Source organism: Dysgonomonas sp. UBA7630, from assembly GCF_002483985.1.
GTDB lineage: Bacteria > Bacteroidota > Bacteroidia > Bacteroidales > Dysgonomonadaceae > Dysgonomonas.
The window spans coordinates 89,457-147,127 of record NZ_DLIY01000018.1 but is presented as its reverse complement, the minus strand read 5'-3'; the positions used below and the strand labels follow the sequence as shown (position 1 = coordinate 147,127).

General features: G+C 37.8%; 42 protein-coding genes and 1 pseudogene. 28 read left to right on the top strand and 15 right to left on the bottom strand.

The window, feature by feature from the left end:
- Positions 1-278 precede the first annotated feature (278 nt).
- The 3 genes from B3P17_RS07785 to B3P17_RS07775 are packed head-to-tail and all read left to right on the top strand — an operon-like array spanning position 279 to position 3,342.
- On the top strand, positions 279-1,355 hold the full coding sequence (locus B3P17_RS07785; RefSeq protein WP_291104878.1) for a DUF4831 family protein: 1,077 nt from the start codon (positions 279-281) through the stop codon (positions 1,353-1,355).
- 1 nt (position 1,356) lies between these two features.
- Positions 1,357-1,824, top strand: a complete 468-nt coding sequence (locus B3P17_RS07780) for a CYTH domain-containing protein (RefSeq protein WP_252637784.1) — start codon at positions 1,357-1,359, stop codon at positions 1,822-1,824.
- Between the two features lie 54 nt (positions 1,825-1,878).
- The gene (locus B3P17_RS07775) at positions 1,879-3,342 is read left to right on the top strand and encodes a hypothetical protein (protein WP_252637785.1); all 1,464 of its coding nucleotides are present in this window, start codon (positions 1,879-1,881) and stop codon (positions 3,340-3,342) included.
- Positions 3,343-3,346: 4 nt separating this feature from the next.
- Here the strand turns inward: B3P17_RS07775 and B3P17_RS07770 are convergent, their stop codons facing one another.
- The 4 genes from B3P17_RS07770 to rsfS form a co-directional block, all read right to left on the bottom strand.
- The gene (locus B3P17_RS07770; RefSeq protein WP_252637786.1) at positions 3,347-3,709 is read right to left on the bottom strand and encodes a DUF1801 domain-containing protein; all 363 of its coding nucleotides are present in this window, start codon (positions 3,707-3,709) and stop codon (positions 3,347-3,349) included.
- Positions 3,710-4,030: 321 nt separating this feature from the next.
- The gene (locus B3P17_RS07765) at positions 4,031-4,873 is read right to left on the bottom strand and encodes a phosphatidate cytidylyltransferase (protein ID WP_252637787.1); all 843 of its coding nucleotides are present in this window, start codon (positions 4,871-4,873) and stop codon (positions 4,031-4,033) included.
- Between the two features lie 318 nt (positions 4,874-5,191).
- Positions 5,192-7,213, bottom strand: a complete 2,022-nt coding sequence (gene ftsH, locus B3P17_RS07760; protein WP_252637788.1) for an ATP-dependent zinc metalloprotease FtsH — start codon at positions 7,211-7,213, stop codon at positions 5,192-5,194.
- An 82-nt stretch (positions 7,214-7,295) separates the two neighbouring features.
- Positions 7,296-7,655, bottom strand: a complete 360-nt coding sequence (rsfS, locus tag B3P17_RS07755; protein ID WP_252637789.1) for a ribosome silencing factor — start codon at positions 7,653-7,655, stop codon at positions 7,296-7,298.
- A 314-nt stretch (positions 7,656-7,969) separates the two neighbouring features.
- Between rsfS and miaA the strand changes: the two genes are divergently transcribed.
- From miaA to B3P17_RS07730, 5 genes and pseudogenes are all read left to right on the top strand, one after another.
- Entirely contained in the window at positions 7,970-8,893 is a 924-nt protein-coding gene (miaA, locus tag B3P17_RS07750) for a tRNA (adenosine(37)-N6)-dimethylallyltransferase MiaA (RefSeq protein WP_291104869.1), read from the top strand.
- 268 nt (positions 8,894-9,161) lie between these two features.
- Positions 9,162-11,474, top strand: coding sequence for a GH92 family glycosyl hydrolase (locus tag B3P17_RS07745; protein WP_252637791.1), 2,313 nt, complete (start codon positions 9,162-9,164; stop codon positions 11,472-11,474).
- A gap of 3 nt (positions 11,475-11,477) precedes the next feature.
- Entirely contained in the window at positions 11,478-12,476 is a 999-nt protein-coding gene (locus B3P17_RS07740) for a glycosyltransferase (protein WP_252637792.1), read from the top strand.
- A gap of 38 nt (positions 12,477-12,514) precedes the next feature.
- On the top strand, positions 12,515-14,008 hold the full coding sequence (locus tag B3P17_RS07735) for a glycoside hydrolase family 125 protein (protein WP_291104864.1): 1,494 nt from the start codon (positions 12,515-12,517) through the stop codon (positions 14,006-14,008).
- 254 nt (positions 14,009-14,262) lie between these two features.
- A pseudogene (locus tag B3P17_RS07730) lies at positions 14,263-15,252 on the top strand (PhoH family protein).
- 119 nt (positions 15,253-15,371) lie between these two features.
- Here the strand turns inward: B3P17_RS07730 and B3P17_RS07725 are convergent.
- The 3 genes from B3P17_RS07725 to uvrB all read right to left on the bottom strand — a co-directional run bounded on the left by B3P17_RS07725 (position 15,372) and on the right by uvrB (position 18,707).
- On the bottom strand, positions 15,372-16,019 hold the full coding sequence (locus tag B3P17_RS07725) for an NAD(P)-dependent oxidoreductase (RefSeq protein ID WP_252637795.1): 648 nt from the start codon (positions 16,017-16,019) through the stop codon (positions 15,372-15,374).
- A gap of 66 nt (positions 16,020-16,085) precedes the next feature.
- On the bottom strand, positions 16,086-16,322 hold the full coding sequence (locus tag B3P17_RS07720; protein WP_252637796.1) for a hypothetical protein: 237 nt from the start codon (positions 16,320-16,322) through the stop codon (positions 16,086-16,088).
- Positions 16,323-16,685: 363 nt separating this feature from the next.
- Positions 16,686-18,707 (bottom strand): excinuclease ABC subunit UvrB, encoded by a 2,022-nt coding sequence (gene uvrB / locus B3P17_RS07715; RefSeq protein WP_252637797.1) that lies wholly within the window; start codon positions 18,705-18,707, stop codon positions 16,686-16,688.
- 142 nt (positions 18,708-18,849) lie between these two features.
- Here uvrB and B3P17_RS07710 point away from each other — a divergent pair, with 142 nt between their 5' ends.
- From B3P17_RS07710 to B3P17_RS07670, 9 genes are all read left to right on the top strand, one after another.
- The gene (locus tag B3P17_RS07710; protein ID WP_252637798.1) at positions 18,850-19,581 is read left to right on the top strand and encodes a lysophospholipid acyltransferase family protein; all 732 of its coding nucleotides are present in this window, start codon (positions 18,850-18,852) and stop codon (positions 19,579-19,581) included.
- A 176-nt stretch (positions 19,582-19,757) separates the two neighbouring features.
- On the top strand, positions 19,758-21,509 hold the full coding sequence (locus B3P17_RS07705; RefSeq protein ID WP_252637799.1) for an amino acid ABC transporter substrate-binding protein: 1,752 nt from the start codon (positions 19,758-19,760) through the stop codon (positions 21,507-21,509).
- Positions 21,510-22,235 carry a porin family protein gene (locus tag B3P17_RS07700; RefSeq protein WP_252637800.1) on the top strand — a complete coding sequence of 242 codons (726 nt, stop codon included), beginning with the start codon at positions 21,510-21,512 and terminating at the stop codon, positions 22,233-22,235.
- Between the two features lies 1 nt (position 22,236).
- Positions 22,237-22,917: a class I SAM-dependent methyltransferase gene (locus B3P17_RS07695; protein WP_252637801.1), complete on the top strand. Its 681-nt coding sequence runs from the start codon at positions 22,237-22,239 to the stop codon at positions 22,915-22,917.
- Positions 22,918-22,928: 11 nt separating this feature from the next.
- On the top strand, positions 22,929-23,489 hold the full coding sequence (locus B3P17_RS07690; protein WP_006841663.1) for a cob(I)yrinic acid a,c-diamide adenosyltransferase: 561 nt from the start codon (positions 22,929-22,931) through the stop codon (positions 23,487-23,489).
- Between the two features lie 68 nt (positions 23,490-23,557).
- Positions 23,558-23,779 carry a DUF2795 domain-containing protein gene (locus tag B3P17_RS07685; protein WP_006800744.1) on the top strand — a complete coding sequence of 74 codons (222 nt, stop codon included), beginning with the start codon at positions 23,558-23,560 and terminating at the stop codon, positions 23,777-23,779.
- Between the two features lie 298 nt (positions 23,780-24,077).
- Positions 24,078-26,087, top strand: a complete 2,010-nt coding sequence (locus B3P17_RS07680) for a hypothetical protein (RefSeq protein WP_252637802.1) — start codon at positions 24,078-24,080, stop codon at positions 26,085-26,087.
- A gap of 332 nt (positions 26,088-26,419) precedes the next feature.
- The gene (locus tag B3P17_RS07675; protein WP_252637803.1) at positions 26,420-27,757 is read left to right on the top strand and encodes a dihydroorotase; all 1,338 of its coding nucleotides are present in this window, start codon (positions 26,420-26,422) and stop codon (positions 27,755-27,757) included.
- Between the two features lie 137 nt (positions 27,758-27,894).
- Entirely contained in the window at positions 27,895-28,935 is a 1,041-nt protein-coding gene (locus B3P17_RS07670) for a linear amide C-N hydrolase (RefSeq protein ID WP_252637804.1), read from the top strand.
- Between the two features lie 66 nt (positions 28,936-29,001).
- On the opposite strand, the gene B3P17_RS07665 is transcribed toward B3P17_RS07670, so the two are convergent.
- Positions 29,002-31,314: a BamA/TamA family outer membrane protein gene (locus B3P17_RS07665; RefSeq protein WP_252637805.1), complete on the bottom strand. Its 2,313-nt coding sequence runs from the start codon at positions 31,312-31,314 to the stop codon at positions 29,002-29,004.
- A 251-nt stretch (positions 31,315-31,565) separates the two neighbouring features.
- On the opposite strand from B3P17_RS07665, the gene B3P17_RS07660 reads away from it, so the two are divergent.
- The 8 genes from B3P17_RS07660 to B3P17_RS07625 all read left to right on the top strand — a co-directional run bounded on the left by B3P17_RS07660 (position 31,566) and on the right by B3P17_RS07625 (position 41,611).
- Positions 31,566-33,377 carry a YgiQ family radical SAM protein gene (locus B3P17_RS07660; protein WP_252637806.1) on the top strand — a complete coding sequence of 604 codons (1,812 nt, stop codon included), beginning with the start codon at positions 31,566-31,568 and terminating at the stop codon, positions 33,375-33,377.
- A gap of 56 nt (positions 33,378-33,433) precedes the next feature.
- Positions 33,434-33,826, top strand: coding sequence for a Dabb family protein (locus tag B3P17_RS07655; RefSeq protein WP_252637807.1), 393 nt, complete (start codon positions 33,434-33,436; stop codon positions 33,824-33,826).
- Between the two features lie 51 nt (positions 33,827-33,877).
- Positions 33,878-34,558: a porin family protein gene (locus tag B3P17_RS07650; protein WP_252637808.1), complete on the top strand. Its 681-nt coding sequence runs from the start codon at positions 33,878-33,880 to the stop codon at positions 34,556-34,558.
- A gap of 138 nt (positions 34,559-34,696) precedes the next feature.
- Entirely contained in the window at positions 34,697-35,515 is an 819-nt protein-coding gene (locus tag B3P17_RS07645) for an enoyl-ACP reductase FabI (RefSeq protein ID WP_006841656.1), read from the top strand.
- 108 nt (positions 35,516-35,623) lie between these two features.
- Positions 35,624-36,232: an L-threonylcarbamoyladenylate synthase gene (locus tag B3P17_RS07640; RefSeq protein WP_252637809.1), complete on the top strand. Its 609-nt coding sequence runs from the start codon at positions 35,624-35,626 to the stop codon at positions 36,230-36,232.
- Between the two features lie 80 nt (positions 36,233-36,312).
- Complete coding sequence (locus B3P17_RS07635) at positions 36,313-37,860, top strand: S41 family peptidase (RefSeq protein WP_252637810.1); 1,548 nt, start codon at positions 36,313-36,315, stop codon at positions 37,858-37,860.
- Positions 37,861-37,874: 14 nt separating this feature from the next.
- Entirely contained in the window at positions 37,875-40,316 is a 2,442-nt protein-coding gene (thrA, locus tag B3P17_RS07630) for a bifunctional aspartate kinase/homoserine dehydrogenase I (protein WP_252637811.1), read from the top strand.
- Positions 40,317-40,399: 83 nt separating this feature from the next.
- Complete coding sequence (locus B3P17_RS07625; RefSeq protein ID WP_291104850.1) at positions 40,400-41,611, top strand: cofactor-independent phosphoglycerate mutase; 1,212 nt, start codon at positions 40,400-40,402, stop codon at positions 41,609-41,611.
- Between the two features lie 50 nt (positions 41,612-41,661).
- Here the strand turns inward: B3P17_RS07625 and B3P17_RS07620 are convergent, their stop codons facing one another.
- Both B3P17_RS07620 and B3P17_RS07615 read right to left on the bottom strand, forming a co-directional pair.
- On the bottom strand, positions 41,662-42,240 hold the full coding sequence (locus B3P17_RS07620) for an FKBP-type peptidyl-prolyl cis-trans isomerase (protein WP_252637813.1): 579 nt from the start codon (positions 42,238-42,240) through the stop codon (positions 41,662-41,664).
- Between the two features lie 28 nt (positions 42,241-42,268).
- On the bottom strand, positions 42,269-43,807 hold the full coding sequence (locus B3P17_RS07615) for a glycine--tRNA ligase (RefSeq protein ID WP_291104846.1): 1,539 nt from the start codon (positions 43,805-43,807) through the stop codon (positions 42,269-42,271).
- A gap of 254 nt (positions 43,808-44,061) precedes the next feature.
- Here B3P17_RS07615 and B3P17_RS07610 point away from each other — a divergent pair, with 254 nt between their 5' ends.
- Complete coding sequence (locus B3P17_RS07610; protein WP_252637815.1) at positions 44,062-46,764, top strand: TonB-dependent receptor domain-containing protein; 2,703 nt, start codon at positions 44,062-44,064, stop codon at positions 46,762-46,764.
- Here B3P17_RS07610 and tsaE read toward each other — a convergent pair.
- From tsaE to B3P17_RS07590, 4 genes are all read right to left on the bottom strand, one after another.
- Complete coding sequence (gene tsaE, locus B3P17_RS07605; protein WP_135105381.1) at positions 46,761-47,177, bottom strand: tRNA (adenosine(37)-N6)-threonylcarbamoyltransferase complex ATPase subunit type 1 TsaE; 417 nt, start codon at positions 47,175-47,177, stop codon at positions 46,761-46,763. The genes B3P17_RS07610 and tsaE overlap by 4 nt on opposite strands.
- Positions 47,178-47,242: 65 nt before the next feature.
- On the bottom strand, positions 47,243-48,787 hold the full coding sequence (locus tag B3P17_RS07600) for a PglZ domain-containing protein (protein ID WP_291104842.1): 1,545 nt from the start codon (positions 48,785-48,787) through the stop codon (positions 47,243-47,245).
- 129 nt (positions 48,788-48,916) lie between these two features.
- A complete protein-coding gene (locus tag B3P17_RS07595) occupies positions 48,917-50,053 on the bottom strand; it encodes a glycoside hydrolase family 18 protein (protein WP_252637817.1) in 1,137 nt (378 codons plus the stop codon).
- Between the two features lie 393 nt (positions 50,054-50,446).
- Entirely contained in the window at positions 50,447-51,907 is a 1,461-nt protein-coding gene (locus tag B3P17_RS07590) for a tryptophanase (protein WP_252637818.1), read from the bottom strand.
- Positions 51,908-52,139: 232 nt separating this feature from the next.
- Between B3P17_RS07590 and B3P17_RS07585 the strand changes: the two genes are divergently transcribed.
- Positions 52,140-52,961 carry an aldo/keto reductase gene (locus tag B3P17_RS07585; protein ID WP_252637819.1) on the top strand — a complete coding sequence of 274 codons (822 nt, stop codon included), beginning with the start codon at positions 52,140-52,142 and terminating at the stop codon, positions 52,959-52,961.
- A 135-nt stretch (positions 52,962-53,096) separates the two neighbouring features.
- Positions 53,097-54,020, top strand: coding sequence for a TIGR01212 family radical SAM protein (locus tag B3P17_RS07580; protein ID WP_252637820.1), 924 nt, complete (start codon positions 53,097-53,099; stop codon positions 54,018-54,020).
- Here the strand turns inward: B3P17_RS07580 and B3P17_RS07575 are convergent.
- On the bottom strand, positions 54,021-57,671 hold a 3,651-nt coding region (locus tag B3P17_RS07575), incomplete at its 5' end, for a hypothetical protein (protein WP_291104835.1). It abuts the gene before it with no gap.

Below are 57,671 nucleotides of genomic sequence, written 5' to 3'. Positions count from 1 at the left end.
TGCCGCATTGCTCTTATTCATGTTTTTTTAAACACAGAGTAAAAAGAGTTACACAGAGTTTTTTCGCAATAAAAAAAGCATCTCTCTATTTTTTACCAGTTACTTAATTAGAAAAGTGATAAATAAATTTCATATAAAAATAGACTGTATGTAACTCCCACCTACTTACCCTTAATCATTACTCTCCAATAGAAGCTTTAAGGTTTAGATAGTTGTAGGTCGGAAATCCATAAAAAATAATTAGCTTTGTGAGACTAATATTATAAAATAAAGAACGAATGAAGTCTCTAAGCTTATTTCTTTTGCTTGCAATAGGAGCTCTCACATTACCTGCACAGAACACCGTTAAAATGAGTGCAGTGAAAGGAAATGATTATGGTGTGGCGTACTCGTTACCGAAAACCTCTGTTATAGTCACCGTAAACTATACAAAGACCACGAAAAAAGCCGGTGAATTTTATCAATATGCCGAGCGATACTTGAGCATAACCAATCCCATAACCGAAAATAGCGTAACCTACACTATCGACAATATAGATGCTACCACAAAAGGAATAGTAGATAAAGACAAGTCTTATCTGGTAGAATTTCGATCGAATACAACTGCACCTTTTGTCACACTGACAAAGGATGGCGTGATATGTGCGATCAACGACGACTATACTTTCCCCAAAGAAGAAGCAATACAAGCTCCGGCTAAAGTGAGTGAAACGACATTAAACCCGCGAAGCTTCCTCTCCGAAGAGATTCTACGTGCAGGTTCTACAGCAAAACAAGCCGAACTGATCGCAAAACAAATCTACCGATTGCGTGAAAGCCGCACAAATATAATTACAGGCGAAGCAGACAATATGCCTCCTGATGGCAACGCTTACAAACTGGTAATGACTCAACTTGATGAACAAGAAAAGGCACTCACCGCAATGTTTGCAGGAACTGAAACAAAAGAAACAGGCACAAGAGAATTTACGATAATCCCCGATACAAAAAATATAGAGAATCGAATCATTTTCAGATTTTCGTCTAAGCTGGGAGTCGTGGATGCCAACGATCTGGCAGGAGCACCGGTATATTTGTCTCTCAAAAACAAAGACCCGAGAGAAGAACAAATACTGACACCTAAAGAACAAAAAGAGCTGGAGAAGAAATTCTCTGCCGGAATCATATACAATATCCCGAACAAAGCCAGCTTGCAAATAACATACAACAGCAAGGATTATGTAAAAAAAGAATGCGACATCGTTCAATATGGAATTCAGGATGTGCTGACACCGAAAATGTTTGATAACAATAAATTACCAATCAAAGTGATTTTCTATCCTGAGCTGGGAGCTGTAAAACAAATTATCCAGTAATATGGCTTTGGAGATTGAACGTAAGTTTCTGGTCGAAGGAAACTACAAAGAATATGCCTATGCACACGAAGAGATTGTGCAAGGATATCTTTCTTCGGTAAAGGAACGCACGGTAAGAGTGCGGATAAAAGGGGAAAAAGCATACATCACAATCAAAGGGATAAGCAACGAATCAGGCATTTCGCGCTTTGAGTGGGAAAAAGAAATTTCGATAAAGGATGCCCGGGAATTACTAAAATTGTGCGAACCGGGAATTATAGATAAAATCCGGTATTATATAAAGAGCGGCAGGCATACCTTCGAAGTAGATGAATTCAACGGTGAAAACCAAGGTCTTGTTATGGCTGAGATCGAGCTCTCTTCAGAAAACGAACAGTTTGAAAAGCCCAACTGGCTTAGAGAAGAAGTAACAGGCGATCTCCGCTACTATAATTCTTCTCTGACAAAACTTCCTTATTCTAAATGGTGATTGTAAGCTTTTCTTCTTAAATTCGAATTATATTTAGCAAAAGGAGGAGAAAGTATGATAGATACAGAAGTAAAAGTTCACGATAATTTCGCCTTAGAATTCAAAATTGGTTTTATAACAGACCAACACCAAAAGGATATAAATGAATTCAGGATCAATACGTGGATATTCCTCCCTAACAGCCTAGACATCAATAGGTCTACATATAAGAAAGATGACTTTTACAGAGATGTAAAAAATAACCTTCGCCTGATTACCCCCGTTTATTCTCTCGAAGAAATACTAAAGGCAGGACGTGGCCCTCTTCCCCGCTTACAGAAAGCATTGGATGATCTGGCTGTAGACCCGAACAATGAAGATCTTACAGAAAGTTTTTCTTACCAAATAAAGATGTTCGTCTGCATCGTAAAAAGTGCATTGCGGCGACATGTACAGATTATCGGAAGCACGGCAACAGACGAAAAAATAGTTTCTCACGTAGAGGCTTATATTGCCAACGTGAATGAAATAGCCTTACAGTACAGGGAAAAGTGGGAAGAACTTTCTAATCCCGAAATGACAAAGCAACAGCGGGAGTTGTTTCTATTCGGAGATGACTTTCTGGGTAATATCATAGAACAATATGCCTTTCAGATTATGAAAATACTAAAAGGCAAACCGATATTCGAGACAATCAAAGAAAAGCTATACACCTTAATTGAAAGGGAAAAAGCCCATAAAAAGAAAAGAGGGTTTATGCTACTTGAGAAAGGACAGGAAAAACACAATAGTTTAGTAATCACGCAACGGAATATTCTGAAAAAATTCGTTGAAAGCGACCTGTTCTTACAGATTATCAGAAAGAAAGACGGGCTTTTTGCCCAACAGCTATACTACAGTGTTGCAGCGGGAATCGCTATGATATTTGCTACGATGGTATCTTTCTTCGCCACACTGCGTTTTGGAAATTTCACTACCGACCTTTTTGTAATCCTTGTCTTTAGTTATATGTTCAAAGATAGGATCAAAGATATGATGCGCTACTATTTTTCGTCTAAGCTGGGTAAAAAATACTTTGACTCTAAACTAAAGCTGAGTATACGTAAGCAAGAGATTGGTTGGATAAAAGAGGCATTCGATTTTATAGAGGAAAATAAGTTGCCGGATGAAGTACGAAATATTAGAGCGAGAACCCCATTGGTAGAAGCAGAAAACCAGGTGTATGATGAAAAAATAATTTTATATCGAAAATGGGTAAACCTATCAAAGGATGAGATAGAAAAATACAAAGAGTATCGCCTCTCGGGAATTAATGATATTACCCGTTTCCACTTGATAAATTTCACACATAAGATGGATAATCCATTTATCCCACTCTACTTATCAGATGCAGAGAACGGATATGAAACGATAGAAGGAAATAAGGTATATTCATTGTACTTTATTATACAATGTAAATCCGACGAGGATGAATATTATAAAAAATATAGGGTATTATTTGACCGCAACGGAATAAATGACGTAAGCGAGCTGAATTGATCCTTCACTTTATCTTACCACTCGTATAAAGCTCCAAAGCATCATTCAAAAACTCTTTTATTACCTCAAGAGGTAAATCTTGATTTGGATCAACTCTGAATATTTTCATCCGAGATCTGCTACCCGCTTCCAATTGGGGATGGTTCAGGTATTTTCCTTCAACGAAGAGGATATATGGTTCATCTGTCTTTTTGTCAACCCAAAGATAACATAGAATTTTCGTCTTATAACAGAAGCAAGGCATTCCCCACTTCTGTGTTTCGGAAATACACTCGTCTTGGGTTAATATGATACTTCGCAATGCCAGCAAGCAGCTTTTTTGAGGCTCATCTTTATCCAAATAGAAATTGTAAAGTTCATCAATCATCCTGGTTTTATTAAAAACATGAATATGCTTCCTTTATAATGGACTCGTATGAGGTAATACCTTTACTGTTACAATTCTTTTAATTGTAGCTGTCTAGTTAATAATAGCGAGTCTTAAACCAAAGCTTTTTAAATAAAGTTGACTGATAGGTTTTTACGTCTGTCTTTTTTCTTTTTCTGAATATAGGCATATACCGCAACACTTGAGACCGCAGCAACTAGAGTTATGGCTAATACTTTCTTTGTCATATTATTACGTTTTATTTAAGAACTAGTTAAAGCATAGTAAAGTTAACAACAAAATATCTGAAATCAATATTTTTTAGAAGCAACTTTTAGAATAGTTAATCAAAATCAGGTATAAGAAAACAGCAGGTATAGCCAATATTGTGCTATCGAATCGATCGAGGATACCGCCATGTCCGGGTATCATTCCGCCCGAATCCTTTATACCTAAGGTGCGTTTAATAAGCGATTCGAAAAGGTCGCCCCATGTCCCGAATATGATTGTTATAGCTGCAAATCCTATCCAGCCCAAAGTGGACAGATTTTGATAATAATGAGCAAAAATGAATGAAGACCCGATAGAAACTACAGCCCCTCCGATAAAACCTTCCCACGATTTTTTAGGAGATATACGTTCAAATAAACGATGTTTACCAAAAGCCATTCCTGTGAGATAAGCGAATGAATCATTTACCCAAATAAACACCAATAAAGCTAAGACATATACATAGTGATAGCTTCCCGGAGTGTAGGCAAAAACCAGATAATTAGTGAGGGAAAAAGGCACGGCTATATAAAATTGCCCCAACAAAGAATATGCGATAGAGCGTATAGGGTCGGGACGCTTAAGATACAATTCACCAACAAATAAAACTAAGATGTAGATACAATAAGGTACAAAAGTTACAACAGAAGCATCGACTGTATAATAATAAAAACTACCGATAAAAAGGGAAAAACCTCCAAGCACATTCCATACCCGGGTGAGGGGAACCTTTGCTCCTTTTTCGATCAATCCATAAAACTCATATAACGACAATACAGTTATGAGAGAGAATATAATACAAAAAGTATATTCATTTATAAGGATACCACCTAGTAACAGCCCTACAAATACGGCTCCGGCAATAATACGAACGGCAATGTTAGGTAATCTCAAAATAATAAAGTTTTATTAGTTTGAGGCAAAAGTAGTAAAAATAAGAATATCATGTTTCCCTATTACAGAGGATATTCAGCTAATTCGTCATTCTCAGGTAAATAAATCAGCAATCGTTGGCTTATTTTTGCAAATACACTCGCAATAACAAGTGTTGTTAGTTTTGCATATCGTATCAGTTTTTGTAGTTGTGTAAGTTATGTACCTTAAGTCCTAAATATAAAAGAAAGGATGTTGGATTTAACAACATCCTTTCTTTTACTAAAGTATATTTTTAAATTGATATACTTGTAAACATTTATAAATTAAGACAATGAATTATTCCGACTGATCCTCTTCCGAAATAACTCCGGGGACATCTTCGTTCTTCTTTATCTCTATTTCTATATTATCAGGCAACTCTTCGGCTTCTTTGTATAATTCTTCCGAACGAGAAACCCATTGACGTTCACCAAATACTTTCTTAAGATCATCAGCAAAAATAACCTCTTCTGTAATCAACAAGTTTGCTAGTTTTCCATGTCCGTCAGCATGTTGAAGGAGCAGTTTCTTCGCACGCTCGTATTGCTCACTGATCATATTCCTAACTTCTGTATCTATCAACAGAGCCGTTTCTTCACTATATGGTTTTGTAAAGCCGTAAGCCTCACCCGATGAGTCATAATAACTCAAATTAGGCATCTTTTCGCTCATACCAAGATATGAAATCATCGCATAAGCCTGCTTCGTTACACGTTCCAAGTCGTTAGCAGCACCCGACGATATATGACCGATAAACACCTCTTCGGCAGCACGACCTCCAAGCAAAGCACACATTTCGTCCAACATTTGCTCTTTGGTAGTGATTTGTCTTTCCTCCGGCAGATACCATGCAGCACCCAAGGCTTTACCTCGAGGAACAATGGTAACCTTTACCAATGGATTTGCATATTGCAAGAACCAGCTTAGCGTAGCATGTCCCGCCTCATGAATTGCGATTGTTTTACGTTCATCTAAGGTTGTTACCTTATTCTTTTTCTCCAACCCACCAATAATACGGTCTACTGCATTCGTAAAATCTTCCTTCTGCACAACCTTCTTCCCTTTACGGGCAGCAATCAGTGCAGCTTCGTTACAAACGTTAGCTATATCAGCACCGGAAAATCCAGGAGTCTGTCTTGACAAGAACTCTACATCAACCGTGTCGTCAATCTTAACAGGGCGGAGATGTACTTTAAATATTTCCTTACGATCGTTCAAATCGGGTAGGTCAACTGTTATCTGACGGTCGAAACGTCCGGCACGCAGTAAGGCTTTATCCAGGATATCAGCACGGTTTGTTGCTGCAAGAATAATAACGCCACTGTTTGTACCAAAACCATCCATTTCAGTCAACAACTGATTTAATGTATTCTCACGCTCATCATTCGAACCCATATTCAGGTTACGACCACGAGCACGTCCAATCGCATCTATTTCATCGATAAATATAATACAAGGCGATTTTTCTTTTGCCTGCTTAAACAAGTCTCTTACACGAGAAGCTCCAACTCCGACAAACATTTCTACAAAATCAGAACCTGACAATGAAAAGAACGGAACATCAGCTTCTCCGGCAACAGCTTTTGCAAGCAATGTTTTACCTGTTCCGGGAGGGCCAACAAGCAACGCTCCTTTTGGTATTTTACCACCAATTTCGGTATAACGGGAAGGATTTTTCAGGAATTCAACGATTTCCTCTATTTCTTCTTTAGCTTCAGACAATCCGGCAACATCTTTGAATGTAACACGAAGATCTGAACCTTTATCATATAATTGAGCTTTGGATTTTCCAACACTGAATACTCCTCCGCCTCCGCTGGAACCTCCGCCCGACATACGACGCATCATATAGATAAACAAACCAAAAATAAGAATCACAGGCAAAAACCCGACAAGGATTTCTAAAGGGTTGGTACTATCTTCGTAGCTGACATCAATATCATATTTATATTCGGCTCTCACTGTTTCATAGAAGTCTGCAAACTTGTCTGCCGAAGGAATACGAACAATAATAGCCGGATTAGTACCTGCCCTGTCGGCTTCGCCTTTAAACACGCTCTTTACAGAATCAGGTCTTACAAAAGCTTTTAAGGTACTGTTTTTCCTGTCTACTATTATTTTGTTGACACTATTATTTTTTACATACCCCTGAAAGTCGGACCAGGGAACTTCTTTCGTTACGGTGTTATCCGAAAAGAAATACATACCTATAATGGCAGCAAATACAATGAGGTATACCCAATAGAGATTGAATGGAATTTTAGGTCCTTTCAGATTTGGTTTTTTGGGGCTATTCTCTCCTTTATTATAATTATCCATATTTTTTCCTCACAATGTGTGATTTAGTTTGTTTTCAAAACTATAACAAGCGTAAATAAGATTTGTTTAAATATGCTTTATCTCAATCAATATCAGGGATTGATTCTAGTTTTGCATCCGCCCACAAATGTTCGATATTATAAAAATCACGCAATTCGGGCACAAATACATGAACAATAACCGTACCATAATCTATACCAACCCAACGGCTTTCACGTAATCCGTCGATCAGTAAAGGGCGTTCTTTTTTCTTTTTCTTGAGGTAATCAACAATTTCTTCTGATATAGCAGATACTTGTATAGGAGTGTTTCCTTCGCAAATCACAAAATATTGACAAATAGTACCCGGTAATTCTGTCATATCGACAATGACGATATTTTTAGCTTTCTTCTCTTGGCATGCAGCCACAATATTGTTTACTAAGCTTTTTCCTTCTTTCATTCGTTAATTTATAGAGTCTCTTTTTTTGTTTTAGCCTACAAANNCAAAGTGATTTTTTTAACTTACCACTCATATCTTATAGAAGTACAAATAATTAATTGTGTAAAGATAACTAAGTTCTTAAATTTCTTTCGGGTTTAGAAACCTTAATACCTACTTTAATAAGGATTTTTATCTTTTATTTACATAGAAATAGCTTTTATATGAGAAACAGAATATAAATGCCTGTCAGTTTTGTCATTTTTTGAGACACAAGAAGGAATCAGATATCCTATTATAAGTGAAAATATAAATTTCATTCTAACTTTGTACTTATGAAGAATTATGATCTAATCACCATTATAGGACCAACGGCATCAGGCAAAACAGCATTTGCCTGCCATCTGGCACATACACTCCACACTGAGATCATAAGCGGAGACTCGCGACAGGTATATCGCTCGATGGATATTGGAACAGGAAAAGATCTGTCTGATTATGCAATAAACGGAGAAGAGATACCTTATCATCTGATTGATATTCGGGAAGCCGGCGATAAATATAATATATTCGAGTATCAGCACGATTTTCACAATGTATACACACATATGAAAATCAGAGGCAAACTCCCTATCCTATGTGGAGGATCGGGGCTCTATGTAGAATCGGTACTTAGAGGATATTCATTGGTAAACGTTTCCGAAAATAAAGAACTCAGATCAAAATATGCAGACTATAGTCTACAAGCACTCACACAAATACTAGAGAGCTATAAAACGTTACATAACAAAACTGATGTCGATACAGCTCAAAGAGCAATAAGAGCAATAGAAATAGAAGAGTACAAAAAGGCTCACCCGTTGGAACAGAACGAATTTCCTCCCCTCAATAGTTTAGTTATAGGCGTAGATATCGACCGTGAATTACGTCGAAAGAAAATATCAGACCGTCTTAAAGCCCGACTCGAGGATGGTATGATAGAAGAAATAAAAGATATTCTCTCTCAAGGAGTAAAAGCTGACGACCTAATTTATTACGGATTGGAATATAAATATGTTACTCTATATGTCCTCGGGCAGTTGAGCTACGAAGATATGTATTCGCAATTGGAAATTGCTATCCATCAGTTTGCAAAAAGACAAATGACATGGTTTAGAGGAATGGAAAAAAGAGGAATACATATCCATTGGATAAACGCAGAATTACCGATGAAAGAAAAGATAGATAAAACGAAGTTGTTAATTAACATGAACGAATAGTCTTTTTTGTTAATATTAATTTAAACCTAAGTACTAATTCCCTTTGTTAATGTATTTTTGAAATGATTATTTTTCAATGCCCGATGAGAATAGAAATTTTAACTGCAAGTTTATTTTTAATATACTTCAACAACCTTTTTAGCATGAGTTTCTCTCGCTTCTCTAAGTGAGTATAAATGTTATTATCTAAACAATGCAGTTCAAGTTTCAAAACAAAACATCTAAATATCACAAAATCATAAAAGCAACTTAAAAACCTCAATCAACAATGAAAAAAAAGAAAATAGGAATTCTATTCCTAGCATTAATTGGCTTTCTGGGGACTATTCAATCTCAGAATTATGAGCCGGTCGACTATGTTAGTCCTTTAGTCGGCACCCAATCGAAGTATTCGTTATCTACGGGTAACACCTATCCGGCTATCGCGATGCCTTGGGGAATGAATTTCTGGATGCCTCAGACCGGCAAAATGGGCGATGGCTGGGCATATACCTACGATGCCGACAAAATTCGCGGCTTCAAACAAACACACCAGCCAAGTCCATGGATCAATGATTATGGTCAATTTTCTATCATGCCGGTAACAGGCAAGCCTGTATTTGATCAGGAAAGACGTGCCAGCTGGTTTTCACACAAGGCGGAAATAGCTAAACCATACTATTATTCGGTTTATCTTGCCGATCACGATGTAGTTACCGAAATGGCTCCTACATCTCGTGCGGTTATGTTTCGTTTTACCTTCCCCGAAGAGCAAAACTCATACGTTGTAGTTGATGCTTTCGACCGTGGGTCTTACGTAAAAATTATTCCTGCCGAAAACAAGATTATAGGTTACACAACACGTAACAGTGGTGGTGTACCTGAAAACTTCAAAAATTACTTTGTAATCGTTTTCGACAAACCATTTACATATACAGCTTCTGTTGCCGGAGGAGTTCTTTCTACCAAAAGTCTGGAAGTTAAAGACAGCCACGCAGGTGGTATTATCGGCTTCTCTACCAAGAGAGGAGAAAAAGTACATGCCCGCATTGCTTCTTCGTTCATCAGCCCTGAACAAGCAGAACAAAATCTGAAAGAATTGGACGGAAAATCATTCGACCAGGTAACTGCGCAAGGACGTGCAGAATGGAACAAAACATTAGGACGTATCGAAGTAGAAGACAATAACATCGATAATCTTCGTACATTCTATTCTTGCCTATACCGCTCGGTATTATTCCCTCGCTCTTTTTATGAGATAAATGCAAAGAACGAAGTGGTACACTACAGCCCTTACAACGGAGAAGTTCTTCCCGGCTATATGTTTACAGACACAGGCTTCTGGGATACCTTCCGTTGCTTGTTCCCATTCCTTAACTTGATGTATCCGGAAATGAACACCAAGATGCAAGAAGGATTAGTGAACACCTACAAAGAAAGCGGATTCTTACCGGAATGGGCAAGTCCCGGTCACCGTGGTTGCATGGTGGGTAACAATTCAGCTTCTGTAGTAGCCGACGCTTACCTGAAAGGACTTCGTGGATACGATGCTGAAACGCTGTGGCAAGCAGTCGTTCACGGAGCAAACGCTGTACATCCTACTGTAAGTTCTACCGGACGTTTAGGCTGGGAACACTACAACAAACTGGGTTACGTACCTTACGATGTGAAGATCAAAGAGAGTGCAGCACGTACACTCGAATATGCATACGACGATTGGTGTATCTATCAGTTCGGTAAGAAGCTGGGTAAACCTGAAAAAGAAATCGAAATCTACGCTAAGCGTGCGATGAACTATAAAAACCTTTTCGATCCTGAACATAAGTTGATGAGAGGAAAGAATGCAGATGGTAAGTTCCAATCTCCTTTCAATCCGTTGAAATGGGGTGATGCTTTCACCGAAGGTAACAGCTGGCACTACACATGGTCGGTATTCCACGATCCTCAAGGATTGATCGACCTGATGGGAGGCAAAGCAGGTTTCAACCGCATGATGGACTCAGTATTCAACGTACCGCCATTATTTGATGACAGCTATTACGGAGGTGTGATTCATGAGATCCGCGAAATGCAGATTATGAACATGGGTAACTATGCTCATGGCAACCAGCCGATCCAACACATGATATATATGTACAACTATTCAGCCGAGCCTTGGAAAGCCCAATACTGGGTACGTGAGGTGATGGATAAATTATATACACCTAATCCTGACGGATATTGCGGTGACGAAGATAACGGTCAGACATCTGCCTGGTATGTATTCTCTGCATTAGGATTCTACCCTGTGTGTCCGGGATCAGATGAGTATATCCTAGGATCGCCACTATTCAAATCCGTAACTCTAAACCTAGAGAACGGAAAGAAAGTAACAATCAAGGCAGATAACAACAGCAAAGCAAACCGCTATGTGGAGAGCATGACAGTAAATGGACAACCATATACAAAGAACTACGTGACACACGGAGACCTTCTTGGCGGGGCAAACATCAGCTATAAAATGTCTCCTACTGCCAACCAAAACAGAGGAACAAGCGACAGCGACTTGCCATATTCGTTCTCGAAAGAATATAAGGTAACGAATACAAAAAAGAAAAAATAAGAGATGGAGCAGCCTAAAGTCAGTATTATTGTTCCTGTTCATAATGCGGGCAAATATCTTGAAAAATGTTTGACTTCTATTGTTAGCCAAACATTGAAAGAGATTGAGATCATCTTGGTTCTCGACTGCCCTACCGACGGGAGCAATAATATTGCGGAAGGTTTTGCTGCAAAAGATAAGAGAATAGTACTGATTTATAACAGCGAAAATCTGCATACAGGAATCAGCAGGAATAAAGGAATAGAAGCAGCCAAAGGAAAATACATCGGCTTCTTCGATCACGACGATTATTGCGAGCCTGATATGTATGAGTTGTTATATCAAAAAGCCGAAGAAGAACGTTTAGATGTTGTAAGGTGTAACTTTCTGTGTGTTTATAAAGTAAAATCCGAATATGTAGAAGAAGGATATAAATATCCCGATAATTCTGCAAATGTAACGGATAAAGAGTGGTTTTATGAAAATATATGCAGCGATAAAATTTCGTGCGTTATATGGAACCATCTGTATAAAGCTGATTTTCTGAAACAAAATGCGCTATCTTTCTTAGATTCAAGAAACATTTGTTCCGAAGACAGCATTTTTTTCATAAATGTATACGATAAAATAGATAAGATCGGGCTTGTTCCCGACTTTTTATATTATCATGTCTTTCATTCTAACAATACAGGGAAAGTATACGCTTATCGATCCATCAAAAATAGAATTGCATTTTTTGAAGAATTGTATAAATTCCTGAAAAGTAAAGGAATTGGCGAAAGCAAATGCAATGCTTTCCTATCCAGAAATGTAGTTCGCTCATTTTATAGTGCTTCTCGTCAAGCCATCCTGCTATTTCCTCTCCGGAAAGCATTTGGAGAGATTAATGCATTAAGAAAAAACAATCTGATAATGAGTCAGTTTAGATTCTTATATAAAAAAGAAAATCTATCTGCCTTATTAGAGATGAAACCGACTATTGTTATCTTCTCATTTTTGATTAAATTCGGTACCCGAAAATAGATTATTGATTAAATGTTTTTTAGAAACATGTACTAATTATGAAAAATAACTACATAAAAAAAGGGATCATAGGACTATGTCTAGCCAGTATGACAGCAATGTCGGCCGAAGCTAGTACCTTGATCAAATTAGAAAACAATACAGTTTTATCTCAAGATAACACTGCTATCAAAAAGGATGATCCTTACAAAAGCAATCGTCCTGCGGTAGACAAACGTCTATTCAAATCCAAAGCCGTAGAAAGCGAAATAGTACGCATCAAAAAAATGCTGAAAAATCAAAAACTGGCATGGATGTTTGAAAACTGTTTTCCGAATACACTTGACACAACTGTAAGGCATAGAAAGAGCAACGGAAAAGATGACACTGTCGTATATACAGGAGATATCCATGCGATGTGGCTACGTGATTCAGGAGCTCAGGTTTGGCCTTATGTACAGTTAGCAAATAGCGATCCTGAATTAAAAGCGATGTTGGCGGGAGTTATCCGCCGTCAGTTTAAATGCATAATCATCGACCCGTATGCAAATGCGTTTCTTGATCCGTATGATCCGAACCCCGATCATCAGTGGATGTCGGACGGTACAGCGATGAAGCCGGAATTGCACGAGCGCAAATGGGAAATTGACTCGCTATGCTACCCTATCCGCTTAGCATATCACTATTGGAAAACCACAGGTGATACAAGCATCTTCGATGAAGAATGGCTACAAGCAATCACACTGGTTTTACAAACATTTAAAGAACAACAACGCAAAGACGGTGTAGGTCCTTACTCTTTCCTTCGTGTAACAGACAGAGCGTTGGATACATTAAACAATGGAGGATTGGGTGCTCCGGTGAAGCCTGTAGGTTTAATCGTTTCTTCATTCCGTCCATCGGATGATGCAACCACTCTGCAATTCCTTGTACCATCTAACTTCTTTGCTGTATCTTCTCTCAGAAAAGCAGCCGAAATATTGACCGAGGTAAACAAAAAACCTGCCCAGGCTAAGGAGTGTAGCGCTCTTGCTCAGGAAGTAGAAACAGCATTAAAAGAACATGCCGTTTATAACCATCCGAAGTATGGTAAAATCTATGCATTCGAAGTTGATGGCTTTGGTAATCACCTATTGATGGACGATGCAAATGTTCCAAGCCTTTTGGCTATGCCATACTTGGGAGATGTAGATGCAAATGACCCTATCTACCAAAACACACGCAAATATGTGTGGAGCGAAGACAATCCTTATTTCTTCCGTGGAAAAGCGGGAGAAGGAATCGGAGGTCCGCATATCGGTTACGACATGGCATGGCCTATGAGTCTTATGATGAAAGCCTTTACAAGCAAGGATGATCAGGAAATAAAATGGTGCATAAAAATGCTGATAGACACCGATGCAAATACAGGATTTATGCATGAATCATTTAATGTAAATGATCCGAACAAATTTACTCGTGAATGGTTTGCTTGGCAAAACACTTTGTTTGGAGAGTTAATCCTCAAACTGGTAAAAGAAGGTAAAGTTGGCTTATTGAATGATATAAAATAAAACCAAAATTTTAATATTTAGAAAATCGTGTAAGTGAGACTTACACGATTTTTTGTTTTCTATAACAGCAATAATATTTTGCTTCAGCGTTTCTTTGAAACAAGAAAGATTGACTTTCCAAAATACATTTTTGTTTAAATTAAGAAAAACCTAAAATATTGAAGATTATAATTATATTTGTGAACCATTACATTATATAAAACCCGACTAACCAAATTAAAATCATTATGGTACTTTGTTGATAATTAAACTGAATGATAGAACAAATAATTATTTTAGAACACGTAGACCCTGTAGTCTTTTTCGGCATAAATAATTCCTAAAAAAGCATAACAAAGATTTACTAATCTAAATTACATATCGTTGCACGGGGAAACGCTATCAAAGTAACAGGAAATGCAGAAGATGTTCCTTTATTCGAAGAAAAGATCAGAGAGTTGGAGAAATTCTCTGTCGACCGAAATAAGCTAACTCAAGAAGACATTATAGATATCGTTAAAGGCAACTCTCCCAATGTTGTCAAGCAAGAGAATCTGATTATATACGGAGTGAATGGCAAGCCTATCTCTGCACGCACACCAAACCAACAGAATTTTGTAAATAGCTTTTATAAAAATGATATGGTATTTGGTATCGGTCCTGCGGGCTCGGGTAAGACATATACGGCAATCGCCTTGGCTGTAAAAGCATTGAAAAACAAAGAGGTAAAAAAGATTATTCTGAGTCGTCCTGCTGTTGAAGCCGGAGAAAAGCTTGGATTTCTGCCGGGAGATATGAAAGAAAAAATAGATCCCTATCTACAGCCACTGTATGATGCGCTGGAAGATATGATTGCTCCTGCCAAACTAAAAGACTATATTGAGAATAAAACAATACAGATTGCGCCCTTAGCCTTTATGCGTGGACGAACTCTAAGCGATGCAGTAATCATACTTGACGAAGCACAAAACACAACTGTACTTCAGATAAAAATGTTTCTGACACGCCTTGGGATGAATGCAAAGATGATTATAACAGGCGATGTTACTCAAATAGACCTTCCTACGTCTCAACAGTCAGGGCTTAAACATGCTTTACGGGTACTCAAAGACGTGAAAGGCATTGGTCATATTGAATTTGACAAAGCAGATATCGTCCGTCATAAACTGGTACAAAGAATTGTTGAAGCATACGAGAAAGAGGATAAACGAGAAAAAACCTTAGAGAAAAAAGAAAAGAAAGAGTATGATAAAAAAGAGGTATAACCTCTCCTAAAGGCTTTTATAGGTCATAAATAACGTCATATAGAATAAAAAACGGGTACAATGTAACATTAACATTGTACCCGTTCGGTATTTATAGTATAGTCGTGTATACTAAGCAATTAGTATCCTACAGTGTAATGCTGACGGGAGTGTTTTCTGTTTTCAACCTCATCAGCAACAACGATAGCCAAATCCTGAACAGAAATAGAAGCCGTGCCATCTCTCATAACAGGTTCATCTTTTCCCATTCTGAATCGGCCTGTTCGCCCTGTAGTTATATTTTCATTCATTTCTGTAGGTGGAGAAAGGTATACCCAATCCAGATATGTTTCTCGCCTCAGCTTATCAAAATGATCTCGTGACGCTTTTGCGCCTTCTTTCATTTTAGCGGGGAAATCATCAGTATCTACCAATTGAGTTCCTCCTATATATAGAGTCCCGGCATTGCCTACTACAAAATAGCGTCTGATATTTGCTGCACGAACCGCTTTTTGTATCGATTCATAACCATCAATATAATCGTTATAAAGATTCGGATTGTCCCAACCGGCATTATATGCAGATATTACCATCTGATTATTTCTTAATACTTCTGTAAGGGCATCTGTATCTTTGATATCAACACTCACAGCGGTTAGCTTATCATTCTTCACTGTGATTTTATCAGCATTTCGTGCAATCGCTGTCACTTCATGATCCCTCGACAACAATTCTTCTAATAGTTGAGAACCCACAAACCCGGTTGCCCCAATTAATGCTACTTTCATAATATATACAATTGATTTATAATGTTATTGAAAAAAATAATTACCCTTTATATTTTATCGCTCTTACTATCTGCGACCTATATTTTCGAGATAATTTTCTACTCTTTTGTTTCGCTCATCTTCGGTCAGACTGGCAGCCACTTCGATATGAGTTCTGTCATCAATTTTCAGCCATACTGTCTCTCCCATATCTTTCTTGTGTTCTTCTATTATTCTTCTTAACGTATCTTCCGGAGTCTGTCTTTCAGACCTTTTCATAGCAGTTCTTCTCCCTGCTTTAGGAGTTGTTTGTTGTACACTCATTTTATTTGATTTTTTAATTTAATTGTGCGATTAATGCAAATTTTTAAAGAAGCAGAATATTCTTCTACTTCACCAAAAATCACCTCACATGTAGTTTTGGAAAACTGTCATATTTATGTGAAATAGATAAATATAACACTTAAAGTGCAGATTTACAAATATTTTATAGAAACTTTACAAATAGCGAGGCAAAAGCATGATAAATAACAAATCTTAGACTTTACCAACACCGCCATACGCTAAGTTAATGAAAATAAAAAACTTAACAAAACGCTATTATTTTTCGGAGATTATATGAGATAAAATCGGTAGGAATAAAGAAATAATTAAGCGGCGGAAATACAAAAGAAAAAAGGAAGCTGATCACTTCCCTTTGCTTTTTAATTCATCTTCTAATTTAATCACCTGATCACGGTATTGAGCAGCTTCAAGAAATTCGAGTTTTTTAGCAGCCGCAGACATTTGCTTTTTTGCTTTTGCAATAGCTTTCTTTAGTTCCTCTGCACTCATATACTGCATCTGGTCTTCCGAAGCTATAGAAAGTATACTATCTTGACTGTATGGCTGAGGAATAGCTAATTCTTCCTCCTTACGCTGCGTAAAGACGGACGTGCGGGCTTTCTGTATTTGTTTAGGTACAATACCATGCTCCTCGTTATATGCCATCTGCTTCTCTCGTCGGCGATTGGTTTCATTGATAGTCTTTGCCATACTATCCGTAATCTTATCGGCATAGAAAATGACCTTTCCATTTACATTACGGGCAGCACGACCTACTGTCTGAGTGAGAGATCTATGTGAACGTAAAAAACCTTCTTTGTCAGCATCCAAGATTGCAACAAGCGAAACTTCGGGTAAGTCAAGCCCTTCACGCAGAAGGTTGACACCTACAAGTACATCAAATTCTCCCGTTCGCAAGCTATCCATAATCTGAATACGATCGAGGGTATCCACGTCGGAATGTATGTAGCTACAGCTTATTCCGTTGTTTGACAAATAATTCGTCAATTCTTCGGCCATACGTTTTGTAAGAGTTGTTACAAGTGTACGCTCATTCTGCTCAACACGCATTTGTATTTCTTCCATCAGATCATCAATCTGATTTAAACTCGGACGTACATCAATCGGAGGGTCTAAAAGACCAGTGGGACGAATCAATTGTTCGACAATTACCCCTTCTGATTTTAACAGCTCGTAATCGGCAGGCGTTGCGCTCACATAAATGGTTTGTGGTACAAGAGATTCAAACTCTTCAAACTTCAATGGCCTATTATCTAAAGCTGCAGGAAGACGAAAACCATATTCAACCAAGTTCTCCTTTCGGGAGTGGTCTCCTCCATACATAGCCCGTATTTGGGGAATCGTCACGTGACTTTCGTCAACTACTAAAAGAAAATCATCTGGGAAGAAATCCAGCAAGCAGAATGGACGTGTACCCGGTTTTCGATTATCAAAATAACGCGAATAGTTCTCTATACCCGAGCAATGTCCTACTTCACGGATCATTTCCAGATCATAAGTTACTCGTTCATAAAGGCGTTTAGCTTCCAACGGTTTTCCTATCGATTGAAAGAAATCTACTTGACGTCCCAGATCTATCTCAATTTCCCCAATTGCCCTATCCATACGGTCTTTGGTGGTTACGAATAGGTTTGCAGGATAAATCCTAAAATCATTATAGCTATCGATCTTTATTCCGGTGAGTGGATCGAGACATTCTATACTCTCTATCTCATCTCCCCAAAAAACAACCCTCACAATAGGATCTCCATAAGCAAGGAAAACATCCACTGTATCGCCCTTTACACGAAAATTACCGGCTTTGGGATCGACTTCGTTTCGTGAATACAGAGCGCTAACCAATGATCGGAGAAAAACATCACGCACAATTTTCTGTCCCACCTTTAAACTAATTGTAGAGCTTTCAAAGTCTTCGGGGTTCCCCATGCCATACAGGCAAGACACAGAAGATACAACAATTATATCACGACGACCCGATAAGAGAGACGTTGTAGTCGCCAGTCGCAACTTTTCTATCTCATCGTTGATAGATAAATCTTTCTCTATGTAGGTATTCGTAGACGGAATATATGCTTCCGGCTGATAATAGTCATAATATGAAACAAAGTATTCGACCGCATTATCGGGAAAGAATGTCTTAAACTCACTATACAACTGTGCGGCAAGTGTCTTATTATGGCTTAACACCAAGGTGGGCTTGTCTACATTTTGAATAACATTAGCTACCGTAAATGTTTTTCCTGAGCCGGTGACTCCCAACAATGTTTGAAACGGAATATTTTGTAAAACCCCTTCGGATAAAGCAGCTATCGCAGCCGGCTGGTCTCCTGTTGGGCTATAATTTGAAGTTAATTTAAAATCCATCTGTTATTTTCCTCTTTCCTAAATCAAAGATAACAAGAATTTTGCATTTATATTCTTAAATAAATAGGATTAACTACTCATGATGAAAAATGTATTCAAATTAAATAATGTATTTTTGTATTACAAACGGAATATTTTGAGTATGAAAAAAATTGTTCTATTCCTCTATGAGCTATTTATTTTTGCTCCTATCTTCATCTTAGCTACTATTGTCACGGCCGTAACCGTCATGATCGGATGTCTTGTCGGCAACAGGACTTTCTGGGGGTACTATCCTCCGAAATATTGGTCTAAACTTGCTTGCAGACTTGCTCTGTGTAAAATAAATGTTGTCAGAAACGGGAAACTGGATCCAAACAAATCATATATATTCGTACCAAACCACCAAGGGGCTTTCGATATATTCCTGATCTACGGGTATCTGAATCAAAATATAAAATGGGTTCAAAAACAAGAACTGCGTAAACTTCCTTTTGTAGGAAAAGCATCCGAGATTGCAGGGCATGTATTCGTAGATCAGTCCAACCTCAAATCGATGAAAGATACGATAGTAAAGGCTGAAGCTGAATTGAAAGAAGGGTCATCGATGGTGATCTTTCCCGAAGGTGCACGCACAAAAACAGGTAAGATGGGACGATTTAAAAGGGGGGCTTTCATTATTGCCAAAGAAATGAATCTGGAGATTGTTCCTGTAACCGTAAACGGACCTTACGACCTGATGAAAATAAATACATATTTCCTGAACCCTTGTAAACTGGAACTGATAATACACGAGCCGATCTCGACAAAAGATTTGAATGAAGACAATATGTCTGAATTTATAGATAACTGCCGGGAGATTGTATATTCGGGACTTTGGGAAAAATATAAATAATTAAACTTTAAAGAACTATACAAAAATTAGAACCGTTGTAGAAACGCTTCTACAAGCAACCCTGAAGCCTAATAAATGTTAGAAAATTAATTCATAATAAACATCACGACAGGAAATAACAAGATAACATTCATTTTTTTGTACTTTTGCGATTAACCATATAACAATATTTAGAAATGAAATTGAAGCTTATATTATTTTTATCATTCATACTGATAGCTTGTCATTCAAGCCTTTCGTATGCATATAATACATCAATTTCCGTTACTCAAACACCGAAGGATGAAATTACCACTTATACTGTAGCCAAAGGAGAGACTGTATATTCTATTGCTGCCGCACATAATACTTCCGTACAGCAAATATATAAGTTGAACCCCAAGGCCGAACAAGGCATTAAAGCTGGTGACAAACTTCTGCTATCGAAAGCGAAAGCCGTAGCAAGTTACAGCAACCACCTGATAGAAGCAAAAGAGACGCTGTTTTCGGTTTCACGCCTCTATAAAATATCGGTAGATGACCTGAAAAATGCAAACCCCGGACTTACTGAAAGTACTTTCAGCATAGGTAAGACCATCCGAATTCCGATGTTTGGAGGAAGCTCTTCTACTTCAAACTATGCCGGACAAGCTGCAAGCAGGTCAAACAAAGAATATAAGGTACAAAAGAAAGAAACACTATATAGCATTGGAAAAGCAAACAATGTAAGCGTTGAAGCTTTATTGGATGCCAATCCATCACTCAGAACAGAGGGATTAAGAAACGGTATGACAATAATCATACCTACCGGTGAAGCCACATCTAAAAACAACTTATCGCAAACAAACAACACCCGAAAAAGCGAAGCTCCTCGTGCTACGAAAGGCGAAACCGTAAGAGTAGGTATTCTCTTGCCATTCACAGACAACAGCGGAAGTATATCGAAAGACAAGCTTGCCGAGTACTACGAAGGGTTCTTACTGGCAGTGAAAGACCTGAAAAGCAAGGGACTGAATGCTGAGATATATACATTCGATACTGGTTCTGAAAAAAACACCAAAAGACTTGAAAGCCTCTTGGAAACAAATGAGATGAAAAACATGCACCTCATTATAGGAGGAGTATCGAAACAACAGATAGACGCCTTAGTCAAATTCTCTAAGAAAACAGGCATAAAGTATGTGATACCTTTTGGCTCTTCGAGCGAGATTACAGGCACACCTCTGCTATTCCAAATGACGTCATCGCATTCATCATTGTATCCTGAAGTGACTTCTGCTTTTGTAAAAAGATTCAGAAATTACAATATAATCTTCGTGTCGGAAGATGGCTCAAATAATGATAAAATAGATTTTGTAAACGATCTAAAGAAAAGCCTCAGCAAGGCGGGAATTCCATCAAAGACAATCACAAAATCGAGCAATTTGGGCGAAGACCTCAAAGCTGCTACAAATGCTACAAACAATATAATCGTACCGACATCTTCTTCCGAAGCAACATTAAGAAGAATAACAGCAGTGCTGAATGTTTCGAATGATACCTCGTTCAGCCTCTTTGGTTATCCCGAATGGCAGGTGTATAACAGTCAGGTAGAAAATCTCCATAAATATGATGCGTACATTTACAGTATATTCTTCCTCAACGAACAGCAAAATGCTGTGCAAAACTTTGCGGATGACTACAAACAGTGGTACAATAAGAATCTGATTAACTCGTTCCCTAAATGGGGATATCTTGGATATGATACAGGTCTTTACTTCTTAACTGCACTAAAACAGTATGGAAGTTCTTTCGAAGATAATATATCCAAAATAAATGTACCTACATTACAGTCTTGCATTTACTTCGAAAAAGTAAATGAAAAAAATGGAGGGTATGTAAACAACGGTATATACTTTATCCACTATAAAGATAATTCCAGTCTCGAAAAAATAGATATCACTGATTAAATGGTAAATAGATATTTATTATTATTGCTTCTACCTTTTATTTTTGGTTCATTTATGTATGGACAAAATAAAGACTTCAAACCTGAGTGGAACATAGGCGTAGGATTCGGACCCACATTTTCATCTGTGGATTTTCAATCCGTCCCAAACTCTGAAAACGCCAACAAGATGCGCATTTCGACAAAAAACCAGATGCAGTATCACGGAGGTATAGCTATACGATACATCTCTGAAAAAAACATCGGTATCATTGCTGAGCTCAACTATAGTCAGGAAGGTTGGGAACAAAATTTCAGCAAGAATGACGCATTTGCAAATTTAGGTTTTGAACATTCTCACCAATTAAATTATTTTGAATTACCCGTACTCACGCATATCTACTTCGGAAACAAAGTACGCTTCTTTTTCAATCTGGGACCTAAAATTGGATTTCTGATAAGTGACAGTGAGAAAATAAACGACAAACTCGAAAACTATTTGGCTAGCGGAGTTTCTCCGTCATTCGAAACCAACCAATATTATCGTATGGCTGAGAATAAAATCGATTATGCCTTAATGGCAGGTCTCGGACTAGAATTCCGTACGGGTATCGGTAATTTTGCTTTGGAAGGAAGATACTCTTTCGGATTAGGAGATATTTATAAAAGCAGCAAGGCCGACTACTTTTCCAGATCGGCAAACAGAGTTATTTACGGTAAGTTAACCTATTACGTCAAGCTATTCTGATATGCCACGCATATACAAGCTCTCGAAAGCAGGGTTAAAAATACTTTATAAGATACGCCATCATAGAGGTCATGGTATACATTCTCCCTTTGTTTTCAACCTGATAAATAAAGTAATTGAAGAAAAAACACCTTATCATATCTATGATGATATAAGAACCATTATAGATCCTTATGTTTTTTTGCACTTGAAGAAGTACAACTTACTTTTATTTCGATTGGTTAATTATTTCAATGCAGAGAGAATACTCGAAATAGGTGCAGGATATGGAGTGAATACACTTTGTATGACGGCACCATCGAGCAATACAAAGTGTATAAGTATAGAAACAAGCGAGAGAAAATATAGTATTGCCAAACGTTTATACAGTGAATGGAACAGAAATATAGAGTTATTGACGAATCCACAGCTACCCGAACTACAAGAAAAGCAAGACTGTATTCTTATCGATTTAAACAACTATAGTCTCTTACCATCAGATGTTTGTAGATACTTGGATGATATTTGTCACGAAAAAACATTTATAATTGTAAGAGGCATAAGAACAAATAGACGCAACCAAGCGTTATGGAAATGCATCGCAAGCATGGATAGCAGAACAGTAATACTGGACTTATTCAACATTGGTATTGTATTTTTTGACAATACTCTTTACCGATGGGAATATAAAATCAGTTTTTAAACTAAACGAAAATGAAGAAAAGTGGCATATATACGAAAACCGGAGACAAAGGAACAACTTCCCTTGTAGGAGGTAAACGTGTGATAAAGGCTCATGTGAGGCTTGATGCATATGGTACGACGGATGAGCTCAATTCGTTTGTCGGGTTTCTTACAGAAAAGATAGAAGATGAGCACGACTTGAAAATATTATCTTTTATTCAGCATAAGTTGTTTACTGTAGGATCTTATCTGGCAACGGAGACAGAAGCCATGCCACCCAAAGCAGCCAGCATCATTACAGACAAAGATATAGCCACCCTCGAGAATGAAATGGACAGGATGGATAGCGAGCTACCTCAGTTGAGGCAATTTGTCTTACCGGGAGGAAGCGAATCGGCTGCACGGGCACATATCTGCCGTACCGTTTGCCGACGTGCTGAGCGTTGCGTATACAAAGTGAAGGAAGAATATCCGGTGGATGATCTGGTCTTAATGTTCATAAACAGGCTCTCCGACTACTTTTTCTTACTCGCTAGAAAAGAGAGCAATAAGAAAGGAAATGAAATATTTTGGAATCAGGCTTTGATATAAGAAATATTGTTATATTTTTGCGGAAAATATAAGCAAACTGGCAAAAAATAAAAATAAATAAAAATATTATGTACTGGACACTAGAATTGGCATCTAAACTAGAAGATGCACCATGGCCTGCAACAAAAGAGGAGTTGATTGACTATGCCCAACGTTCGGGTGCACCTCTTGAAGTAATAGAAAATCTACAGGAAATTGAGGATGAAGATGAAATCTTTGATACCATCGAAGACATCTGGCCTGATTATCCAAGCAAAGAAGATTTCTTTTTTAACGAGGATGAGTATTAAGCTCCACACGTTGTAAAAGGTTATAAAAACAAATAAAAAAGAGATTAGGGTAGTTTGTAATTACTCTAATCTCTTTTTTTTTGTATCTTTTATGGTGCCTCTATGTAATAGTAAAACATGGAATGAGATAACCTCAACGTTAAATGATAATGGTTTCAGAACTCGTAAAAGCTGTATGTTTGGAATGATACAAGTGATGAGGTGCTATGAAAGGTATAAATAGTATATTTCTTTATCTATAATATGAAATTAAAGGTAATGTGCTAACTTTGAAAACACATAAAATTATATAAATGTAATGGAAGTACCTGTTGAAAATATTGTTGAATCTGTTGACCTAACTCCAAATGACGCACTTCTGCCACTTTATGAATGTGTCGTAAATTCTATCATTGCGTTAAAGAAAGGCAATATACCTCTTGGTGAAAGAAAAATTCAGATAAAAATAATACGAGGTGCCTTACCTACAGAACCTGATATCACGGGGTCTAAAATGATAAAAGATATTGTCGTAACAGATAACGGACAAGGATTTAATGAGGAAAATTTTCAATCATTTGAAACTCCATTTAGTAAAGTAAATAAATCTTTTGGATGTAAAGGCGTTGGTCGCTTTACTGCATTAGCTGCATTTGAGAAAATCAAAGTAGAGAGCAACTTTTTTGAAAATGGGAAGTGGATGGATAGGAGCTTTGAATTTGATGCCTGCAATGAAATTGTAAAAAAAACTATTGAAGAATCTAAATTAAAGGAAAATAAGACATCTGTTAGTTTAATTGGTTGTTTTAATCCTGTTATAAAAGAAAAAACAGCCAAAACGTTAGAAGAAATATCTACTTCAATAATGAATCATTGTCTTATATATTATCTGTGCAATGATTTCCCTCGGATAGAGTTGTTAGATATTGACGGTGAAGAAATTAAAGGAGAAGTTATTAATGAATTGTTTGATAAGGTATCGAAAGAAAGAGAAAGAGATTTTACAATTGACAATTATTCATTCAAGGCATACATCCTAAAAACATTGAAGGGTAGGAATCGAAAAAATCACTATATACACTACTGTGCCAATTCAAGAGTTGTCAATAATGGTCGAAACATAGCAAATGTAAATAGCTTATTCAGCTTTCCTCTAACAGTGAATGGAAACTCATATTTTATTGATGTATATGTTGTATCTGATTATCTTGATAAAACTGCATATCGCACAAGAAATGGGTTTAAAATACCTATGGAGAGAGGAAACAATATATTTGGAGATAATCAGCCATCTTTTCAAGAAATAGAACAAATTTTGTCTTCTATTTTAGAAGAAGAGTATAGTGATTTCATTAAAGATGCAAAAACAAAAAACATTAAAGAAATAGAAGATTATGTTATAAATTCTGCTCCTCGTTATAGAAGTTTGCTCAAAAATGAGTCATTAATAAAATCAATTCCTTTTGGTTTATCTGATGATAAAAAAGAAGAATATCTATACAAAATATCATATGATGAACGTAGAAGACTTGAAAAAAATATCCAAAATTTTGTTGCTAATAAAAATATTTCAGAAGCAAGTATTGAAGATATTAAAGAACAAATAAAAGAGAAAACAGCTTATGATTCAGATAGCTTAGCAGACTATATGATACGAAGAAAAGCAGTAATCAATCTATTTGATAAATTCTTAGAAGCAGATGAAGGTGGTGATTATAAATTAGAAGAAGATATCCATAATTTGATATTTCCGATGGGAATATTTAATAGTGAAGCGTCATACGAAGCACATAATCTGTGGTTATTAGATGAAAGATTTGTAAATTATCATTTTATTGCATCAGATAAATCTATAACATCAGTTTCCCAGAAAAAGAGCAGGAAAGAACCTGATTTATTAATGTTTGACAATCCAATTTGCTTTGGAGCAAGCAATGCAGGAGAGGTGTCCTCCATGGTTATTTTTGAATTTAAAAGACCAGGAGAAACTGCTCATCAAAAAAGAAAAACTGATTATCGTTGGGAGTTCTCAGAGTTGGTTGAAAAATATTTTGATGATTTTTTATATACAGAAGACAAACGGAATTATAAAGGGAAGCAGGTTATTGTAAAACAAACGACCCCTAAGTTTGGCTATATCGTGGTTGATGTTATACCTAAAAGTTTAGAAGAATATAATCTTAGAAAAGGATGGAAAAAGACACCATTTGGCTCATTTTTCAAAATTACGGAAGGAGAAAATTTGCATTTAGAAGTATTAACGTTCAGAAAACTGTTAGATTTTGCAGAGCAACGGCACAGTCCTTTTTTCAATAAACTCTTTTCATGAGATAATCAAACATCAAATTGCCACGCATTTATCAATATTTTGCAAATGCTATAAGTTTCACTAGAAGACATTCTTATAAATGGTAATAAACTGATATTATGAGCTTTATTAATCATAAATAAATTCTTTAAAAAAAAATGAGTATCACACTCCGCAAGTTGCAAAAGGCTATATTCCAAACTATGAAAAATCAGAATAGCTAATAAAATACACATACCCCTTACCTCCATCGCATAATCTAAATTCTATTACGATTTATTTCACTGATAGTAATTTGCAACTTCCTTTCAATAATATTCCTTTTTCTTATCTTTGCAAGAAATATCTCCAATATGATACTAATACATAAAGCCACCATTATCAACGAAGGAACTTCATTTGTAGGCTCCGTATTGATAGAAAAAGACATTATATCTGAAATATATAGATCGGAAGAAGTTCCTGAAACAATTCTCAACAAAGCAACAGTAATAGACGCCAAAGACTTATGGTTGCTTCCGGGAGTAATAGACGATCAGGTGCACTTTCGTGAGCCGGGACTAACTCACAAGGGAGATATTGCGAGCGAAAGCCGTGCTGCGATAGCAGGTGGAGTAACGTCATTTATGGAAATGCCAAACACAAACCCGCAAACGACAACCATAGAATTACTAGAACAAAAGTTTGAGATAGGCGCACAAAAGTCCTACGCAAACTACTCCTTCTATATGGGTGCTACAAACGACAACCTCGCCGAGCTAAAGAAGGTAAACCAAAAAGAAGTGTGTGGTGTAAAAGTCTTTATGGGATCGTCAACCGGCAATATGCTTGTAGATGATAAGAAAGTATTACAAGCTATTTTTGCCGAAATAGATATGCTCATTGCTACACATTGCGAAAAAGAAGAGATCATCAGAGAAAATCTGGCAAAATATAAAGCAGAATTCGGCGAAGATATACCAATTCAGTACCACCCGCTCATCCGTAGCGCAGAGGCATGTTATCGCTCTTCTGCCGAAGCCATCGAATTAGCGGATAAGTATCAGACCCGTCTGCATATTCTTCACCTTTCCACCGAGAAAGAAATCAGCTTGTTTGACATCAAACCTCTTACAGAAAAGAAAATAACAGGAGAAGTGTGCGTACATCACCTTTGGTTTTCGGACGAAGACTATTCAAAGTACGGCACGCGCATAAAGTGGAACCCTTCGGTAAAGACAAGGCAAGACAGAGGTGCTCTTATGCAAGGCCTGCTAAAAGGAAAGCTAGATGTGATAGCAACAGATCACGCTCCGCATCTGATAGAAGAAAAAGTAGGAGGAGCCTCGAAAGCAGCATCGGGAGGACCATTGGTTCAACACTCATTGCAGATGATGCTGGAACTATCTAAAAAAGGCAAAATATCAAAAGAGCAGGTTGTAAATAAGATGTGTCATGCTCCTGCCATAATGTTCCAAATATATAAACGAGGATACATCCGCAAAGGGTACTTTGCAGACCTTGTACTCGTAAACCCCAATAAGCCATATACGATTACTCGAGATAATATTTTGTATAAATGCAAATGGGCTCCACTAGAGGGTGAGACAATGTCTACCACGATAGAAAAAACATTCTTGAACGGAAAAATTGCATTCGAAAACGGAGTGGTGAACGAAGTAAGAGGCGAAATGTTGAAGTTTGATCGATAACTTCTATTCACTCAAAAAAAATCGTTCAAAAAAGAGAAAGCATAAGATCACTAGGATAAAATAGGGATAATACGAAACTTTCATTTAAGTTAAATTGTTAAATAGAGAGTAATTCACTCATAAACTTCAATCTAATTATGAAAAAGTTTGGTATTGTTCTTAGCTTCATTCTTGCGCTTCAGTTTGGCAGAATAGATGCTTGTACACGAGTTGTTTATCAAGGCCCAAACAACACGATCCTCACAGCCCGTTCTATGGACTGGAAAGAGGACAGCCGTAGCAACCTATGGATATTCCCAAGAGGAATGGAACGTAGTGGCGAGGTGGGCAAAAACCCTATGAAATGGACTTCAAAGTATGGCAGTGTTATAGCCTCTGCCTATGATATCTGTAGCACCGACGGCATGAATGAGAAGGGATTGGTAGCCAATCTTCTTTGGTTAGCTGAATCTTCGTATCCGAATTGGGACGGCAAGAAGCCTGCATTGTCAATCGCCGCTTGGGTGCAATATATGCTCGACAACTTCGGGACAGTAAGCGAAGCCGTTACAGCAATGGAGAAGAGAGATTTCGAAGTCATATCCGACATGATGCATGATGGTTCTCGTATGGCTACTTTACACTTATCTATATCGGATGCCACAGGCGATAATGCTATATTTGAGTATATCAACGGAGAATTGAAAATACACCACGACAGATCGTATCAGGTAATGACCAATTCGCCTGTTTTTGATCAGCAATTGGCATTAAACGATTACTGGAAAAATATTGGAGGACTAACATTCCTTCCCGGCACAAACCGTGCAGCAGACCGTTTTGTAAGAGCATCTTATTATATCAACACTATCCCTCAAACAGACGATACACGTATCGCTGTGGCCAGTGTATTTAGTGTTATTCGCAACGCTTCTGTTCCTTATGGCATAACTACACCGAATGAGCCGAATATTTCTTCTACAAGATGGAGAACAGTTTCGGATCAGAAGAACAAAGTGTATTATTTCGAATCGACTTTATACCCCAATGTTGTTTGGGTTGATTTCAAAGACATAAATTTTTCGGAAAAAGCTCCGGTAAAGATGCTGGATTTGGTAAACGGAAATTCCTATTCAGGAAATACAATCAAAGATTTTGTAGATGCCAAGCCTTTCAAATTTCAAGGAATAGATAACTAATACGTAAGACTGAACATAAACAACAAAGCCAATCCGTTACGATTGGCTTTGTTGTTTATATATTATTTAGAATGGATATCCTATACCAAAATGCCATGCCATGCGATTCAATCGTGGCTTGAACAACACAAATCGTTCAGACTGTAAAAGCCCCGGATCATAAGCTTTCATCCCTGTATCGAAACGCAATAACAGAAAACTCAAATCTAAGCGAATACCCAATCCGTACGAAACCGCAATCTCTTTATAAAAGTTCTTGAACTGGAATTGCCCTCCGGGTTGAGTTTCATAATTCTTTAAAGTCCAAACATTACCGGCATCAATAAACTGAGCAAATTCGAAAAGAGGAGTCAGCTTATATCTATTCTCTATACTAAACTCCAGTTTCATATCTCCTGTCTGATTTACAAAATCACTCTCTGTTTTTTCAGCACGTCTATAAGATCCCGGGCCAAGAGATCGGGTACTCCACCCTCTGATACTATTTGCTCCACCGGCAAAAAATCTCCTTTCGAAAGGCAAAACATCCGAATTACCGTAAGGGTGAGCTAAACCGAGCCCGACACGATAAGCCAATGAATGTATTTTTGAGAAATAAAAAGTTCGGGAATATTCTACACTACCTTTTATATATTCGGCGTATGCAACACCCAATATCTTTTTCTGCCCTGTTTCCTGATCAACTTTTGCTCCATTCAGAGTGGTAACAAATCGAGGCAACCCTCCCGCAAATTCAATAGAACTGCGAATAGCATATGTCGGATAAAGTGCATTCAATCGCCGTGCATTCACCAGCGTAATGCTATATGCCATGCGTGAAACGAGCTGATCTCGATAACTCTCTCGTAGCAAGGCATTCTTGTCATCGTCAAGATACTTTTTAAAATCGTCAGACATACTAGGCATCCGCATGAAGTTAATATCAAACAGATCAAGAGTGTGCCGCAATCTATTTTTGTATGTAGACCAACCATAGTTCAATGAGGTATTGAAAAACTGACGTGTATATTCCTTACGATGCTGATTGGTAAGACCAACGGAAACTCTGGTAGAAGCGGAGGGCTGTTCTCTCCAACTCTTTTTCAACCAAGGGAATAAGAACATCGGAAAAGTAAGTCCGGTCTCTATCCCATACTCGTAAAAGTTTTGATTCAACAAGTCATTCTTCTCCTTGCCGGCAATAAATTCATAGGCTCCTTTCAGTTTTATATTAAACTGCTCTCCTCCATTAAAAAGATTCTGGTGTTGATATGTTATACTTGGCGCAATACCAATATCTCCAGCCGAATTAGTACCGTCAAGTCCAGCCTTAAACCAATGGGCATTAGCCGGTAGTAGGACTATCGTTGCATCCAGCAAATGGGTGCTATCTTGCGGAGATGGAGATACAGATATATTCGCCTGCTTTATTGCTCCCATTTTGGTATATGCCTCGTATGTGCCATTCAGAGCCATGTCTGAAAAGTAGCTTCCTTTACGCAGATAATTATTTCGAACAATGGTAGAACTTCGTAAAAAATTATTTCGTCCCCTGATAATTTTTATTCCTTTATAGTCCACAGTATCTGCATTCCTGAAAAACCACCTGTTTGCACTCACCAACCCATCATTTTGCCCTCTTGCATCAGCAGTTGAATTTAAGCCGGATATTATCGTTACATTGTTTATTTTATAACGGGGGTAAGGTAAACTATCTTTTGCAGGGTACACATCCAGAAATAAATCTACCTGATGTGAGTTGAGTGTAGAATCCACTTTGAAATAGAGATATTCTTTCGAAAAGTTATAATAACCCACATTTCGCATTATGCTATTCACTCTTTGCCTTTCTTCCTCAAGGAGCTCCATATCAAACATATCCCCAGAGGTTATGTAAGGTTTCATTGGGATACGTGTCAAAATGCGAGTCATAGTGGTATCGCTAAGTGTATATTTATAGTCACGCACAGTATAGGGTTTACCTCCTTTAAGGTCGTACGTTACAGATATTTTCTTCCCTTTTATCTTCAATATAGTATCTGCCTCGGCATTCAAATATCCTTGGTTATTCAACTGTTTAAGAAGTTGGTTCCTTGATTGCCAGGTTTGCCCCGAGCTATATATTACAGGAGGTGCTCCTAGTTTACGGATATTCCTATTTATCCATGAAGAATCGCTCCCAGCTATATTGTAGATTTTTAGGGTTACCTTTCCCAAAAGGGGGAGCGTTGTGTTTGGTTGTTGCCGAACAAAATCTTCCAAGTCTGAAGTTGCATTCTTTGTATCATGCTTTATGGTAAAATCATCCAACAAATAGCTTCCGTCCGGAATGTTTTTGGTAGTAGAACATGCCGTAAGAATTAAAACAAGGATAAATGATATGGATAAAACTTTTTTCATTACAAATATTAACATACAACAAAGATATAATGTTTAATAAATAGATAACATTAAAATACTAAATTTCATTTATTGTGACCATGTTATCTATAATAAAAGCTGAAAGAATCGTGTTCTTTTGATGACAATTTCCCTTTCTTCAAGAAAATGAAAATAAAGCTATCTGGGATATAAAGATGAATAAATAAAATGTTAAGAATCATTCTTAAAAATACCTCAACTATAAAAAAACAATACCTTTGCATCTGATTATGAAAGAATATCGTCTTACTGACTGGTTACCTACAACAAAAAAAGAGATTGACCTCAGAGGATGGGATGAACTCGACGTTATCCTTTTCTCGGGAGATGCATATATAGATCACCCCTCTTTTGGAGCTGCTGTGATCGGCCGCATTCTAGAAGCCGAGGGGCTAAAAGTGGCAATCGTACCCCAACCTAACTGGCGGGACGATTTGCGTGATTTTAAAAAATTAGGTAAGCCTCGCCTTTTCTTCGGAGTAACAGCCGGAGCAATGGACTCGATGATCAATCATTATACGGCAAACAAACGACTACGGTCTGATGATGCTTATACACCCGATGGCAGAGCTGACATGCGACCAGATAGACCTTCGATTGTATACACCAATATTCTAAAAGAAATTTTCCCCGATATCCCTGTCCTTCTAGGAGGGATAGAAGCATCACTGCGCCGGGTAACACATTATGATTATTGGGACGATAAACTTCATAAGTCAATATTAGTAGATTCCAAAGCCGACCTGTTGGTATATGGAATGGGAGAGCTACCTCTGAGAGCTATAATCGGGGAACTAAAGAGCGGCAAATCGATAAAAGACCTGAAAGATATTCCACAGACTGCTTATTTGTTGGACAAAACGCCGGATGGAAAGGAAAAGGATATCTATCTTTTTTCACACGAAGAATGCTTGTCAGAAAAACTGAACCAAGCAAAAAACTTCAAGATTGTAGAAGAACAATCAAATATGATAAATGCTTCCCGCATCATTCAAAAATGTGGTGAGCAGTCTGTCATTATTAACCCACCCTACCCTCCGATGTCGGAAAAAGAGGTGGACGCTTCGTTTGATCTTCCATATACACGCCTACCCCATCCCAAATATAAGGGAAAGACAATTCCGGCTTTCGAGATGATAAAATTCTCGGTCAATATGCACCGTGGATGTTTTGGAGGCTGTGCATTTTGCACCATATCAGCCCATCAGGGTAAATTTATCGCTTCACGATCTAAGGAATCTATACTCAAAGAGGTAAAGGAAATAACAGACATGCCCGATTTCAAAGGCTACCTAAGTGACCTTGGAGGCCCTTCTGCAAACATGTATAAGATGAAAGGTAAAGATGAAAACATCTGTGCAAAATGTAAACGCCCGTCATGTATTCATCCCAAAATATGTAAGAATTTGAATGTAGATCATTCTCATCTTTTAGAAATATACAAGGCTGTAGATAAAATACCTAAGATAAAGAAATCATTTATTGGTAGCGGGGTACGTTACGATATGTTACTGCATCGGAATGAAGATGATAGGCTAAATAAGATATCTGAAGAGTACACCAAAGAACTGATTGTAAATCACGTATCAGGACGTCTTAAAGTTGCTCCGGAACATACATCCGACAAAGTGCTCAGCTATATGCGCAAGCCGAGCTTTGAGCAGTTTTACACTTTTCAGAAAATATTTGAGAAAATAAATAAAGAGTCGGGACTCAAGCAACAGCTCATTCCTTATTTTATATCTTCACACCCCGGGTGTACAGAGATAGATATGGCAGAGCTGGCCGTTGCGACGAAGCCTTTGGGGTTCAAACTGGAACAAATACAGGATTTCACCCCATCTCCTATGACCGTAGCTACAGAGATATACTATACAGGCTATCATCCATATACGCTGGAAAAAATATATACAGCACGGACAAAAGAACAAAAATTGGCACAACGTCAATTCTTCTTTTGGTATGATAAAGGCTACCGTCCGCAAATCATAAAAGAATTAAAGAGATTGAAAAGAGAAGATCTTTTAAAAAGGTTGTATTAAGACCTACATAGAATTATTTACTTTAGTAATATCTTAAATTATTAAACACTTCGCTTATGAAAAACTTGATTCTGCTCATTTTACTATTCCTTCCTCTGTATGCTTGCTCCGATAAGAGTAAACAAGAAAAGAAAGAAGCTGAAAGCACGAATACGAATATCAGACACGTAGTTGTTTTTAATCTTAAACACGAGTTAGATGATCCTAAAACAGCTAAATTTTTGGAAGAAGGCAAAGAGATATTAACAGCTATACCCGAAGTAAAAAATTTCCAGGTATTCCGTCAAGTAAGTAAAAAAACGAATTTCAACTTCTGTTTTTATATGGAATTTGCCGATTCTACAGCGTATAAAACATATAACGATAATCCTGAGCATGTAAAATTTGTAAAAGAGAGATGGGAAACAGAGGTTTCAGACTTTATGGAAATCGATCTGGAGAATTATTGAATCGAATGCAAAACATTTAAATTAAATATTTCACTTAACTAACATCAGATTATGAAAGTACATTACAGACTATTTTTCTTTACATTGGTTCTATTATCAGGTTTAAATGCCATGGCACAAACAACTCCTTTTACATTCGGAATAAAGGCCGGGGTTAATATGTCTAACGCTACTATTGATAATAAAGACGCTGATCCCAAATTAAAGATAGGATACCAAGTGGGAGCAACAGTAGATTATGCTCTTACCCAAGAGTGGTTGATCCAGTCAGGATTATCTTTCACAGCCAAAGGGTCTAAAATAGACGATTTCGATGCCGGAAGAACAATTGGAGGTGATGGTAGAGGAACAACTCATACTTTCAATGAGCTATATATACAAATGCCTTTATATGCTGCATATAAAGTAAATGTTTCCGAAAACTTTGGTGTTGTTATAGGAGCAGGACCTTATATGGCATATGGAATAGGTGGAAAAACGAAAAAGAAATTACACAAAGCTGTATTTGGTGATGGTAGTACCGAACGAGAATTTGATACCTTTGGAAATGCCAAAGACGCTATCGAGCAACTGAAAAGGTTTGATTTGGGCTTGGGGTTGAATGTAAGTGCTGAATTTGGAAAAATCGTCGTAGGTTTAGGGTATGAGCATGGATTGCTTAACGTTGCAGCCTATGATGGAATGAAGTATCGCAATCGTAATGCAACCCTTACATTAGGCTATAAATTCTGATGATACGATAAATAATCAAACAAAATAAATGAAATAGCATCTCATTATTGCACATTTTTACTATTTTTGTGCGATAAACTATTATAAGCTATCATCGTATTTTTGTAAGTAGCTAATAATCAATAAATAGATATAAACATGAGTAACAATTTATTAAAAGGCAAAAGAGGAATTGTCTTCGGCGCATTAAACGAGAAGTCTATTGCTTGGAAAGTAGCTGAGAAAGCTGTAGAACAAGGTGCAATCATAACATTGTCAAACACTCCTATAGCTGTAAGAATGGGTGAGACCAAGGCTTTGAGCGAAAAGCTGAATGCTAAGGTTATTGCTGCTGACGCAACTAGCGTAGAAGATCTTGAGCAAGTCTTTGTTCAGTCTATGGAAGCCCTTGGCGGAAAAATTGATTTTGTACTTCACTCAATTGGTATGTCGCTCAACCTCCGTAAAGGAAGACAGTACGATGACCTTGATTATGGATTTTTAGATAAAACATTGGATATTTCAGCTATCTCTTTCCACAAAATGATGCAGGTAGCAAAAAAACTGGATGCAATTGCAGAAGGTGGCTCCGTTGTAGCTCTTACTCACATTGCTGCGCAGCGTACATTTACCGGATACAACGATATGGCAGATGCAAAAGCATTGCTTGAGTCATTCGGTCGCAGCTTTGGTTATATATACGGTCGTGATAAGAAGGTACGTGTGAATACAATTTCACAGTCGCCTACTTTAACTACTGCCGGACAAGGTATTGGCGGAATGGATGCATTTTTCGACTTTGCAGAAAAAATGTCTCCTCTAGGAAATGCAAGTGCAGAATCTTGTGCCGACTACTGTATTGTCATGTTCTCTGATTTGACGCGTATGGTAACGATGCAAAACTTGTTCCACGACGGAGGGTTTTCTAATATGGGTCTAACTCAGGCAATTGTTGAAGATTATATCGAGAAGAAATAAGCAGATAAAACAATAAAATAGACGAGCGGCCCATAAATAATTATTTATGGGCCGTTTTTTCATATTAATCATTACTTTTGATTTTAATAAAAAAATATAAAGGATGACATGCTTATAAAATTATACGAACAAAACCCCAATCAGAAAGAAATTGACAGGGTTGTATCTGTTTTGCAAGATGGCGGACTAATTATATACCCAACAGACACAGTTTATGCTATCGGCTGTGACGCGCTCAATGTACGCGCGGTGGAAGAGATATGCAAGATGAAGGATATAAATCCGGCAAAGAGCAATCTTTCTATCATTTGCTATGATTTAAGCAATATCAGTGAATATGCAAAAGTAGATAATGCTATTTTTAAACTGATGAAGAAGAATTTACCGGGTCCTTTTACATTTATACTTAATACAACATCATCTCTACCGAAGATATATAAAAACAAAAAAACGGTGGGGATACGTATTCCTGATAACAACATAATAAGAGAGCTTGTCCGTAACCTAGGAAACCCAATACTTACCACTTCGGTGAAAGACGAAGATGAAGTGGTTGAATATACGACCGACCCCGAACTCATCTACGAGAAATATCAAGAGAAGATAGATATCGTTATCGATGGCGGATTTGGAGGTATAGAAGGCTCTACAGTCGTAGATTGCACAAGCGATGAGCCGGAAATAATTCGTCAGGGGAAAGGTGAATTAATTTTGTAAGAAACCATTAAATACATACATTTGTAAAATTCTGCCTTTCGAGGACAAAAATCCACCCAAGGCTAACTATTTTGTCATTTATGAAAGCAAAAAGCATATTTTTATTAGCAATAATTCTATTATCTTTCAATGCATGTAGAGATAAGGAAGAGGAAGATCCGATTACTCCTCCCAAAGAATTAACCGACAACGAACTCACAAACCAGTGGGCTTACAACAAGATGAAAAGTTTGTACCTCTGGAATACAAATTTGCCTTCATCCCCCGACTACACGCAAGATCCTGAAAAATTCTTTTATGGTATACTCTATAATTATGGAAAGGTTGACGGTGACCGTTTCTCCTGGATAGAAGAAGACACTTCTAAAAAAACAAAGGCATTATATGCTGATGCAAACCTAGGATTTGAATATATACCAATGAATTATTTTCCATATCTTAACCAAACAGGAGGTACTAATACTTCAATAGGATTCTTTATAGTGTACGTTTACGAAGAGTCCGATGCATATAAAAAAGGGCTAAGAAGAGGTCAGGTAATATACAAAGTGAATGATACAGATGTAAACTACGATAACTATTCAACTATCCTGAAAGAAAATACATCACTTTCCCTGTGGATATATAATAATAAAGGTGAAAAAGTGAAGCTGGAAACATTTCAGGCTGCAGAGTCTAAAAAATCACCAATATTCATAAGTAAAGTTATACCCGGAACTAAAATAGGATATTTGATGTATAACGGGTTTGAAAGAAGTGCTGATGAAAGTGACGAAAACAACTACGAATATGACATCGAACTAATTGAAAGCATTCGATCATTAAACAGTCAAGGAATAACAGACTTTGTGCTTGATCTTCGCTACAATCCCGGAGGATATCTTACCTCTGCTATGGATTTAGCTAGTGCTTTGGTTCCAAACAGAAAAACCAGTAATATATTTGCAAAAGAAAAATACAACACTCATTTCCAAGACTCTATAGTAAAAAAATATGGTAATGATGTCCTTAATGAGTATTTTCTGGATAAAGTATATGGCACGAGTACATCAATCCCGCAACTGAGCCTTAGTCGTCTATACGTGATTGCTACTGAATATACGGCTTCAGCCAGCGAGTTGATTATACATGGCTTAAAACCTTATATGACAGTTTTCCAAATTGGAACAACAACCGTAGGGAAAGATAAAGCATCCATGACCGTCAAGTCTGATAATTCGAGAATTAAATGGCAGCTACAGCCTCTTATCTCCAGACTTACGGATGCAAATGGGAAAGGTGAATATATTAATGGTTTAACACCTGATTCTGAGGTTTCTGAATGGGAGGAAGGATATACGATGCAGTCTGCTTATTATGATGATAACAACGGAAATAGAGTTGAAACTCAGTGCCCTCTTCTATCAGATTGGATAGGTGGACTTACTGAATTAGGTGATACTTCAGAACCACTCCTTGCCGAGGCAATTGCACAAATAACAACGGGAACTTCTCGCGTGAAGAAAGCAGCAAAAACTGTGAAATCTAGTCAAGGAGCCATTAGAGTTCCTAAACTTAGTCATAATGAACATCTTCAACGAATTATAATAGACCAAGATAAGTTCTCAACTCTAAACAAAAGTAAATAAGACCATAATAGCGAATGAAAGTAATGAAGTTTGGCGGAACATCCGTAGGTTCCGCTACGAATATAGCGAATGTAAAAAAGATAATAGGGACAATAGAAGAGCCTATAGTTGTGGTTGTCTCTGCTTTTAAAGGAATCACAGATAAATTGTTGCTCATATCCAATCTGGCTGCAGCCGGTGATTATTCCTACGAACGGGAGTTTCGTGAAATTATCGAGCAGCATATTACTGTAGTCAGCAAGCTGGATATTCCGGAAGAGGCTCGCCCCTCGTTAGAGGCGGATGTGAATAAACTATTGGAAGAGTTGAGTAATATATTCAAAGGAGTATTTCTTATCAACGACCTTTCGGCAAAAACATCGGATAAGATCGTGAGCTATGGCGAACGCTTGTCGTCGCTGATAATAAGCGTTGCATTCTCCGATCTCGATTTTCTGGATGCCACACAATTAATAAAAACAGATTCTTCGTTCGGAAAACATATACCCGATATCGAACTGTCAAGCAAATTGATAAGAGATGCTTTTGACAACTCATCCAAAAGGATTCTTGTTGCAGGATACATTTCTACATGCAAAACAACAGGAGAGATCACCAATCTGGGGCGTGGCGGGTCAGATTATACTGCTGCCATATTTGCTTCAGCACTCGATGCTAATATATTAGAGATATGGTCTGATGTTGACGGCTTTATGTCTGCCGACCCGAAGGTAATCAATGGCGCTCATGTGATAGAGAACCTAACATTTACCGAAGCAACAGAACTTTGTAATTTCGGGGCAAAAATAATTTATCCGCCAACGATTTTCCCTGTCTATCACAAGAATATACCCATTCGCATAAAAAATACTTTTAAGCCCGAAGCTCCCGGAACTTATATCTCTCACGACGGGGATATAAAGAAAGGAAAGGCGATGATAAAAGGTATATCATCCATATCCGACACATGTCTGATAACAGTTCTTGGACTCGGAATGGTAGGTATTATCGGCGTAAACTACCGAATATTCAGGGCTCTGGCAAATAATGGTATCAGTGTTTTCTTAGTATCTCAGGCATCATCCGAGAATAGCACGTCTATTGGGGTACGCACTGCCGACTCCGAACTGGCAGTACATGTTCTCGAAGAAGAGTTCGCAAAAGAAATAGCATTGGGAAGTATCAACCGTGTACAACTGGAGACAGACCTTGCTACAGTAGCTATTGTTGGCGAAAATATGAAGTATACTCCGGGAATTGCCGGCCGACTATTCGAAACATTAGGTAAGAGCGGTATTAGCGTCATCGCTTGTGCCCAGGGTGCATCGGAGGTAAATATATCTTTTGTTATTAAGAATAAATATCTGAGGAAGGCTTTAAACTCTATTCACGACTCGTTTTTCTTGTCCGACTATAAGGTACTCAATCTCTTTATTGTCGGCATTGGTACAGTTGGAGGAAATTTGATTGAACAAATCAGGCAGCAACAACCGAAGCTGATAGAGCAATACAGCCTCAAGCTGAATGTGGTGGGTATTGCCCGGGGAAAGAAAGCTTTATTTTGTCGTGAAGGGATTAACCTGAATAAGTACAAAGAAGAACTGGACGAAAAAGGAATACCAAGCTCTCCAGAAATTCTGAGAGACGAGATCCTCAACATGAATATATTCAACGCAGTATTTGTAGACTGTACTGCCAGCGAAACCGTTGCCCAGATATACGGAGATCTTCTTTCGCATAGTATTTCTGTGGTTACAGCCAACAAGGTAGCTGCATCTTCGGCTTATGACAATTACATAAAACTAAAGAATACAGCTCGTGAGAGAAATATTAAATTCCTTTTCGAGACAAATGTAGGTGCAGGGCTTCCTGTAATCAATACGATGAACTCTCTTGTAAACTCAGGAGATAAAATAGTAAAAATAGAAGCTGTACTTTCGGGAACACTCAATTATATATTCAATACAATCAGCGCCGATATACCTTTCAGCAAGGCGATCTATATGGCTAAGGAGTGCGGTTTTTCCGAACCTGACCCTCGTATCGATCTCAGCGGTATGGATGTTATAAGAAAACTCGTTATCTTAACCCGAGAGGCTGGTTACCGAGTAGAACAAACAGAAGTTAAGAAGAATCTATTCATACCTCAAGAGTATTTTGACGGTACAATAGAAGAGTTTTGGGCTACGATCAGAGATCAGGATGCCGAGTTTGAAGAAAGGCGCAAAAAGTTGGAAAACGAACACAAGCATTTGCGATTTGTAGCCAAATACGAGAACGGACACTGTGAAGTCGGGCTTCAGGAAGTTGGGCAAAACCATCCATTCTACGATTTGGAAGGGAGCAACAACATTATACAAATAACGACCGAAAGATATAACGAGTATCCGATGATAATAAAAGGATATGGTGCGGGAGCAAGTGTCACGGCAGCAGGGGTATTCTCTGATATTATCAGCATTGCAAATGTGAGGTAACTTCAAATAGCAAGATTTTATTTAAACTTATAACATAACGAACTCCCCCGTCAAGACAATAGGGGAAGGAAAGGAGACCCTAAATGAAAACAATTATAATTTTAGCAGACGGTGCTGCTGATGAACCTATTGCCCAACTTGGAGGTAAGACTCCGTTACAAGCTGCAAAAAAACCATATATAGATATGTTGGCAGCTAAAGGGAAAAGTGGAGAACTAGATACAATCCCTGCGGGCTTCAAACCCGGAAGTGAGATTGCCAACCTATCGGTACTGGGATACGATGTTCCCAAAGTATTTGAAGGAAGAGGTTCACTCGAAGCAGCAAGCATGGGGGTAGATATACTGCCGGGAGAGATGGCTATGCGATGCAATCTGATCTGTGTGGAAGATGGTAAAATAAAGAATCATTCAGCGGGACATATTTCAAGTGAAGAAGCCAAAGAATTGATTCTTTTCTTAGATAAAGAACTAAACGATGGGAAAGTAAGCTTCTATCCGGGAGTTTCATACCGTCATCTTTTAAAACTAAAAGGCGGAAATAAGAATCTCGATTGTACTGCTCCCCACGATGTTACAGGAACACCATACAAGGAGGTTTTAATAAAAGCGGAAACAGCGGAAGCACAAGAAACAGCCGATTATCTGAATCAGCTCATTCTAAAATCTCAGGAACTGCTCAAAGACCATCCGGTAAACAAGAAGCGCATTGCAGAGGGTAAAGATCCTGCAAATAGTATTTGGCCATGGTCTCCGGGTTACCGCCCGCAGATGCAGACATTACAAGAACTGTTCGGAATCAAAAGTGGCTCGGTGATTTCTGCTGTAGACTTAATCATGGGCATTGGTGTATACGCAGGGCTTAAATTAATCCACGTAGAAGGAGCAACGGGGTTGTACGACACCAACTATGAAGGAAAGGCGCAAGCTACGATAGAAGCCCTTAAAAAAGACGATTTCGTATATCTACACATAGAAGCTAGCGACGAGGCAGGGCATGAAGGAGATTATGAACTGAAAACTAAAACAATCGAATATCTTGACAATCGTGTTGTAAAAACAATATATGAAGCAACAAAAGACTGGGACGAACCTGTAACAATTGCTATTCTACCTGACCACCCTACCCCATGTGCTATAAAAACTCATACAAACAAGCCTATACCGTTTGTTATATACCGTTCGAACGGAGAAGCTGACAGTGTACAAGTTTACGATGAGTTCGAATCTCCGAAGGGAGCATACGGATTGATACGCGGGAAAGAATTTATGGAAACATTATTTAGCGATAAATGAAAAAAGGAGAAGGTTGAACCTTCTCCTTTTCAATTATTTTCTCTATAGCCTTATTTCTTCACCCATTCTTTTTTAACTTCATCATAGATATTCAGAAGCTTAATCTTGAACCAAAGTGTTGTATATCCGGGTATTATTTGGACTCCACTGCTATATGATCCTAAAGTTCCATAACCAAGTAGGTAAGGAATACAAACCTCAGCTTGTTCATCTATTTTCATATTCTGAAGCATGGTAGCAAACCCATCAATTAATCCACCATTCACTCTAGTTCTAAGCACCATACCATTTTTGTCACCTTCGGTACTATCAAATGTATATTTAGTATCGTCCAAGCGGAAAAACCAACCTTCATATCTTACAGAAACACTATCCGTAAAGATCGGAAATCGATCTATTGAAGGCTCATCTCCGGGAACGAAATCAGTTATCGATTTCCAATATACACTTCCATTACCACTTTGTGAAGGTCGGGCTGTATATCCTGAAGAAGAGGCATTTCTTACCTGCTGTTCATTATATGTTTTCCATTCTTGACTTACAGTGCTGTCATCATCATCATTCACGCATGAGCCGAAAGAGATGAGAACACCAAATAAAACAGCTAATATTAAAATTCTTCTATTCATATATTCATTATATGGGTTACAATCGGCTTTAACCAATTGTTTTCAATAAATTCTTCATACTTACTTTATCAGCAATAATATCCGATAATTTGTCTATAGCCACACGTTCCTGCTGCATTGTATCACGATAGCGGATTGTTAGAGTATTATCCTGCAATGACTGGTGATCTACAGTAACACAGTAAGGAGTTCCTATCGCATCCTGACGGCGGTAACGCTTACCGATACTGTCCTTCTCATCGTATTGACATTTAAAGTCAAATTTCAGAGCATCAATAATTTCACGTGCTTTCTCCGGAAGGCCGTCTTTTTTTACCAAAGGTAATACAGCAAGCTTGATAGGAGCCAGTGCTGCCGGCAATCTTAATACTACACGAGTTTCTCCATCCTCTAGTACTTCCTCTGCATACGCAGCCGAAAGTGTAGATAAGAACATACGGTCTACACCGATAGACGTTTCAATAACGTAAGGAGTGTATGATTTATTGAGTTCAGGATCGAAATATTGTAATTTTTTACCTGAAAACTTCTCATGGCTTGCCAAGTCAAAATCGGTACGAGAGTGTATGCCTTCCACTTCTTTAAATCCGAATGGCATCTCAAATTCGATATCAGTTGCGGCATTTGCATAATGGGCAAGCTTGTCATGGTCGTGGAAACGATATTTATTATCACCGAAACCAAGCGACTTATGCCATTTCATGCGAACCTCTTTCCATTTTGCAAACCAATCGAGCTCTTCTCCCGGACGAACGAAGAACTGCATCTCCATCTGTTCGAACTCACGCATACGGAAGATAAACTGACGAGCTACAATCTCGTTACGGAATGCTTTACCAATCTGGGCAATACCGAAAGGAATCTTCATACGCCCTGTTTTTTGCACATTCAGGAAGTTTACAAAAATACCCTGTGCAGTCTCAGGACGAAGATATACTTTCATTGCACCATCGGCAGTAGATCCCATTTCTGTAGAAAACATAAGGTTGAACTGACGAACCTCAGTCCAGTTACGTGTTCCGCTGATAGGGTCAACTATTTCGCAATCGAGAATGATCTGACGTAGTTCTTCAAGGTTGCTATCATTCAATGCTTTTGCAAAACGAGCATGCACTTCATCACGCTTAGCCTGATTTTCTAATACACGAGGATTGGTTTGACGAAACATGGCTTCATCGAAACTCTCACCAAATCGTTTTGCTGCTTTCTCTACTTCTTTATTTACTTTGTCGTCTATCTTAGCCAAATAATCTTCGATCAGAACATCGGCACGATAACGCTTTTTACTGTCTTTATTGTCAATCAAAGGATCGTTGAATGCATCAACATGTCCGGATGCTTTCCAGATAGTAGGGTGCATAAAGATAGCAGAATCAATACCAACAACATTTTCATTCAAAAGTACCATACTGTCCCACCAGTACTTTTTGATGTTGTTTTTTAATTCTACACCCATTTGCCCATAATCATATACGGCACTTAGCCCATCATATATTTCACTAGACTGAAAAACAAAACCATACTCCTTGCAATGGGAAACTATCTTCTTAAAAACATCTTCTGACATATTCCTATGACTCTTTTTTACGTTATCTAATAAACAAACAGAACATATCTAATGCCTTATATTGTAAGTTATAATCATTCTGAAAGAGATTATACTTAAATAGGCAATAAACAGATCTGACCTAAAATGAATAAGTTGCACAAAGTAAGCATTTTTTTTTGATATAAAACAGAAGGGTGTTTAACGAATTCCATTGATTTTACACTCTATATAAAAAAACTTATCTTCGTTGTCACTAAAACAAATATATTCTGATGAGATATTTATATCTTTTACTATTCATCTTTACAACCCTTTCAGCTGTGGCTCAAACAGTTGAAGGCAACTCATCAGGATATGTGCAAGGCTCTGTATATGATTCAATAACAAAAGATCCCATCCCATTTGTCACCGTCAGGTTGCTCAATGAGGCAGATAGCAGCTACATAAAAGGGGTTGCAACAAACGAAAAGGGTAATTTCAAGCTATCGGTTACGACAGGAAAATACATTTTGGAAGCTTCTTTTTTAGGATATAAAAGATTTTTACAAAACTTTAATATTTCTACACAAAATCCCGGCTATTCATTTGGGAATATCTATCTCGTAGAAAATACCATTCAACTCAAAGATGCCATTGTAGAAGCGAAGGTTCCCGATATATTGGTAAAAGGCGACACCATGGAATATAATGCAACATCATATACTTCGCAGGAGAGTGATATGCTGCAAGACATAATAAAAAATATGCCCGGAGTAGAGATAGACGCACAGGGTAATATATCGGCAAATGGAAAGCCTGTAAAAAAAATACTGGTAGACGGAAAAGAATTTTTCGGAAATGATATTCCGATGGCATTGGCAAACCTCCCGGCAAACATGATAAAAAAGCTCCAACTCTATAAAGAGGAGTCTGAAACAGCAAAAGTAACCGGATTTAAAGATAAAGATCCCGATCAGGTACTCAATCTAGTTGTAAAAGAAGAACTGAAACAGAGCATCTTTGGAGAAGTAAAAGCCGGATATGGCAGTGACGACAGATACGCCAACAAAGCAATAACAAACTACATGCGCAACGACAATCAGGTGTCTTTGGTAGGAGAAATGAGTAATACCAATGACAATGGGTATCCGATGGGGGTGGACAACGGGATTGAGAAGAATAAAAATCTGGGTGCAAATATTTTTCTACAGCCTTCAGAAAAAATCAGAGTAGGCGGCAGTATCCGCTATGCAAATAACGACAACCTGATGGAAACAAAAACCAATACTCAGACTTTCTTATCTTCGGGCGATCGTTTCTCCAAACAGGATGCATCGTACCGCAGCAAAAGAGAAAATGCAAACTTAGGAATGAACCTGCAATGGAAACCCGATTCGCTCACTACGATTTTTGCACGGTCATATATCAGTCTTAACAACACAAAGAATATTCAAAGTTCGACCAATCTTTCGTACGTAGCCGAAAAGGATACTACGTCGGGATATTCGAATAGCCAATCGAAAGGTGATGGTTACAACATAAATAATTTTGTAACTATCGGCCGAAAATTAAATGATAAAGGGAGGACGGTGAGCTTTACTTTCAACAATTCGATCAGAAAAGATAACAGCAAAGGAAGCAGTTATTCCCGCACCACCTATAGCGAAGGCAAGGATGATAAAATAATAGATCAACAAAACAAGACTGATAATAACACCAGCAACTACACCTTATCCCTATCGTATGTAGAACCATTGGGGAAAGACCATAGACTACAGTTTGCATATTCGTATGGGGTAAATAATTCAGAACGGATGCGTGATGTCCGTAAAAAAGATGGTGCAGGCAATTACACAATTCTGGATACGGCTTATGCACGAAATACCGAGAATAGATATGTGAACCAAAATATAAGTTTGAACTTCCAGACTACTAAAGAAAAGTATAATTATACGATAGGGTTGAGCATTGATCCGTCATATTCGCGAAGCAAGGTAAGTGTTGCCGATTCTATCATCGAAAATTTGAAGCAGAATGTCATCAACTTTTCGCCAACTCTAAACTTTTCGTACCAGCCAAACGATCACACCAACCTAGATATCAGCTATTCGGGATCGACCAGTCAACCGGGGATCACCCAGCTATCTGCCGATACGGTTATCGTTAGTGCATTATCTAAATATTATGGAAATCCAAATCTGAAACCAAGCTATAGCAACAACTTCAATGTATATTATCGGAAATCTGACTACGCCTCAAATCGTTATATGATGCTTTCGGGAGGATTCAATTATACATTCAACAACATTGTGGACTATACTCTGATCGATGATTTGGGGAACAGTACGAATACATATAGAAATGTAAGCGGTAATATGGGCGCAAATATCAATTTTATATTCAATACCCCATTACGAAACAAGAAATTCACGATCGACAACAGCACCTATGCCAACTATTACAAAAATATTGGCTACACGAACGGTGAAGAAGCGAAAACGCATAATATAGTACTTAGCGAAAAAGTTTCAGGAAAGTTTAAGGTTGACAAACTTGAAACACGCCTCGAACTGGGTATGACATATAACATAACAAAGAATAACTTGTCGAATGTGCAGGATAGAAACACATCCAACTACAATATCCAACATTCTGTGTTATGGAAACTACCCTACGATTTTTCGATACAGAATTTCCTCAATATGACATATTATGCAGGGTATGGCGATGATTTTAAGAAGAAAGAAATACTTTGGAATGCTTCTGTCTCAAAACTATTCCTGAAAAAGAAAAGAGGTACACTGAAGGTTGAATTCTATGATATACTGAACGACAGAAATAATCTGTCACGCTATGTAAGCAGTAACTACATGTCAGACTCGCGCACGAATAGTATCAACCGATACTTCATGTTTAGCTTCTCTTATAAGTTTAATATTATCAAGAGTAAGGGGAAAAGTAATGATGGCGATATAGATGAACTAGAATACAATTAAATACTCAGACTTACCTCCCGGCTTCCATCCTCTTGTACTTTGACATAAACATTTACCGTATCTTTTGGCAGTAAAGTGTCAACTTTCTCAGGCCATTCAATAAAGCAAAGGCTGCCGCTATAAAAGTAATCTTCGTAGCCAAAATCAAAAACTTCCTCAATTTTATTGATACGATAAAAGTCGAAATGATAGATTAATTCTCCACTGTCGGAACGGTATTCGTTTACGATAGCAAACGTAGGGCTGTTGATGGTATCAGATACTCCCAGATTCTCGCAAATAGCTTTTATAAATGTCGTTTTGCCTGCTCCCATATCTCCATGAAAAGCAAATACAGTATTATCGCCCATAGCACGGATAAACTCGAGAGCCGCCTCGTCTATTTTATCTAGTGATTCTATCTTTATATTCATATTCAAAATTATTCTACAATGTAACTTCTGATTGCAAAGATATATTTTGGAAAACAAATTTTCTGTTATTTCCCGATCAAAGTAATAAAAGGAACAATCATTTCTTCGAGCGAAATACCCCCGTGCTGAAATGTATCTGTGTAATAAGACACATAGTAATTATAATTATTCGGATAAGCAAAAAAATCGTCTCCTGTAGCAAAGATATACTTAGAGCTGATATGCAATGCGGGCAAACCTATCTTTTCGGGAGAATGGATGTCGTATACTTTTTTGCGGTCATAATCCAAATTGCGTCCTACCTTATAACGAATATTCGTATTCACTGTCTTATCGCCAATGACCTTGAGCGAATTTTTTACCTGTATCGTTCCGTGATCGGTAGTCAAAATAATTTTATATCCCATTGCTTTTGCCTTCTTCAGAATATCCATTGTACTCGAATGTTTAAACCAAGACCGAGTCAAAGAGCGATAAGCTGCTTCGTCGGATGCAAGTTCCCGTATCATTCTTGATTCTGTACGGGCATGGGAAAGCATATCCACAAAGTTGATAACAACTACGTTCAGTTGCTTATTGCTTAGCCGGTCCATCCCTTGCAGCAGCTTTTCTCCCGATGAAGAGGACAGTAGCTTATTGTATGAGAAAGTATAATTTTTTCTGTATCGCTCAATCTGGGTTTGCAGTAAGGCTTCCTCATTCAGGTTTTTACTTTCCTCCTCATCTTCATCCACCCAAAGATCGGGATACAATTTGGCCATTTGAGAAGGCATCAATCCCGAAAAAATAGCGTTGCGTGCATATTGAGTCGCAGTGGGTAAGATGCTTAAGTATTCGTCTTCGGAAATTGTAAAATCATTTGCCAAAAGGCCTTTTATATCAGACCACTGATCGAGCCTAAAATTATCAATAAGGATAAAGAATAATTTTTCGCCATTATCCAGAAGTGGAAATACTCTTTGCGAAAAAAGCTGAGGGCTTATCAAAGGTCTCTTATCCGGATTTTGTACCCACGACTCATAATTCTTCTTTACAAACTTACAGTAACTATTATTAGCTTCATTTTTTTGTATCCGAAGCAATTCCATTAAAGGGCTGTCTGATGCTGCCAGTTCAATCTCCCAATAAACAAGCTTTTTGTAAATGTCAACCCATTGCTCGTACGTATTCGAATCATTTATCTGTGCACTGATTTTATTAAATTCTTCGCGATAGCCTTCAACTGTAACCTCTGAAACAATATCGTCCTTGTGCAAGTTTTTCTTGATGGAAAGGAGGATTTGATTGGGATTGACGGGCTTGATAAGATAGTCTGCTATCTTTTTCCCAATGGCATGAGTCATAATCCCTTCATCTTCGCTTTTTGTAATCATAATAACGGGAATATTGGGGTTGATCTCTTTGATGATGCTTAATGCATCGAGCCCCGAAACACCGGGCATATTCTCGTCAAGAAAAACAATATCGAAAGATTCGCTTTTTATACTATCAATAGCATCCTGACCACTATTTACTGGAGTGACTTCATATCCCTTCTCTTCTAAAAAAAGGATATGCGATCGTAGCATATAAATCTCATCGTCAGCCCAAAGTATCCGTCTTTTCCTCATTTATAATCTATTAAATATAGCAAACCACATTATTTGAAGATAAAGTGGCTTGCTATATCATTCGTTGCACTTTATTCTCAAAAGTACAAACAGAAGTTCAATATGAAAATTTGATACTGTTAAACTTTATTATTTAAGTACCTTGTTTATTTCGTTCAACAAATATTCTTTAGGATCGGAGCTATATTCCCAAAACATGACTCCTCCCATTTTATTATCCAATACATACTTGCATTTTTCTTTTACTGACTCCTCATCGTCGTAAGTAACAAATACTCCTTTGTAGAAATTGAACAAGTACGGCGCACGTGCACTCTCATCCCAATATCGATAGTATTCGTTCTGATTTACAAGGCTATCCTTGATGTAAGTATATCCCCTACCCCTTATTTGTTCTGCAACAGGATCGCCAATACCTTTAGACGCTCCTTTCTTCAGATTAAAAGCTCGTCCGTAAAAAGCAATACCCATCACTAGCTTTTCGGCGGGAACACCGGCGGCTAAATAAGCCTTTACGGCAACATCAGCCCCTTGCTTTTGAGGATATTTGTCGGAAGGATAGAGATTAGTATGGTGTATTGCTTGTTCATTACTTTGCGAATCGTAGGTCATGATATTTACATAATCGAGATATTCTTGTGCTTTATTCATTTCGGTGCTATCTACAAACTGCTGAAAACCACCAACAGCCGTTGTTAATAGATATTGCTTATCAGTCTCTTTTTCCAACGCATCAAGTTCATCTCTGATAGCAGCAAACATCAACGTATAATTATGCTTGTCTTCGGGACGGTATACATTCCCCACATCACCCGGAAGAGCAGGATATTCCCAATCGATGTCTACCCCGTCAAGATTATTGTTTTTCATAATTTCCACCGCAGATTTAGCAAATGTTTTCTGTCCTTCAGTAGTCAGTACGGCGTCCGAAAAATTACGGCTCCAAGACCAGCCTCCGATAGATATCAGGATTTTGAGATCAGGGTTTTGCTGCCTCAATTCGTTTAGCTTCCTAAAATTGGTTGTATCGGTCGCCTCATTGGTAAGAAATGCTTTTCCATCCTTTACATCGACAAAGGCATAGTTGATATGCGTAATTTTGTTAGGCGAGATTTTGTCTACATCCACTAAACCATTATATCCTCCTACATAAGCGATGATAACCGGGCGTGAGGGTTCGCCTGATGTCTTTGACTTATTACCACACGAACAGAAACCAGAGAAAATAAGGGCACATAGAATGCCATACGTAAAGATGTTTTTCATGCTATTATTTTTTTTGATAGTTTGCTTTGAATACAAAACTAAGAAAAATAATTGTAAATTAATTAGTTAGCAAAAGAGATTTATTTCTCAATATATGACTTAATAGCCTCTGCATATTCCTAAAAAGTTTTCTCATAGAAAGCCTGTATTTCATTTTATTAAAATTATCTCATTATAAAGAGCTCTTTGATATAATCGGATATTTTAGGTAGTTACACAATAAAGAAAAGTGACAATAAAAAAACAGGGTAAAAAGTGTCACCTTTACATACGCTTCGCTCCTGTGACCGGTGGTTGTCACTTTTTAACAATTCCTCTTCTCGAAAAAGAGATAGAAAACAAAAACGGCATAAGCCATAAAGCCCATGCCGTGATAATATTATTTTGTGCTTTTTATAAGCTATCGCCAAAATCTTCTCTGAATTTCGCCATCAATCGCTGCGGCCAATCATTTATCGGTTCGAGCCCTCCCATAAAAAAGCGAAGAACAGGCGGTTCGTATACGAATTTCAGCCCTCCTATCAGGTTGCGATTTTCATATAGCCATGTCATCCGATCTTCCACATATTTGATTTGTGAAAGAGTAAACACACGACGAGGAACAGCCAAGCGAAGTAATTCCATATCTGCATAAGTCTCGTTGCCATATTCATCACGCTGGTTAGATACCGACCCTCTCTCCATACCACGTACACCCGAGATAAGGAAAAACGCAGCGGCTAAGGCACCCGCCGGATATTCTTTCTGAGGGATATGAGAACAAATTTCCATCGCATTGACGTGTGCACCTAATACACCGGGAGGTGTCACTACAGGAATGCCTTTCTTTTCGAAAGCATTAACCAAATATTCAATAAACTGCGGGCTTTGGCATATCATACCTTCATCCAATGTTTCATACAGTCCGATGGCAATAGCTTCTATTTCACGAACCGACATACCGCCATAGGTAAGAAATCCTTCGAACAGGGGAACTAGCGGTTCCAATTCCTTCATGATGGCGTAATCATTCGTACAGATACCACCCCCACGAGACGAGCTCAGCTTTCGTGCCGAGAAGTAAACCAAGTCAGCAAGATCGGTCATCGCAAGGATAATCTCAGCCATCGAGCTGTTCTTAAACTCCTCCTCACGTTGCTTGATGAGCCATGCATTTTCTCCTAGCAAACTAGCATCGAGGACAAGGCGTATTTTGTATTTATCGGCGATAGCACGCACCCCCCGAAAGTTTTCCATCGAGAAAGGCTGTCCGCCAATAAGATTGGTAGATGCTTCCATGCGGATATAAGGAATATTGGCAGCACCATGTTTGTTGATACATTTCTCCAACTTTTCAAGGTTCATATTCCCCTTAAAGGGATGCTTGCTATTTATCACATAGGCTTCATCATAGAGCAATTCTTCGATTTTACCGCCATATTGGGTAATATGTGCCATTGCTGTAGTGAAGTGATAGTTCATCGGCACAATGCTTCCCTTGCGAATATAGGCGTTGGATATGATATTCTCCGCCGCACGTCCCTGATGTACGGGAAGAAGGTGTTTTTTACCGAGTACTTCCTCCACAGCTTTCTGATAGCGGACAAAACTTTGCGATCCGGCGTAAGCATCATCGGCTATCATCATAGCACCCATCTGGCGATCACTCAATGCATTGGTACCGCTGTCGGTAAGCATATCCAGGAAAACATCTTTTGTGTCGAGCCTGAATGTATTGAATCCGGCTTCGTAAAGGGCTTCCAAACGACGTTCAATTGGGACTAAATGTAATTTTTGTACAACACGCACCTTGTGCAATTCCAGCGGAATACTTTCTCCACTGTAGAATTTAATCTTAGAAGAGTTTTCTGACATGATATTAGTTTATAGTAATGCTAAAAATTAGATTTCGCAATTTATAAATAAATATCTGATAAACAAATGAAAAAGATGCAAGGAAGTGGCTAATAAGCAAAATTTATTCGCTTTAATTTCTTTTTTGAAACAAATAGTCATAATTTTAAAAAGGAACAATTCCCTTGCTTTATTTGTTAAATTAGTTACTCTCCGAATAATGTATAAACATCAAATATAAATTACACAGAAAATGGAAAAAGTAAAATTGAATAATGGTATAGATATACCATGGGTTGGACTAGGCGTATTCCGCTTGGAAGACAACAAGGAAGCTGAAAAGGTGATCGGAAGCGCATTGTCAGTTGGATACAGGCATATTGACACAGCCATGTATTATCACAACGAAGAAGCTGTAGGTAAAGCAATTAAAAACTCGGGGATTCCTCGGGAAGAAATATTCGTAACCACAAAGATGTGGAACTCTGACCAGCGAAGCGGCAAGGTAAAAGAAGCCTTTGAGACCAGCTTAAGAAAGCTTGATCTCGATTACATCGATCTATATCTGGTTCACTGGCCTGTAGAAGGGAAGTTTATAGAAACATGGAAAAAGTTTGAGGAAATATATGAAACTGGTAAAGTGAAAGCAATTGGCGTCAGCAATTTCAAGCAATACCACTTGGAGGCATTGGCAAAAGAATCGACCATAACTCCTGCCGTAAATCAGATAGAATTGCACCCATATCTTGTACAAGAAAATGATTTGAGCTATTGCAAGAAAGCAGGTATCTGTGTAGAAGCATGGAGTCCTTTCGCAGCGAATCAGACGGGATTGTTCAACGAAAAGATATTGACTGATCTCGCAGACAAATACTCAAAATCTCCGGCTCAGATAATACTTCGTTGGGATTACCAACGTGGAGTAGTAACCATACCTAAATCAGCAAACGAGAAACGCATGGTCGAGAATCTGAATATATTTGACTTTAGTCTGAACGATGATGAAATCAAAAGCATAAATTCGCTAAATAAAAATTTGCGTATCGGACCAGATCCGGATCATGTAAATTTCTAAGACAGCTTATCACGCAATGTACTAAATGCGATTAAGGGAATAGGGTAATGATATACGCCAGGTGGTTAAAATATGACCTTTATAATAATTTCATTTCGCATATCATTACCTTTGCATCCAAAATAAAAAAGACGAATGGAAAATAAATTCTATAAAGAATTTGGAGAGCTTCTTACAAAACACTTCCCATATAAGGTTCAAAAAATATCGATAAATGCGGGATTTACTTGTCCAAACAGGGATGGGTCTAAAGCCGTAGGAGGATGTACATATTGCAACAACCAAAGCTTTAGCCCGGGGTATGGAGGAAAGCAACGCAGTGTTAGCGACCAACTCAGAGATGGTATTGCTTTCTTCTCTTACAAGTATCCTGAAATGAAATACCTCGCATACTTTCAGTCATACACGAATACTTATGATAGTATCGAGAAACTGATTGAACTGTATGAAGAGGCATTATCATATCCCAATGTTGTGGGATTGATTATCGGCACACGCCCCGATTGCATGCCGGACGAGTTACTCGATTATTTCGCTGAGCTAAATAAAAGAACTTTCCTCATCATAGAATACGGCTTGGAATCAACGCTTGATTCCACTCTCGAATTTATCAATCGTGGCCATACACATCAGGAAAGTGAAGAGGCCATACTCAAAACAGCAGCTAAAGGAATATACACAGGAGCACATCTTATTCTCGGGCTGCCTCATGAAAGCCGTGAGCAGGTACTGGCACATGCCGACGTAGTAGCCAAGCTTCCACTGACAACTATAAAGCTTCACCAGCTACAACTGATAAAAGGAACAGTAATGGCAAGGCAATATCGGGAACATCCCGAATGGTTCAATCTGTTCGAGGTAGACGATTACATCGACCTATGTATCGACTTTGCCGAAAAACTTAATCCCGACTTTATCATAGAGCGTTTTATTTCTCAATCGCCGAAACAACTACTGATAGCACCTGATTGGGGGTTGAAAAACTTCGAATTCACCGCCAAAGTATTGAAAAAGTTTGAGGAAAGAAACTCGTGGCAGGGACGGTTGTATAGTAAATAATTACTTTTTATCTTCTTTCTCTTTACTCTCTTTTTTTCCGGTAAAGAAGTTCTTAACCTTTGAGAAAAACTGAGTTACTTTTTTCGCCATGTTTTGTTTTTGCTGCGAAACACCTACCGACTCGGCAAGAGCAGGCTGCAATATCTGCCAAAAGTAATTGAATGTGGAGTGATAAGGGTCACGATCGAGCGTTACATCAGCCACACGAGGTTTTGACCGCTTGCTATTGGGATTATTAGACCGTACAAGAATATTGGCAATCCGTGACAAAAACTTATTTTGTTCTTCAATTTCTATATCTTTGAAGATAGTTAATTTAAGGTCGTTATACCTAAACAACATATTGGCCCTGGCATCTATACTGGAAGCTTCTGTCCTAAAATAGAAATCCTGCAATATACCACTCTGCAACTCAACTTTTGCTAAAGGGAGAAATACTCCATTCAATCTCGTCATATCAAACTGCTTCATATTTGCCTCTAATACAAAACAATCATAATCAGCACTTACGGGAATATCCCAGCGAGCAGTAAAAGGACCTCCCATAAATTTACCATCTACATCTAAACGGATAAATTGCTGGGGGTAAGAAGCTATATTTGTCAAGCCGCTTATTTTACCATTCATATTGTCAAAGTGAATCTTACCAGATATATTTCCATTTTTGGGCAGTTCTTCATACAGCACGGAGAAATTATTAACATTCGCTGAATCGATATTTAGCAGAACAGGAAGTTTCTGTATTTTTTCATAGATCAACGGCATAATATTATGCCCTATCTTTATTTGCTGATTCTTAAGGTTCAACAAAACAACATCATCTATCTTTAGATGCTTAGCCTTTATCTTATTATCGGCAGTCAGTGCCGAATAATCGAGTCCTGAAAGCTGAAACTTACCCATTGTAAAATCGAACCAGTCTTTATGCTTCGGATGTTTGTATGCAAATTCAAATTTGGGATAAGTAGATTTCATCTTCACATCCGACACTTCTGCTATCTGCCCTCTCCTATCTATATTGATATTCCCAAAACTAAGAGTATAGAATCCATCCATGATTGGAAAAGAAAGGTCTTTGGTATTAAAACGAATATCAGCGAGGTCAAATTTCCTCTTTTGTGTATCTAAAGTCAGATCACGAAGAAAGAGGCTTGTCTCGTTTAGCTTTTGCCTTTCCTCTATGTTGTCTATTTTAGAATTAGAGTAACTGATATTTGCATCCGAAAGATTGAACTCTCCCACTGACAGATTATGAAAATAGGGCGCAATAAAAGAATAAATATCCTTTCGTGAAGAAACAGTTTGCGAATCTATATCTTGCTTTTCTATAGAGTGCTTGCGTATATCCAAGGTCGGTTTATAAAAATTGATAGCAGCCAAACCTAACGAAGATCCAGCTTCCTTCTTGATCCAGCTAAGACCTGAAAAATCAAACTGTGCAATCTTGAAATCAAGCGTATCGGAAGGATGATTCAGATTAACCCCTGCATTGGAAACTACAAGTTTGCCTATATTTACGTTTCTCCCGAGGAATTCAGGATTTAGTTTACGACTTGCCCCTTTGTCTAATTTTTCTTCTTTGCTATTATTCGCATAATATACCTGTGGAGACTGCAACATTAACTCTGCGATATTCAAATTGTGATGAATATTCCATTTCAAAGAATCCAATCTAAACGCAGTCAATTCAGCTCTCAAACTATCTTCATCTTTACCGATATAAATAAAATTGGGGTCAGTTATAGACAAATTATCGACAGAAAGCTTCGTTAAAAAAGAAGACTTTTCCGGAGACAGGGCTTTCTTCTTATTATCACCTCCATCTATTTTTGTTTTCATGACTTTTATCTGAGGAGCTTGTATAAAGAAGTCTTTAACCGCGATTGTTTTATCTTTGAAGTAGTCAATATTATCAAATCCTGTAATCCGTATCAGAGGCAAGGCAATATCATAAACTACGGAAGCCTCTTTCCAAGATTTGGCTTGCGGAATTAGCTTTATATCCTTCAACACCATTTCCCCCGTGCTGGTAGATACATCAGCAGCAGCTATCTGCAATTGATATTTTTTCCCGAATAGGAGATTATCAAAATCCCTAAAGGAAAGACTTATATCATCACTTGTAAATAAATAGGGTGAAGTCACCCGAGTCTCTTTACTGATCAGAAATTTGGATGCATGGAAATTCAAATCTTTCAGACGAAAGGTTTCATCATCTTCCTTATTATGATATATCAGATTTGCATTGTTCAGATTTATTCTTTTTACAGATAAGAAATCGGAATACGGAGTAAAAAAATCAAGGACATTCTCGGGTGAAACCTTCTTTTTGTCTTTCGATTTTACGTTATTTTTTTCCGTTAATTTAAAATATTCAATATTAGGCGATTCAATATTAAGAAGCTCAGCAGAAACACCTGCGGTATATTCGAGTCCATCAACACTTATAGACTTCACCTCTCCAAACAAATAATCCTTCTTCGTATTGGTAGATAAAGGTTTGATTTTTATATCTGATATTTCAAATTTTTCAGTATTTGTATCTAAATACAAGCGTTTTACATTTAACTCAGAATTATTGCTTCTTTGTGTTCCTTTAATATTATCCGCTATCATTGTGAAATTATCCACATACCAGAATTTCCTCAACTTTTCGGGAAGAGAATCTACAAGAAAATCATTGGCATGAAAATCAAAATTACCCAAAGTATAAACATCGGTAATGTTATTTTGAGTATGTACATAATTAAATTTGGTTTCTTCTACACTTATCTTGTCTATAGATGTACGATAAAGAATAGGAGACAGTATTGTATATAAAGACCAAGGCTCGTCTTGCAGACTCTTATTTTCCACAGGGATAGAGTCGTCCGATGCTCTCTGTACGCTATGATACTGTATATCTGTAGACCTGATATCGAAGGTACGAGCATGAAGGTGATTTAATCCTTTTCTCCTTTCGAATCCAACCCCCTTCACCTTCACCTCATCCACTGTAGCTTTTAGATAATCTCCCGTTTTCTCAAGACGACGTCCCCAAAATTCATCTTTAGGGTGAATATCCACGCCGTCAATTTGAATAATGGAATCAATCGTACTCAGTTGAATATTCTTCGTATTCAGAATAATTTCGTCGCTATACAAAAGAGATTGCGGAGTACTTGCCGAGAACTCAAAATTATCACACAACAGAAGCTTTCCCGATTCTGAAGAATTTTCATCCAACAAGAAATTAAACGCAAAAAAGTTAGCTTCCTTCAATCCGTACACGACAGGTGATACAGAATCGACCACAGTATAAGAAACATTCATATTTGTGAGGTTGATCCTACTTACTGCAAGCCGGTTTATATAAGGAGATACAATTTGATATAGTGTTTGCGACTTTCTTTTTTTATGCTGCTCATCGAGAGTATCTGTTGAATATGTAGGTTCAAAAACTTTTATATCCGGCGAATTAACCTCAAAGAGATTAAACTTCAACTTTTTATAATCTCGGCGCCAAGTCAGGTTAACGCCTTTGAAGTGAATTTCTTCAATATTAATTTTATAATATACTTTGGGAAGGCTATCTCCCTGTTGCCATTGATCAAATACAAGAGAGTCGGGAACAAGTTGTAGACCGTATATAGAAAGCTCTCCCGAAAGAAA

Coding starts and splice junctions, on each gene's coding strand:
- B3P17_RS07785 (WP_291104878.1), top strand. CDS start 279: ATGAAGTCTCTAAGCTTATTTCTTTTGCTTGCAATAGGAGCTCTCACA.
- B3P17_RS07780 (WP_252637784.1), top strand. CDS start 1,357: ATGGCTTTGGAGATTGAACGTAAGTTTCTGGTCGAAGGAAACTACAAA.
- B3P17_RS07775 (WP_252637785.1), top strand. CDS start 1,879: ATGATAGATACAGAAGTAAAAGTTCACGATAATTTCGCCTTAGAATTC.
- B3P17_RS07770 (WP_252637786.1), bottom strand. CDS start 3,709: ATGATTGATGAACTTTACAATTTCTATTTGGATAAAGATGAGCCTCAA.
- ftsH (WP_252637788.1), bottom strand. CDS start 7,213: ATGGATAATTATAATAAAGGAGAGAATAGCCCCAAAAAACCAAATCTG.
- rsfS (WP_252637789.1), bottom strand. CDS start 7,655: ATGAAAGAAGGAAAAAGCTTAGTAAACAATATTGTGGCTGCATGCCAA.
- miaA (WP_291104869.1), top strand. CDS start 7,970: ATGAAGAATTATGATCTAATCACCATTATAGGACCAACGGCATCAGGC.
- B3P17_RS07745 (WP_252637791.1), top strand. CDS start 9,162: ATGAAAAAAAAGAAAATAGGAATTCTATTCCTAGCATTAATTGGCTTT.
- B3P17_RS07740 (WP_252637792.1), top strand. CDS start 11,478: ATGGAGCAGCCTAAAGTCAGTATTATTGTTCCTGTTCATAATGCGGGC.
- B3P17_RS07735 (WP_291104864.1), top strand. CDS start 12,515: ATGAAAAATAACTACATAAAAAAAGGGATCATAGGACTATGTCTAGCC.
- B3P17_RS07725 (WP_252637795.1), bottom strand. CDS start 16,019: ATGAAAGTAGCATTAATTGGGGCAACCGGGTTTGTGGGTTCTCAACTA.
- B3P17_RS07720 (WP_252637796.1), bottom strand. CDS start 16,322: ATGAGTGTACAACAAACAACTCCTAAAGCAGGGAGAAGAACTGCTATG.
- uvrB (WP_252637797.1), bottom strand. CDS start 18,707: ATGGATTTTAAATTAACTTCAAATTATAGCCCAACAGGAGACCAGCCG.
- B3P17_RS07710 (WP_252637798.1), top strand. CDS start 18,850: ATGAAAAAAATTGTTCTATTCCTCTATGAGCTATTTATTTTTGCTCCT.
- B3P17_RS07705 (WP_252637799.1), top strand. CDS start 19,758: ATGAAATTGAAGCTTATATTATTTTTATCATTCATACTGATAGCTTGT.
- B3P17_RS07700 (WP_252637800.1), top strand. CDS start 21,510: ATGGTAAATAGATATTTATTATTATTGCTTCTACCTTTTATTTTTGGT.
- B3P17_RS07695 (WP_252637801.1), top strand. CDS start 22,237: ATGCCACGCATATACAAGCTCTCGAAAGCAGGGTTAAAAATACTTTAT.
- B3P17_RS07690 (WP_006841663.1), top strand. CDS start 22,929: ATGAAGAAAAGTGGCATATATACGAAAACCGGAGACAAAGGAACAACT.
- B3P17_RS07685 (WP_006800744.1), top strand. CDS start 23,558: ATGTACTGGACACTAGAATTGGCATCTAAACTAGAAGATGCACCATGG.
- B3P17_RS07680 (WP_252637802.1), top strand. CDS start 24,078: ATGGAAGTACCTGTTGAAAATATTGTTGAATCTGTTGACCTAACTCCA.
- B3P17_RS07675 (WP_252637803.1), top strand. CDS start 26,420: ATGATACTAATACATAAAGCCACCATTATCAACGAAGGAACTTCATTT.
- B3P17_RS07670 (WP_252637804.1), top strand. CDS start 27,895: ATGAAAAAGTTTGGTATTGTTCTTAGCTTCATTCTTGCGCTTCAGTTT.
- B3P17_RS07665 (WP_252637805.1), bottom strand. CDS start 31,314: ATGAAAAAAGTTTTATCCATATCATTTATCCTTGTTTTAATTCTTACG.
- B3P17_RS07660 (WP_252637806.1), top strand. CDS start 31,566: ATGAAAGAATATCGTCTTACTGACTGGTTACCTACAACAAAAAAAGAG.
- B3P17_RS07655 (WP_252637807.1), top strand. CDS start 33,434: ATGAAAAACTTGATTCTGCTCATTTTACTATTCCTTCCTCTGTATGCT.
- B3P17_RS07650 (WP_252637808.1), top strand. CDS start 33,878: ATGAAAGTACATTACAGACTATTTTTCTTTACATTGGTTCTATTATCA.
- B3P17_RS07645 (WP_006841656.1), top strand. CDS start 34,697: ATGAGTAACAATTTATTAAAAGGCAAAAGAGGAATTGTCTTCGGCGCA.
- B3P17_RS07640 (WP_252637809.1), top strand. CDS start 35,624: ATGCTTATAAAATTATACGAACAAAACCCCAATCAGAAAGAAATTGAC.
- B3P17_RS07635 (WP_252637810.1), top strand. CDS start 36,313: ATGAAAGCAAAAAGCATATTTTTATTAGCAATAATTCTATTATCTTTC.
- thrA (WP_252637811.1), top strand. CDS start 37,875: ATGAAAGTAATGAAGTTTGGCGGAACATCCGTAGGTTCCGCTACGAAT.
- B3P17_RS07625 (WP_291104850.1), top strand. CDS start 40,400: ATGAAAACAATTATAATTTTAGCAGACGGTGCTGCTGATGAACCTATT.
- B3P17_RS07620 (WP_252637813.1), bottom strand. CDS start 42,240: ATGAATAGAAGAATTTTAATATTAGCTGTTTTATTTGGTGTTCTCATC.
- B3P17_RS07615 (WP_291104846.1), bottom strand. CDS start 43,807: ATGTCAGAAGATGTTTTTAAGAAGATAGTTTCCCATTGCAAGGAGTAT.
- B3P17_RS07610 (WP_252637815.1), top strand. CDS start 44,062: ATGAGATATTTATATCTTTTACTATTCATCTTTACAACCCTTTCAGCT.
- tsaE (WP_135105381.1), bottom strand. CDS start 47,177: ATGAATATAAAGATAGAATCACTAGATAAAATAGACGAGGCGGCTCTC.
- B3P17_RS07600 (WP_291104842.1), bottom strand. CDS start 48,787: ATGAGGAAAAGACGGATACTTTGGGCTGACGATGAGATTTATATGCTA.
- B3P17_RS07595 (WP_252637817.1), bottom strand. CDS start 50,053: ATGAAAAACATCTTTACGTATGGCATTCTATGTGCCCTTATTTTCTCT.
- B3P17_RS07590 (WP_252637818.1), bottom strand. CDS start 51,907: ATGTCAGAAAACTCTTCTAAGATTAAATTCTACAGTGGAGAAAGTATT.
- B3P17_RS07585 (WP_252637819.1), top strand. CDS start 52,140: ATGGAAAAAGTAAAATTGAATAATGGTATAGATATACCATGGGTTGGA.
- B3P17_RS07580 (WP_252637820.1), top strand. CDS start 53,097: ATGGAAAATAAATTCTATAAAGAATTTGGAGAGCTTCTTACAAAACAC.